Consider the following 57,671-nt stretch of genomic DNA (forward strand, 5'->3'; position numbering starts at 1 on the left):
TAGACCGTGTCTTTGTTTTCAATAGTCGATGCTTCCCAGTACGCATCGTCCAGCACGTCCAGCAGGCTCAGGAATATGCTACTGGCATCAGATATTTTGGCAGGCGTCATAAGGGCTCCTTCATTATTGTCCAGCCTCGGGCGCGTACGTTGACGATAAACGATTATGCTTATCAATAAGCATAGCAAAGACTGGAAAAATCGCTTTTTCTGCAATAGGCCGGCCTGATCACAACTGGATCAAAGAAGGGATTCATCGGAATTCTGGAGATTGTGGCTTTTACAGGTGGTTGAAAAATGAACAAAACGTTACACGAAAGTGTGAGTCTCCTCACAAGCAGAGTGTAAGATAAACAACTACAATGAGTTTCTGTCATTTAATTTCAGTACCATATTTTCACTCGGTAGACGGCATCGCAGTAGAAAGGATACCTGGTATGACAACATTAGAAGCCCAGCGCAGGAGATTGCTGGTAGAACTTAGAATTGCAGAGAAAGAACTTCAGGAGCTTTCAGCCATGCCAGTGGTTGAACCTACAATGGTGAATTTCTACGAAGACCTGCTTTCCTGTCATCGGGAGATGATCCGAATGATCGAAAGCCATCTGAAGGGCAATGACCAGTTCGACAACAGCGCCTTGGCTGGCTCCGCCGGCTGAACTTCATTTTCCAGGCGCGCTTAATCGCCCTATTCTGTCTCCGGTCAAAGTCCCTAATAACAAGTGACCCTGGCTCTCTTCCACGGATGTCACCTCAAAAATGTGTTGACCACTGGGGTCCTGGAGATTGGACACAACCCCTCCTTCCTCATTCAGGCCGATGACAAATCCATAGTGAATAGGTTGTGGTTGCATGAAATCAGGTAATTTGACGATGAGCTTTTTTAACAGGGGATAAGGATGAATGCTGTCAAGCTGGGAATTTCTGGGGGTCGCAAGAGCTACCCAGAATATTCCCCTACGATTTCCCGAGATGCCGTCCGGAAAACCCGGTAGATTGTCGACAAAAATTTCATGTTTGCCAGCCATAGGGCCTTCAAGCCAATAGCGGACAATACGATAACGCCAGGTTTCATTCACCAGAACGAAGCTCTCATCCGAGGAGAGTGCCACGCCGTTGGCAAAATACAGATTATCCAGCAATACTTCCACAGTGTCGGATACGGGGTCGTATTTTAGAAGTCTGCCGTAGGGTCTTGCCTCTATGGCATCCCAACGGTAATTTTCGATCGGCCAACGGGAGCTGGCATCGCTAAAGTAGACATTGCCGGCTTTATCAATGTCCAGGTCATCGGTAAAACCGAAAGGCAGGCCGTTTGCTTCTGTTGCCATTACTTCCAGCTGTGTTTCTGTGGATGAGTATCCTGCAATGGAGAGTTTTAGCAAACCATTCCTTGCATCGGCGATCCATAAATGGCCGTCGGCATCAAATTCCAGCCCCAGTGGACGGCCACCGGTATTCACCAGTACTTCCTTTTTGCCGCTTTTATCGATGCGCACAATGTCACCGTTCTCCAGTCCGGCAACGATGCGTCCCTCCGAATCCGCATCAACATCTTCTGGACCTTTGACCTGACCAAGCGCGATCAACTCACTCTGGGCGAGTTTGTTATTGGGGGCATAGGTATCGGTCAACTCCGGTGCCGGGGGAGGCTCATAGGCTACCGGATCGATGGGAGACGGTGAAAACAGGAAGTACAGAACAAATATGGTCAAGGGGATGGCTATCAGTATGCCGATTTTTTTCAATTCGTTTGCCATGCCTTGATTGCCACCATGATTACAGGGCCTGCCGACAGGCCCGGGATTAGCATTAATTACGGAAGTAAAAGTTTACAGGAGTATAAAAGGATACCCTGCATTGAGTGCCGGTGTCTCCGGAGGTGCGTTAGCGTTGACGTCTTCGGTATTTTCCTCGTTTTCGTTTTCGCTTTCCTCTTCTTCGTCATCATCAGAGCTGCCGGCAATATCATCGAAGACACTGCCGTTATCTTCTTCGTCCGGGATAATAAATTCCTGCTCCAGTGTATCTGCCAGAGGGGCATATATTCTCTCTTCCACCAGAATCAGTTCACCATCATTGGGGTTGAGGTTTTCCACGATCGCCGCTCCCTGCCTTCTGCGGGTAATCACCATGGCGGTCCTGTTCTCACTGTCGAGTAAGGGAAATTCGCAGAAATGGATATCGGGACCGGCCTCACCTGGGGTGGCGTTAATGTAGCGGCAGGTTACGGTCGGAAGATCATCCTGGTGAAACTTTTCTACAAGTTCGATATCCGGACTTGCTGCACAGGCGGTTGCCAAATCACCGGGGTCTGTCGAAAAAACTTTTATTGTGGATAAAGTGTCGTCTATGTAGCAGTGGTAGGTGAACTGTGAATCGTAATCGGAAGATTGCTCAAGCCTGGTCAATGCATAGGAGGTATCATAATCAGCCTGATAGTGTAGCTTGACCGTGGAAGACTCGGTGTCAGTGACTTCTGAAATACGAGTAGCCTCGTCATGTAGCATTTCAGTGTATGACTCTCCATCCGGATCCACATATAAAGCAGTCAACTCTGTTAAAGACGGGTTTTCGGGAAAGCGATGAACTGCAAGTCCGGCGCCAGCTTCTTCGATTTCCGGATCAGGATTCAAATCTTCCAGGACGACGCTTGATATGAGATCCCACTCTCCATCAGCTTCCAATATCTCTGTGGAAAAAAGTTTATGGAAAGCCCGAGGAATAATCACGGCCTCTCCACGGGACGGGACAGTGGAGTAGGTATATCGATTGTAATAATCCACTCCACCGTCAATCCGCGCCGTAGACACTCTTTCGTCAGCAAATCGGCTGAACTGAACATGTCCTGTCAGTTTGCTGTTAGGGATCAGGTCGGCTAACTCAGGTGCCTGGTAGTTTGAATCGATTTGGGCTGAAGAAGGAATGGGGAAGTAATAAGCCGTATTCAGAAATGAATCAGTCCTTTGTCTGCTGGTGGAGTTTGAAGAGACATACCATTTTTGTTCGGATAAGACTGCTGGGTTGTCAAAGCTTGTATCTACAAGCCCCATATGCTCCAGTTCGGTGCGAAAGTTATCAAAGTTCAATGCTTTGAGATCATCTTCGGACTGCAACAGCTGCCTGAGTGTGGTGACCTCCTCTGGACTCCCCTGCAGTGCCCACTCAGCAAACCCAGTGAGTGATTCTGCGCTGGCACGAAGAAGGTTGGCGGCAGTCATGTCGGCAACATCGCCGTCAACCTGGCTTAGAAGGTTATCTTCCACCACCATATTCTGGCCGTTGTACAGTTCCTGTTGCACAGTGATGAGAGATTTGGCCAGTGAATGCAGAACATAGTTTTCACTGGAGACATAGTCCTGCAGTAGATCGGATTCAAGCCCTACCCGTGTTCTGACTCTATTGTGGGCTGAACCATAAGTTGCGATCCCGTCACGTCGTTGAAGATAATCATATTCCGCCACGATCAGTGTCGTCAGGGGGGTAATGTAAGGGTTTCCTGGTGGGCTGCTCAGGATATAGCCTTCTTCGACTATACCAAGGGCCTCATTTTCACCCACCATATCATCCTCATCTACTGAAATACCGGGTAATACATGAGCCATCATTCGGTATTGTCGTGGTGACCCCAGGTCGCCCATCATGCTTTTGGTAAAAGAGAATCGACCTCCATCACGACTCATGACGTTAGGCTCGCCCTCATCCAACTGGAAATTTTCATTAATATCCAGCCATACGCGGGCGTGCCGGAGATAACCGTCCATGACCCTGCCATTAAGTGTACTGGCGGAGGAGCCGGTATTGCCCACCGGAGGCGTTAGCGTTTCGCGTTCGGGAATACTGGACTCCTGACCACCACAGGCCGAAAGTGTGTAGATGACTGTGACAAAGAGTGCGGATTTGTAAAGGTGCTTCGCCATGAGATTGTTTTCAACTTATCCTTATAGTCGGGCAACGTTAACCAAGTTTCAGGACATATTCGTTGAAGGGCTTAACAAAAGTTTACAGAAGTCATATCTGCTCGGAGCAGATGTCACAAAATAGCGTTAATCGATTTATTGAATTGAGCATTGGGAGTCTCTGGAGGGGCCACCTGTGGTGAGAGGCATTTTACAGTTGGTCGCGGTTCTGGGGTTGGGCGTGTTGCTTGGGTGGACCCTGATGAGCGATGCCCAGAAACGATGGTTGAAGCACCAGGCTGGACTGGAAATTCCGGAGCTTCCGGTGGTTCCAGTGCCTCAGGTTATGGAGCCTCCGTCCATACCGATGACTCTCAATGAGGAAGAAGGGCGCGAGCAACTTGACCTGCAAAGGATCGGAGAGCTGTTTCAGCAACATTTCAATTGTGTTCGTCCTGAAACCGGGAAAATTACAGAGCAGCCGCGAACGCAGATTTATTCCTGGGTTGATTCCGAGGGACGCAGGCACTTTTCTGATCAGGCTCCGGAAAAGACCAGGATCGAAGATTTAAGTCAGCAATACGGAGGTGAGTTGGCGTATTTTGATCTCAACATCAGCTCACCGGACGGAATTATTGCAACAGGCGTTAGAGATCGCCTGGAGACCGATGTCAGGGCAATTTACCGATACCTGACCAAGGATCTGGGTATTCAGCACATGCGAAAAGTCGCGTTGAACTTGAAAATCTATGTTGAACCCGGGCACTTTGAAAAATACCGGAACGAGCGGGCACCTGGGCTTTCTGGGGCGGCCGGATTTTATACCACTGATGGTAATGAGGCTGTTGTTCTACAACGTTCACCTGCCCATACACTTCGTGTTTCCAGACATGAGGCAACGCATGTCATCGTGGCCGGGCTCTATGGCAGGACTCCCATGTGGTTCAACGAAGGCCTGGCAGAGTTCTTCGCTGATTATGAAGCCAAAGCCATGAGTCGTACTCAGGAGATTCCTTTCTGGAGGGCAGAGCATTTGAGACAAATGATGGAAGGTGACCGTTTGCCTGATCTGGAAGGCTTTCTGAGAGTGACGCCGATAGAGTGGCGCAATGCCGACCCGGCCACAATGTATTCCATGGCCTGGTCTGTTGTGGCATTCCTAATGGCCACTGAGGATGGTCGCGATACTATGGTTAAGGTAATGGATCATCTAAATGAAAATCCCTGTTCGACTGTGCCCTCCAAAACCTGGATAGAGGATTATTATGCTGGTGGCTGGGATAAATTCGAGGATGGATGGCACCACTGGCTCAATAAACGGCTTTTAGGACTGGCGCGAAAATAAAAAAAATTGAGATCTATGAAATTGATAAATAAAAAAAGCCTCGATTCGGAAATCCGGCACGAGGCATAAGGCACGAGCGTAGAGGTAACAGTCATCGTACAGAAAAGTACCCTGACTATCGGTAAAGAAAGTGTCTGAAATGCAAGTCGGTTGCATGTCAGAAACACGATCTTCCCTTTAGGTATTGCAGTGCGCGTGCCAAGTCTGAAATAATTTTTTAAATTATTGATAAGTAAGAGAATTAACCGGGTTTTATAATCTTCTGAAAGATCCTGAAGAGAAGTCCTGATGCCCTATTTGCAACCTCTTCGCACCAAAAAGGGGCGCTGCAGAGCTGTCATCCGGCGGAGGTGATGGAAAGTTTCTGGCATGAGCTACAATCGAAATCTCACTCTTTTCCAGAGCCAGCCGGTTAATCCGAAATTTAGGGTCATCATCAATGCAAACCACCACTCGGTGGTATTTTCCCACCGGTCCTTGGCTGGGTTTTCCTGTGTCAGGGTCGCGCCGAGACTGACCAACCCGACAATCAGGATGCCTGAAAGCAATACCAGCATATAAGTGATTGGAGGGTAATGCTCTGCTTCAGGGTAATGCTTCAGTGATCGATAAAAAATCATCTGGGCCAGAGCTGTGAAAGTGAAATAGATAATGACTCCGTAGCGTCTCATTAACCGGTAGATATCACCTTCGGTTCCCAGATAGGTGGCATAAAGCACCAGAAAGATTGCGCCGGTAACCCCCAGGAAACTGACAATACGCCCATGAGCACGCTGTTTCACCTCGCGCCGGAGGAAGGCCTGGCATACCTGCCAATAAATTACCATGTAACCGGCACTGAATATCATGCTCGCTTTAAACAGGTAGATAGCATCTGAAACGCGCGCCGCTTTGCTGATTGAGACACAGCCGTCCCAATAGGGGTTGCACCATGGAATCAGTTGCAGTCCGCTGCTCCATAGCCAGCATCCATGAATGCTGATTAAGGGAAGAAAACAGATCAGGTACGCAATAGTGGTTGGTTGCATCAGATATGCTCCCCTGACTGGCAGGCCTATCATTAAATAGAACTGGTGACGGCCAGATGTGAACCTTAATTAATCAGATTGAAGAACTTCCCAGGTAAGATCAGTATAGTGTTAAGGTTTGTGGGCGATATATAAAGGACTATGGAGCTATTCATAATTCACTGTTTGTGAACAGCGGGTTGTGAATAAGTATTCGATGGTTGACTGCGACAAAGGCTTCAGCCCCGACTTTGATCGGGTAGTGACATGCTAATGATTTAGGGCAGTTTCTATCGATCATATCCGTCGGTTGATTTCTCAACTGACAATCAGTATCAATCAAATACTTCCGGAAGCGGCTATCCGGTAAATAAAGGGATGAATACAGAAAAGAGGGCATTATGCGTTCTGAACGTCTGGCATTGATGAGTCCATCACCCGGTACTCATCGCGAGTTGTTGGTATACAGGTTTGGTAAAGCGGGAACCGGTCCCAAGGTCTATATTCAAGCAGGCCTTCATGCGGATGAATGGCCCGGTCTGCTTGTGGTACAGCATCTTTTACCCTTGATATCAGAAGCTGAAATCCAGGGCCGGATCAAAGGTGAAGTTGTGGTGGTTCCCTACGCCAACCCTATAGGTATGAGTCAGAATGTTTTCGGGTATGTAACTGGTCGTTTTGATCTTACCGGAACAGGCAATTTTAACCGCAATTTTGGTGATCTATACCAGGATACCTACCGTCAGGTCGATGGTCGATTGGGGGCGAATGCACAGGATAACAAACAACTGGTGATTCAGGCCCTCAAGAATACCGTGGCCGACTTGCCATCCGATAATGAAGCGGCAGCGTTGAAGAAAATTCTGTTGGGATTATCGGTTGATGCGGATTATGTGCTTGATCTGCATTGTGACGATCGGACCAGCGCCCATGTTTACTGTGTTGATGTTCAACATGAAACGGCGGTTGCTTTATGTCAGCGACTGGGTTTCCGTTATCTGTTCACCGAAGACTTGAATGGTATTGTTGCTTTTGATGGCACGCATCTGCAGCCATGGCACTGGTTGCAAAAAGATTTTCCGGATGCCGGGCTGCAAATGCCTCCGCTGGCTGTCACTATCGAGTATCGCGGACAGATTGATGTGGAAGATTCGATGGCTGCGGATGATGCCGGAAAGCTATTCGGATTTCTGATGGACCAGGGCATCATCGCCGGTGACGCCGGAGCAGCTTCGAAGACAGAGGTCTGGGTAAGTTCTCTGCAGGCAGTGGATACCGTATTTGCTGAAGCTGCCGGTCTGGTTTTATATAGTCTGCCACTGGACACCTGGGTGAAGAGAGGGGATATCTTTGCTGAAATTGTGCTGTTGGATAGTGAACCCAACCAGCGTATCCCCATTCGGGCCAGGACGGACGGTTATCTGATGGGATTAAGTCATCGCCGCTTAGTTCGTCCCGGTGACCAGATAGCCAAAATAGCCGGCCAGGAACCGTTGTCACATCGAATTCCCGGAAATCTGCTGCAACTCTAAAGATCAAAAAACGTCAACGGACCCTAAAAGGAGGTTTATTTGCCTGTTTCAGGGTTGTGGGATAGGGTGTCACTGTTTTTCTTGTTTTCAGTCGTTGGCCAAATGAATAAGGAAGATCAGTGACTTTATCGGTAGTTTGGTTTAAGCGTGATCTACGCATTACAGATCATGGCCCACTTCGTTCGGCGGCGGCAGAAGGTCCGGTATTGCCAATTTACGTTATTGAGTCTGAGTATTGGCAACAGCCTGATACCAGTCTGCGTCAATGGCAATTTATTCGAGAGTCACTGGAAGAGCTGAATGATCAGTTGCATAAGCTTGGACAACCGTTATGGGTTGTGGAAGGCGATGTTGAGCATGTGCTGGAAGAGCTTTATGAACACCATGGACAGTTTAATCTGTTCTCTCATTATGAAGTGGGAAACCAATGGGTACGGGAACGGAACCAGCGGGTAGCTGCTTGGTGCCGTTCGAAAGATATCAACTGGGCTCAATCACCCAGTGACGGGGTATTCAGTGGCTGTAACGGACGGGCGGACTGGAATCAACGCTGGCAGGCCTACATGTCTTCGGATTTACTACCGGCCCCAGCCCGTCTGCCATTTATTACCATGTCACCCCTGCGCCCCGAAATCTGGCCGGATGAACTGGGCGCTGATTCAACACCCTGTGCTGGTCGTATACACGGAGGCCGTCGCAGTGCTATCGAATTGATCACGGGCTTTCTCAAACAACGAAGCCGGTTATACAAGCAAAACCATGAAGACTGCCTGTTGGCCAATAATGTCTGCTCGCACCTGGGCTCCCACCTGACCTACGGTACGCTGAGTATGCGAGAGGTTTTTCAGCAAACCCGCAAGGCTCATCGACATTATAAAACCAAAGGTGACGATGACTGGGCTGCCTCATTGATGACATTCGTTTCGCAACTCCTGCGGCGCTCTCACTGTATGCAGCTTTTTGCTGATGAACCGGATATTGAGCATCGCCCACTTCATGTTTCCTATGAAGGTCTCTATCCGGGCAAGCCGGATAAGCAGCGGTTAACGGCCTGGATGTTGGGTCGTACTGGATTTCCATTGATTGACGCCGGAATGCGCAACCTGCGCCGGCAGGGATGGGTGAATCAGCGGATGCGGCAGATTTTGATTTCCTTCGCCTGCCAGACAATCTGGACGAGTTGGCGAGAACCGGCGCTGTATCTGGCGCGTATGTCGACGGATTATGAGCCGGGGGTTCTTTATCCCCAGGTCCAGATGCAGTTGGGGCTGACAGGGATTCATCCCTGGAGTTTTGAAGATCCGGTCAATCTGGCCCAGAAACTTGATCCGGAAGGCCTCTATATCAAAGCAGAATGTCCGGAGCTTTCAGAACTTGAAGGACAGGAACTATTTCAGCCTTGGCAGTTAAGCGAGGCGCAACAGGTAATGATGAGTTGTCATCTGGGCAGCGACTACCCTGCCCCTGTGGTGGAACCGGCAACTGTTACGGCAGTGGTTCAACATTATCAGGACCATCTCAGGTCTCGGTATGATGCCGGAGAAACCCAGAGAATCCTGAAGCAGCATCGACACCCCACACTGGAGCAGAAACTGCCGGTATTGGCACTGTCCGGAGAAGAATCTGCCCAAGGATATGTGGAATGTCAGATGCGCGGGAGACGGTAACAGAAATCAGGACTCTGCTTCTTTTTCGCAATGACCCCGCATACCTTTGTGGCCAGATTCACCACGGTGTTTATGTGACTCCATTATTGCCTGTTGTTCCGGGGTCAGAACCTGTGCCATTTTGGCCCGGGTATCCTCTGCAACGGTGTGGTGTTGTTGGCGGCTTTCTTCCATGATTAACTGGACTTGTTGCTGTTGGGTTTCGGTTAATTGAAGTTCTTCCGTCATTCGTTCCAGTTTACGCTCATGACGTTCACCCGGTTGGGCAAGAACGAGTGCACTGACGCTGAGGGTTGCTGCAGTAATAGCGGCGACGAGGATTGAACGTTTCATAGGTAATCTCCTTTTGTTTGACAGGGTCAGATTAGAATCAAACTGTGCAAACAATATGGAGAAGGCGGGTAGATAGCGCCTATTTAAATTACATTTTCTTTATCTGTGTGAGATGCCATGGCGTCAAAATGTCCTGGCATCAGTATTCAAGCTTGTAACCGGCACCGTAGACTGAACGGATGTATTCCTGGTCTGGTGAAGCCTCGTTGATTTTCTTGCGCAACTTCTTGATATGACTGTCGACCGTACGATCACTTACGACCCGGCCATCTGAATATATCAGGTCCATCAGATGATCCCGGGAAAATATTCGGCCGGGCTCCTTCATTAACGTTTTCAACAGGTGAAATTCGATGGTCGTCAAGGTGATGAGTTGTTGATTGATTTTAACCTGCATCTTTTCATGATCAATATCGATGGGCCGTGACAGATCAGCAGGATTGCGGTGATAGCGCCGCAGAATTGCCTTTATTCTTGCAACAACTTCACGGGGACTGAAAGGTTTGCAGATATAATCATCCGCTCCCAGTTCCAATCCAAGCAGACGGTCGATTTCTTCCACTTTGGCGGTGATCATCACGATCGGAGTGTCTGAACTCTCGCGCACCGTCCGGCAAATAGTATAGCCGTCGGTTCCGGGCAACATCAGATCCAGAAGTATCAGCTCTGCGCGGTGATTCTGCAGCCAGGGAAGAACTTCATCGCCATGCTCTATACAACAGGTTTTGAACCCGCTTTGTTGCAGGTAGTCTCGCAACAGTGCTGAGAGTTTTGGTTCATCTTCGACAATTAAGATGGGATCAATATTGGTCGGGCTTTCTGTGTTAGTCATGGTTGTTTCCGTGGCAATCTGATTCTGATCAGCAATCCGCCGAGTTCACTTTGCAATGCTTCTATATCACCCTCGTGCGCTTTGACGATTCTTTGGCAGATCGCCAGGCCGAGCCCTGACCCACCGGTTTTGCGGTTACGGGAACCTTCAACCCGGTACAGATGATCAAACAGGTGGGGCAGAGACTCCTCAGGTACTCCTGGCCCTGAATCTTCCAAGGTGAGAATGACATATTGAGCGTCTACTTCAAGGGATAGTTTTACCTTGCCCCCTTCTTCCACGTACTTGGTCTCGTTAGTAAGAAGGTTGCCTATCAATTGCTGTAATCGGGCACTGTCCGCTGTAACCGTTACTTCCTGCGGGGGGATGTCGAGAATAAGCTCCAGCTTTCGCTCACTCAGAAGGCTGAGGTAGCGGTTTGTGGTTTCCTGTAACTCCTGGCAGAGGTCAACGTCTGACATCTGATAACGTAACGCACCGATGTCGGTATTTGTCAGTTGATAAAGGTCATTAACCAAGCGCTCCAGTTGAGTTACCTCCTGATGAAGTGAGTTCAGGTTACCCGGCTCCAGTGGCCTGACACCATCCTGCATGGCCTCGATTTCCCCCTTCACAATGGCTAACGGGGTACGGAGTTCATGGGAGGTATCGGCAATCCAGCGCCGCCTGGTTTGTTCGTTATCTTCCAGGGTTCGTGCCAGCAGGTTGAAATCATGTCCCAGCTGTGCCAGTTCATCCTTGCCTTTTGGTCGCAGCCGGGTTGCGTAGTCCCCTTTGGCCAGTCGTCGGGCACCTGCGGCCAGTTTCTGGATCGGACGAACAAATTGTTTTGCCAGTCCGGTGGCCACAATCAGGCTGATCAGAATCCCGGCCAGTGTTGCCCATAGCAGGGATTGGCGCTGGGACTCCCGAAAACTCAGATCGTTGGCTTCAAATAGATTTCGGCGTGAGGGTATGGCCAGCCATCCTACGGTGTTCTGGTCGACGTCAATGGGAATCAGGGTAGGATCAGAGAGCTTTTTCCCGACAACGGGAATCATCCTAAGGTCGAGCACGTGAAGCTTTAAGCGGCGTCCTGGGGGGCCTCTGTGCTCATGGGATTCGGGTGGACCTGGAGGCCTGAGATCGCGATAGACGAGAGGGTTCTCAAGTATTTGAAAAATCGGGGCCGGATCACGCCGAAGTGTTTCCCAGTTGCCATATTGTTTATAGAGAGACTGTAGACTCTGTAAGATGACCTGATGGCGTTGCTGTTCCCGCCGATAAATATAGTCTTTGAAAGTGCTGTCGAATCGCCACTGCAATAAACCCAGGATGGTGACCAACACCAGTGTTGTGGATATCAATAAGGCAGTGAATAGCTTGGTTCGAATGCGCATGAACAGACTGTCTGTGAAACACGGGAGATGAAGTATGGAAACACTCAACATACCCGTTTTTCTCAGATTGAGTAAGGCAAATTGTGCAACTTCCTAAATTTTTCCTTATTCTGTTCCACCCACAACCCGTTCACCCGGACTAGTAGCCTTTTATTGAGAACATGGCTGTTATTGCCAAAAGTAGTATATCGATGAATGGATTCACTTGATCCGAGATGGTGATCAGGTTGAGGCTATGCTGACTGTGGTGCTCTGATTGCCGTTGTTCCAATTGATCGTGCAGGCGCCTGTTTCAGCAGGTCAGAGACGCTGGCGCTGTGTCTTCTGATAAAGTTCAGCCATTCAAAATGCCATAGTTTCTGGCCACGCATTACTGCATGAGAGTTGTCCTCACATTGTGCGGACAGTCTGATTTCATCCAGAAAAACCTTGGCTGCAATGAAAAGATCAATAGCCGCATGGTAATGATGGAGAGACTCGTAGCAGTCAATGACATTGAAATAACTGATCAGAACTGAGGCTATGGCGTTGTCAGGCGCATCCGGGAACCTGCTATCAAAGGTGGCCAAAGTGACCTTCAGAGCTTTCTGATGCTGTTCAATGGCTTTTTGATAAGCCTTTTCCCTGTAGGCTTGTTTACCCTGTGTCGTTAATTTTTCCCACTCTTCCATTTGTGCTACCTCAGTCGTCATTAACGGGTGGCTGACACTGAATCAGTGCATGACTTGCGGACGGTCACTGATCATCTGATGCCATTGATACATCCAGTGATTAACGGTGCCTAGTGCATTGAAGGTGACTTCCTGTACAGGCTGAAGGTTAGTCTCAATCTGATGGCCCCCGGATACTTCCATGAGCCGGGATTGAATGACGTTGTAGAAATTGGCGGTATCATCTCGATGCAGACTGTTTCTTAAAGCGTGCATGAACTCGACCGCTGTTTGTACGTATCGATCCAGAGCAGTAACGCCGCTATTTTGCTTAAGCATGATGTCGGAAATTTCCAGGGCATTGCCGTAAAAAAGAACGGCTTGTTCCCAGGCATTGTCGGTCACGAATTCCCGTGCTTTTCGGATTGTGTGATGCCAGCTCCTGATCGCGTGAAGCGGGTCTTCCATGATTTTGGCTTTGTGTTTGTTGCACATGAATTTCATTGTGGTCTCGCTTTTTTTTATCAGACAGTGCAAGTAATCAGGCAGCACATGCCTGCTTGAACTCACCGATGATTTGATTAACCCAGGAATGAATCCGTTTGTCCGTCAGGTCAAATTGCTGATCCTCATCTATCGCCAGACCGCAAAACAGGCTTCCTTGCTGGATTGTCGCCAGAGAGGCGCTGAAGTCGTATCCCTCCGTGGGCCAGTAACCAATCATCCAGGCCTTTGTCTTCAGTAGTCGTTCATAAAGCCAACCCATGGCATCCAGAAAGTAATCGCCGTAACCAAACTGGTCTCCTAGTCCATAAAGTGCAGCAGTTTTTCCCTGCAGGTTCGTGACCAGAAGTTCGGGTTCAAACTCTTCCCAATCCTGCTGGATTCCACCAAAATCCCAGGTTGGTATTCCCATGATGATCAGATCAAACTGTTCGATGACTGCAGAGCTCGCTTCCGTGACATTGACCATCTGAACGTGGATGCCATGTTTTGCGAATTCTTCACAAATCCTTTCGCCAACTTCTTCTGTGTTTGATGTATCAGTACCGTAGATAAGACCAACGTTGGCTGACTCAATCATTTCCCTGTACTCTGCGTATGAATTAACCCAAATGATAATCATTATCATTTGTGTCTGCAATATTCTATATCAAGCAAAGTGGAGAGTTGTGAATTGGTCAGCCCAAAGAGCGCATACTCAACGGTGTAACCCGAAAGCAGAGAACAGAAGTGATAGAGGCACAAAAGACCGCATTTGCGGTCTTTTGATTGTGGGGTTGGTGGATCGCGCGTGTTGAGTACACGGCTGTTTCAGGTTGAGTCAGAAGTCCTTTTCTGCGAAGTCAAAGATCCCCTCCTATCACTTCGATGGCGTCCTGAACCGGAATTTAAAGGCACGGTGTTGCAGACACATTCTGTGCGTAACGCAGAAATAAACTGGGAACTGAAAGGTTCGCAACTGGCGGTAGATAATCCGCAGGTGGCGGCTTGTGGGTAAAAGGGCTTGGTGTGCAGCATACTCGACCTATTCTTTTTATCGTTGGCAGCCATTCGTGGTGCATACATCCTGTATGGCATCTCTGACCATATATAGCCAAGTTGACACCCAAAGTACAGGATATGAACAGTGTGCTGAGAAGATTTAATTTTGAACAAACCAGACTGTAATAAGCGAGCAGGCTCTCCACTGGCTCTCCAATAGGCAAATCGATACTTCGAATTGGCTATTCTTTCGAAAAAATCGAGCAAAAAGACAGGAAAAAGGTGATTTTTATTCGATAAATGAATCTCTATTCTCCATTTTAACCAAGGCATAAGCCTGAATTTCTGTTCTCTGGCATCTAAAAGGCGTTCTTCGGATGTTGTGAAATTGACGGAAATTTGAACAGGTTCACAAGTGACAATCGATTCGGAGAAGAGATATGGGATTGTTGGTAAAGGGGAAATGGAAAGACCAGTGGTATGACACTGGGAAAACCGGTGGTAAGTTTGAGCGGGAGCAGTCCCAGTTTCATGGCTGGGTATCCTCTGATGGTAGTGAGGGGCCTGAAGGCCAGGTTGGTTTTCCCGCTGAATCAGCTCGCTACCATCTGTACGTCAGTTTGGCATGTCCATGGGCACACCGGACCTTGATATTCCGAAAGTTGAAGCAACTGGAAGACCATATCAGTGTATCCGTTGTTCGTCCTGAAATGCTGAGTAATGGTTGGACCTTTGATAACTCGGCCGGATTTCCGGACCACCTGTATGATTCCGAATTCATGCATCAGGTCTATACCCAGGCCAAAGCTGATTACAGTGGCCGCGTGACTGTGCCCGTATTGTGGGACAAGCGGCAGAAGACCATTGTGAATAATGAGTCTGCTGAAATTATCCGCATGTTCAATCATTCATTTAATCAGCTGACCGGAAACCCGCTTGATTTTTACCCGAAGCCTCTACGCCAGAAAATTGATGAAGTTAATGAATGGGTATATCACCGCATCAATAACGGCGTTTACAAATGCGGTTTTGCAACCACGCAGGCGGCATACGAAGAAGCCTTTGTAGCCCTTTTTGAGGCCTTGGATAACGTTGAATCAATTCTGGAAAGGCAGGCGTTTTTAGCAGGAGACTACCTAACTGAAGCTGACTGGCGACTGTTCACAACACTGGTGAGATTTGATCCGGTATACGTGGGCCACTTCAAATGTAATTTGAAACGGATTGCGGACTATCCTTCTATCAGTGCCTATCTCAGGCAGTTATATCAGTATTCTGGTATTGCGGATACGGTCAGTCTTGAACACATCAAAACTCATTATTATTACAGCCACACCACGATTAATCCGACCCAGGTAATCCCCAAGGGGCCAGAGCTGGATTGGGAGCGTTCGCACACAAGGCCGGCTGTTAAAATCTTGAGTGAAGGCGAACAATAGCCCGTATCTGTTGCTTACAGTACGGGCCAGTTCGCCGTAGATGGCGAAAGAAAGGTTACTTTTTCTTCTTGGCCATGGGGTTCGGTAAGTCGGTGATCGTTCCTGCTGCGAGTTCACCGGCCAGACCAACGGTCTCATGAAGCGTTGGGTGAGCATGGATCGTCAGTGCAAGATCTTCCACGTCTGCACCGAATTCAATCGCCAGACTCAGCTCACCGAGCAGTTCACCCGCGTTAATACCGACAATGCCAGCGCCGAGCAGGGTCCCGTCAGGCTTGTGAATCAGCTTGGTCTTCCCTTCGCTGCGATCTGCCCCAATTGCCCGTCCGGATGCTGACCATGGGAAAACAGCCGTTTTGAATTCGATACCGGCTTCTTTGGCTTCCTTCTCTGTCATACCTGTCCAGGCAATTTCTGGATTGGTGTAGGCAATGGATGGAATCACTTTGGGCTCGAAGGCGGCTTTGTGTCCGGCGATAACCTCGGCAGCCACATGACCCTGGTGAGTTGCCTTGTGCGCCAGCATCGGATTGCCTTCGATGTCACCGATGGAATAGATGTGAGACACATTGGTTCGCATTTGCTTATCGGCTGGAATAAAGCCACGTTCGTCAACGTAGATACCGGCATTTTCTGCACCGATTTTCTTGCCATTGGGGGAACGGCCCACTGCGACCAGAATTGCATCGTAAGTCTGCTTGCCGTCAGGAGCATTCTTGCCTTCAAAAGTGACTTCCAGTCCGGCTTTCTTTGCTTCCACGGCAGTTACCTTGGTGGACAGCATGACGTTGAAACGATCTTTGTTAAAGCGGGAGTAAACTGTGATCAGGTCTTTGTCGGCAGCCGGGACCAACTGGTCTGCAAACTCCACGACAGACACCTCGCTTCCCAGGGCTTCATAAACGGTTCCCATTTCCAAACCGATGATGCCGCCCCCGATGACCAGCAGGCGTTTGGGGACTTCCTTCAACTCCAGAGCTGAGGTTGAATCCAATACCCGTGGATCGTCGTGAGGGATAAACGGCAGCTTAACGCTCTGGGAACCGGCTGCGATGATGCAGTGATCAAAGGTTACTTCGGATTGTTTTCCGTCGTTATCCACGGTGATTTTATTGGGTCCTGAGAAGGAACCGTAGCCTTGAATCACATTGACCTTACGACCCTTGGCCATACCGCCGACGCCCTGGGTCAGTTTTTTGACCGTGTTATCTTTGAAAGCGCGGACCTTATCCAGATCAATGGACGGCTTGCCGTAGGTCACACCAATAGAGCTTGATGAATGTGCCTCTTCAATGACGGCGGCGACGTGAAGCAATGCTTTTGAAGGAATACATCCGACATTCAGACAAACGCCACCAAGCGACGGGTAACGTTCTATCAGTGTTACTTCCAGGCCCAGGTCAGCCGCGCGGAAAGCTGCAGAATAGCCTCCTGGTCCACTGCCCAGTACCACCACCTGGGAGTGAGTTGTTTGCCCTGCCATAAGTACTCCTTAATCGTGTGCTGTTAAGTTATGGGAAACGTAGGGATAGGTGCCGGAATCAACCGGATCCGGCAAAAACAAAACTATGTCAAAGGGTAGAACGCTAATCCTATCAGCGATAGGGGTCAATAGGATGTTGGTCGAGACTTTGGATTCTTTCCTGTTCCCGGTAGGAGCGTGCTACAGTTGTTGCCTGTATTCCCTGCCCTTATCCCCTTAATCAACAGGGCTGGGGAAAGGTAATGCGGACAACAGGCTGCTGTCGTGGAGAATGGACTGACGTTCTGTTCCCGGTGTGGCTGAGGTCTTATTCACGATAAAGTGCACTGGCGCCGTATTTCAGTTCCAGGGCATTCCGCTGACCTTTTTTCAGGCTTTTGACCACCAGCCCATAGGAGTGATCGATCATGCGTTCAATCTCCCCGGTTGGAATAGAGCCGTCGAGCACGACCGTGTTCCAATGTCGCTTGTTCATGTGATAACCGGGAATCACCGCAGGAAATATATCCCTCAGTGCCAGCGCCTGTTCCGGGTCACACTTCAGATTCATACGTCCTTCCCCATGGTCACGACTGAGGGTGGCAAACATTTTATCTTCAACCTTGAATACCATCACCTCAGGTCCAAAGGGGTAATCCTCCAGAGCTGAAGGCCTGCTCAACAGATATTGGTGAGCCTTATTGAAATCCATGTAAATCTATTTCCTTTTGAATGATCAACTTCTTGCCTTGCCGCTACGCTCTGTATGCTGGTCAAGGGCGTTTGCCATAATTCCGGCCAGGGATCTGATCAATACTTTGTGATCGGAGTTCTGAACTGGAATGTCGGCGATATTGTCTGTCTGATAGATCAGACAGAGCATGCCAATCTTTCTGCCACGGCGATTCTCCAATGGGAAGGTGGCGGCTTGCAGTCGGTCTGCCCCGAGGTGATTCAACAGTGACTCATGAGTTCCTGTAGTGGAAACCCTTTCATAGTTGATCTCCAATAACTGGTCTTCGTCTTCATGAAATGCTTTCACCAGTTCAAGGTCCCGGTCATTGATGCCCAGACGAGGGAAACTGTGATTGGACTTGCATCCCTGTTGCGTGCAAAAACAGGATGGGATCAGTTGTTCGGCATTATCGTCCAGGATGTAGAGCAACGCTCCCTGTGCTTTGCTAACGGCACTGACTTCAGCGGTCATTTGCTCCAACAGCCTTTGCGGGTTCTCTTCCTGGGCCAGAGTTTTGATCAGACGTATTAATTGCTGAATCATCCCGCGCATGAATTCGCTTACTGAGGCCAGGGTCTGTATGTCACGAATCGATGACGTCACACTGATGCGGTGGTCAAAGTTCATTTTCTGCAGTGGTTGTGTCTGTTCAGAAAGCTGACGTAGCGGGCGTGCCATCTGGTTGGCGATAAACAATGCCGCCGGAATGGCCAGCAGGACGATGGCGATAGAAATCAGCATGGACTGATTACGAATGGTGTATGCCGTCTGCAACAGCTCATGTTCAGGAGCCACAATCAGCAAATGCGCGGTGAAACCGACCAGTGTGATGGGGCGGTTCACGCCTATCCATCGTTGTCCTCCTGAGTCAAAAAAGAAATGGGAGTTGTTAGGTTTAGGGGACTGTTGGAAAAAATCGCTGATGACTTTGCTGTTGAGATCCGACAATTTCAGGATACTGAGGCTGTCAGGGCCGGACTCGACCACAATATTGTCGGGACTGAGGCTGGCGATCACCTCTTCATCATTGGTGTAGATCAGCATCTGCGAGGATGGGCTGACTTTATTTTTGATCAGGGTTTTTGACAATGACTCCAGAGTAATATCGGCGGCAAACACATTCCCGGAATCTTTGTCCTGGTGCACGACTGTGACGCCGACTTTACCAATAAAGTAATACAGGTAGGGGGAAGTGGTGGTGACATCCTGAGAGTAAACCGCCAGCCGGTACCAGGGACGTATGGTGGGGTTGTAGCTCGTGTACCCCATATCCTTTTCGCCGAGTAAAGCCAGGGAGCTGTCGAAGTAAAGGCGGGTGAATACCGGTTGTCCATCCACGCGCTCAATATTGTCCACCACATAAGAGGCCGTGTCAGGCGCCCCGAATCGTTTGAGCATATAGTCGCTGTCGAGGCGTCGGATGATAAAAAATTCCGTATCGCTGTATCCTACTTCCAGAGCTGTCACTTCCGGCTGAGCTTCCATTACTGAAACCAGTATGGGAAGTCGTTTCAGCCGGCTTTCCATATCCTGGTCACGGATGATGGGGGATTGACTCAGCAGGCGCACGGTCGTGGAAACGGGGCTATAGCTGAAATAGAAACTGTTGGTGGTTTCCCGGGCTATCTGGTCAAACAGTTCCTTGGATGAGCTGAGAAAAATGTCACTGGTTTTCTGGTGATGAAACCAGCCCTGGACAGCGCCAAATATCAACAGAAGAGCGACAAACACCATCGCCAACTGAACCTGAATGGAGAAACGGCGGGATTTTGTTTTTGCTGGATCCACTAAAGTACCTTATTGCCTTAAATGGGGGCAGACTTTCCTTATAGTGTAGTTGTGATATTGACGAGTACACCCTGTAATCCATTCGGTATGTATTTGATAACCTGTCATTATCCGATTATAACGAGACTCTATTTATGGGTTAACCCCGGTATTTGAATCAGTTGTCCGGACCACTTGGCGATACTTTCTCCTGTATTTCCCGAGCCCACTCAGGTACTCCTTCACAGGCTGTTTTGCGAATAATCCTCGCTCCTGTCACATCGAGATCCTCACTGGGATCTATCACCGTGATGGGAACATCGGGCGGTACATCATGGATCAATGCGGCAGCCGGATAAACCTGCAGAGATGTGCCCACTATCAGGAAGTGATCAGCCTGTCTGCAGATTTCTGCTGCGTTTGGTAATTCCGGGACAGACTCTCCGAACCAGACCACATGTGGCCGTAACTGGCTACCCTCTTCACAATGATCACCGAGCTGAATATCACCTTCGTCAAGTGAATAGATCAGGTCTGGGTTGCGACTGCTGCGTGCTTTATTGATTTCCCCGTGAAGATGGAGAACCCTGCTGGAACCGGCCCTTTCGTGGAGATCATCGATATTCTGAGTAATCACTGAGACAGTGCAATACTGCTCCAGCTCGGCAAGCGCCTTATGAGCCAGATTGGGCTGTGCCTGACGAGCCTGCTGTCTCCTGGTGTTGTAAAACTCCAGTACCAGGCCGGGGTCTGCACGCCAGCCGTCAGGGGAAGCCAGATCATATACACTGTATTGCTGCCAAAGGCCTCCGACATCACGAAAGGTCGGTAAACCACTCTCTGCGCTGATTCCTGAACCGGAAAGAACAACGATATGCTGCATAGGAATTGAACAGCCCCTTTACATCTTGTAAAAAATTGAATTGGCTCTGTTTTACAGGAGTGGAAAAATCGGATCAACGTTTTCGATAATGCTTGAATATCAAGTGATTTTACATGTAAGGAAGGTGGTACGGTTGGTAAACAGAGTAAGTGATATTGATCAACTTCCGGTAATTATCATTCAGGCAGCACTTTTACCTGGGATAGTTAATCGTTAATCTGATTTGCAGTATCTAATTTCAACCGACGGCAGATCTCCAATGTTTCCGAATTCCCATATTCGCAATGTGATTAACTCGACACTGGCTTCAACCACCCGTTTTTGGCGAGGGACATCCGGCAGTAAAAAAACTCAGCAACCTGAACACCTTCCCGAATTATATGACCGTGAGGGGTGTCCCAAGTGCAGATTGGTCAGGGAAGCACTGACTGAACTGAATCTTGATGCAATGATTTATCCCTGCCCGGAAGGTGGCAGTCGCTTTGCTGAAAAACTGGAATCTCTGTCCGGCGACTGCAGCGTTCCCTTTCTGGTTGATCCCAATACCGAAACCCGTATCAGTGGGGCCCAGGAAATTATTGAATATCTCTTTCTGGAATATCGAGGGAGTGAACCTCCCAAGCAGATTTCTGAAACAGCACTTAATCTGGTCAGCTCGCATCTGACGACTTGGGTACGTGGACTTAAGGGCACACAGGTGAAAGCTTCTCTGGCCCCTTCTAAACCCCTGACCCTATATAGTTTTGAATCAAGCCCTTTCTCTCGCCCGGTTAGAGAACGATTGTGTGAGCTGGAAATTCCCTACAGGCTGATAAACTTGAGCAAGCAGCAGTGGGCAGATATGGGGCCGGCGGGTCATCGCCTGCATTTGGGGAAATATCGTCCGCTGCCGGGATCTAAGCGGGAGCTGTTTCTACAGCAGCATGGGGAGGTTCAGGTTCCCTATCTGGTGGACCCGAATCATCAGACTGAATTGTTCGAGTCGGTAAGAATACTCCGGTATCTGGATGATTATTACGCCCGGTCCAGTTCGTCAGAGTGATCTTTTTCGGTCAGAACTGCTTATATCTATATGACAGAGTGACACAAATCACTGGTTGATTAAGGATATTCACCAAATTGAGGGATGATTCATTATGGTAGATTCCAGAGAGGCACCAAAAAGTCGCATCGAAAAAGACAGTATGGGTGAAGTCAGTGTCCCCGGATGGGCTCAATACGGTGCGCAGACGCAAAGGGCTATTGATAACTTCAGAATCAGTTCGCTTACCATGCCGGCAACGTTTATTGAGGCCCTGGCCATGATCAAGCTTGCAGCTGCCCGCAGCAATGGTGAGCTGGGGCTTCTTGATGAAGCCAGGGCTGAAGCGATTGAGAAGGCTGCTGTTTCCGTTATTGAAAAACTCCCCCTGGAACAATTTCCCGTTGATGTCTTTCAAACCGGTTCGGGTACCAGTTCCAACATGAACATGAATGAAGTGATTGCGAGTCGGGCCCAGGCTCTTTGTGCGGAGCCGGTGAATCCGAACGATCATGTGAACATGGGACAAAGCAGTAACGATGTCATCCCCTCGGCAATACATGCCAGTGCTGCAATGGCTTTGGACCAAAATCTGATTCCTGCAGTGGAGTCGCTGATCAGCGCCATTGAGGAAAAGGCCAGGCAGCATACTGATGTGGTAAAAACCGGAAGAACTCACCTCATGGATGCCATGCCGTTGACCCTCTCCCAGGAAATGGGTGGCTGGGCTCAGCAACTCAGAAACGCGATGGAAGGTATACATTTTGCGGTTCGTCAGATTGAGGCCCTGGCGCAAGGTGGCACGGCGATCGGAACCGGTATCAATGCGCATCCGGAGTTTGCAGATGTGTTTTCACGGCACCTAAGTGAGCTGTCTCAAATGACTTTCCGGCCAAGCCCTGATTTTTTTGCCAGTATCGCCGGACAGGAAGCCGCCGTTTGTCTCTCTGGACAATTAAAAACCCTCGCCTGTGCCATGCTGAAGATCAGCAACGATTTGCGATGGATGAATTCAGGGCCCTTGGCAGGTCTTGGAGAAATTGAATTGAAAGCACTTCAGCCAGGCTCTTCCATAATGCCGGGGAAAGTTAACCCGGTGATTCCCGAAGCCGTTGCTATGGCTTGTGCCCAGGTGATTGGCAATGACGCGACCGTTACCGTGGCCGGGCAATCGGGAATTTTTCAGCTGAACGTCATGCTTCCGGTCATTGCATACAACCTATTGCAGAGTATTGAACTCATGGCCAACAGTGCAAAGTCTCTGGCAGAGAAGGCCATTGAAGGATTTTCAGTCAGGTCAGAGAACCTGGAAAAGGCGCTGGCAATGAATCCGATTCTGGTCACGGCATTGAACTCGGTGGTCGGGTACGCCAAGGCCGCAGAAATTGCCAAACAGGCCTATCAGCAGCAAAGACCCATTCTGGACGTGGCGGAGGAGCAGACGGATCTGGACAGGGCACGTCTCCAGCAACTGTTGGACCCCAAAGCTCTGACGAAAGGCGGAATTCCTGACTGAACAGCCTATAATGAGTAAAAAGCTTGTGAATAATCAGGGTGTTGCTGACAATATGCAGCATAGTTACCCAGGGAATCTCTTTTCATGAAAATGACTCAATCCACGAAATCACGCTCCGTCACCCGCTCGTTGGTGTCTTCGGTAGCGTTATTGGCGCTTATGCAGGGATGCGCCACAAACACCTCTAATAGCAGCGCTGGTGGAAACTCGGCCAAGCCTTCTACGGATGGCTCCGAGTATGGAATGTCGGTAGCGACTTCGGAAACTGGTACGTCCGCGCCGTCTACTTCCGCTGATAGTAAACCGGAAGACCAAACTGCCACACAGACGAAAAAGCAAGTGGCTGTTGCCGAAACGAAGGAAACAAAAGTAATAGAGCCGGTGGAACCGGCGCCCAAACAGGTGAAACAACCCGCTCAGACAACCAAAACAAAGGTTACTAAAAAGAAGGAGTCGGCAGCCCCTCAAAAAAAGGCGGAAGTAAAGGTAGAAACCAAGAAAGCACCTGTTGCAGCTAAAACTCAGGAAAAAACGGATAAGAAAGCAGCAATTGCCGCAGATGCCGCAACCAAATCCTCTGCTAAGGTAGAGGAAAAGGCAGCCACTGCTAAATCGGAAGAGGTTAAAGTCGCTCTGGCTGAGCCCGGTACCTCTGAATCGAATTTGTCGGTGGTTGAGGATGCCGTCAGCGGCGACTCAGGTGAGTTTTCCATCACCGCAGCAGATCTGCCTTATCGCTTTGGTACCTGGACACTGGAACGAAACTGGGACAATCAACACCCGGACACCTGCCGACTGGTGAGCAGTAACCTCAAAATCAACGACGGTTACGATATGACCAATTTCCAGGCTGAAGTACGGAAAGACGAAATAAACATCTATACTGGTTCCAATATCGACCTTACCTACGAGAATTCAGGTATTCAGATAGATGCTCTGTCATTGGTTCCCTATTCCAATCTGATTGGAGACAGTAGTGCAACTGTCAAAGGCGATTTTACGGGAATGCTGGCCAATGCCGGTGAGCTGAGGGTTAGTGTTGGTTTCTGGCCAACCTGGCCGAAGACCGAAACCCAGCAGCTGGTTCTGCCTCTGGAAGAGATGCGCGTGGCAATACCGGCACTGCTTAACTGTAATAACTTATAACGAATATCACAGGAAACCCAGAGAATGACGTTACGTATCAAGTTCAACCTGGTGCTGGGCCTTGCCTCGCTTGCCGGGATTGCGCTGGCAGCAGTATTGGTTTATGACCTGCTGCAGAAGAACGCGCGCGATGAAGTGCTCGATAGTGCCCGGATAATGATGCAGAGTGCTCTGGCGGTGCGGGGCTACACCGTCGGTGAAATCAGACCGCTGCTGGCATTGCAGCAAAAGCGTCAATTCCTGCCACAGACAGTTCCTGCTTATGCTGCTCACCAATATATCAAGCAGTTGCAACAGGAGTACGATGAATACAGCTATCGTGAAGCGGCTCTCAATCCGACCAACCCCTCGGACAGGGCGGCAGACTGGGAAGCGGATATCATCAACTATTTCCGCAATCATGAAAGCGATAAGGAATTGATTGGAACCCGTCATACGCCTACTGGGCCCTCTCTGTATCTGAGTCGACCAATAAAGATCAAAGACCCGGGCTGCCTGACTTGCCATAGTCAGCCTTCTGCTGCGCCACAGACAATGATCGATAGATATGGGCCGTCCAATGGATTTGGTTGGAAACTGAATGAAGTGGTGGGCGCCCAGATCGTAACGGTACCGATGTCCGTGCCGCTGGAGCGGGCGGACAACACCTTCAAGGTGTTCATGTCATTGCTGATCGGCGTTTTCATTCTGATCGCGATCCTGCTCAACATTATGCTGGACTTTGTCGTTATCAAGCCGGTGAAGAAATTGTCAGAAAAAGCGAATGAAGTCAGCCTTGGTGCTCTGGAAGCGGAAGAAATGGCGGTAAAAGGAAATGATGAAATCTCATCATTGACCCAGTCGTTTAACCGTATGCACCGTAGTCTGGCCAATGCCGTCAAAATGCTGGACGAAACCGTCTGATCCCCTGGAGGGTTGTAGGTTTTTCCTGCAACCCTTTGTCTTTTCTTCAGAAACCAGTCACAACTTTTACATACTCAGGTGTTATCAGAGTGTTGATGCCTGATACTTGCCGTATCATATTGGTCATAATTACGAATTCTTACACTCTTATGTTTCGGGAAGGACTACACTAGGGTCTGTTGTCGTACCAAAAGCGTCAACAGACCCTAGTGTTCATCTGCGAGTGACTGGATGGAATTTGCAGGTAACACAGAAGTCGTAACCGTTAACCTTTCTTATTGTGCACTGAATAATCACATCAAACACTATGAGTAGCCGACCGCCATTTGAAACGATAGGAAAATATAAAGTGGAATCCACCATTGGACAGGGAGCCATGGGGGTTGTGTATAAGGGATTTGATCCGGATATTGAGCGGCCTGTCGCCATCAAGATGTTGCATGCTCACCTGATTATGCATGAGGACGACGTAGGATTATTGGCGCGATTCCGCCAGGAAGCTCAGGCAGCAGCGCGCTGTCTCCATACGAATATCGTGACCGTTTTTGATTACGGCGTCATCAAGAAATCGCCGTACATGGTGATGGAGTATGTGGACGGTATTGATTTGCGGTCTTTCCTGAAGGAAGGTTCCTTACTGACCATCAAGCAGATTGGTGATTTGGTCATCCAGGTTCTTGAAGCCCTCGATTACGCTCACATGAAAGGCGTGGTACATCGGGATATCAAACCGGCCAACGTGTTACTGCTGGAATCCGGCCACGTCAAAGTGACGGATTTCGGCGTCGCAAAACTGGATACATCTGAGCTCACCAATGTGGGTGATGTTATCGGGACTCCCAGCTATATGTCGCCGGAAGCGCTTCGAGGTGATCTGGTTGACGGCCGCAGTGATCTGTATTCCACCGCAATTGTATTGATGGAACTGATTTCCGGTAGCCGGCCCCAGAAGGCTGGCACACATTGGACGGTAGAGGAAGTCAGCCGGATAGTGGCCAAGAGTTCAGTATTACCTCCCCAACTGGATCAGGATTTCTGTGAACTTCTGAATAAAGCCGTTGCCGCTGAACCTAAAGATCGTTTTGCCACAGGGCAAGAGTTCGCGGCCCGTCTCAAGACTCTGATATCGCCGGATCAGGTCTATGTACCGGAGTTGAATGACCTGGCTGCAACGGTCATTCAGAGCAAAATTACCTTTTCTGATCGAAAGGCTCATCAGCCGGGAACTGAGAGCCATTTATCCAGTCAGAGTGGGTCACAGATTGCGCTCTCACCGGAAGTCTCCCAGATACTCAGTCAGTCCCTGGCGCCATTTCTGGGACCGGTGGCGAATCATATGATCAGAAATGCAGCTTCCAGTTCTGGTTCATTGCAGGAAATGATCGAGCGTTTGTCGAAGCATATACCTCAGGATAAAGAGCGACGCGATTTTATTAATACTCTGAATCAGACCGGTATCCGCTCAATGCCCCAGGAAACAACGGGCTCAGGCGCTTCAAGGATTACCACGATCGGATCTGTGGATAACAGCCGCCAGGGAGGCACGATCAGCTCAATGACTCTGAGCGGAGAAACCGTGCATAAACTGACTCGGCTGCTGGCGCACCATGTGGGTCCACTGGCGTCCCGTATTGTGAAAAAATCCCTGACGCAGGCCAGTTCTTTGGAGGAACTGTATCAGCAACTGGCGAAAAGTATTCCGGACGAATCGGAGCGTACCCAGTTTATCGTCAAGGCCAGGAAGTCCTTGTAGGCCAATAAAGCTGGTGGCAAACTTATTTCCAGAGGTGACCTCGTGGAAAATAATCCCCAGCTTTCAAAAAAACACCAGTTTCAGAAATCCCATCGACACTTGAAGCCCAGTCATTTCTTGAATCCCAGCGATTTCATGAAACCAGAGTATGAATGGGTAGAACAGTCCCACGACGAATCTATCCATTTTATTGAGCACGGTGCTCCAAGCCCGCTCATCCGATGGCATCACCATAAAGAATACGAGTTACACCTGGTCAGACATACCGCCGGCAAGTTTTTTGTTGGGGATCATATTGGCAGTTTTCGCCCCGGAAACCTGGTTCTTGTCGCACCGAACTTACCTCATAACTGGATCAGCGATCTGGAACCTGGACAAACCGTGGAAATTCGGGATCAGGTGGTTCACTTTTCGGCGGACCTTCTTCAGGGATTGCGGTCACAGTTGCCTGAGTTAAGGTCCCTGGAGCCCATGCTTGAGCGGGCCAAGCTAGGCATAGAGTTTCATGGCCAGGAAGTCGTCAGGCAGGCAACAGCGTTGTTTGATGAGCTTTCTGGCAGCAACGGGATGAAGCGCCTGTTAACCTTTCTGACTTTACTTGAGCTACTGGCAACCACCGATCAGTACCGAACCTTGTCCAGTGAATTTCATCAGCCATTGATCGATAAACCCAATCTCGACTGGTTGAACAAAGCCAACGACTACATTCTCGAACATTACGAGAGCGATATTTCACTAGAGGATATTGCTCAGTATATGGGAGTCAGCCCTGCCTACTTTTCAAAACAGTTCAAGCGGGTATCAGGTCACCGATTTGTGGATTTTGTTAACCGTTTGCGGGTGAATAAGGCGGCGGAATTATTGACTCACAGTCGTTTGCCAATCACCGAAATCTGCTTTGAAGTCGGCTACAACAACATTGCCAATTTCAATCGTCGTTTTCTTGAGATCAAGGGCCACACGCCCAGTGATTACCGTCGATCATTTATCCACGACCTGAAACGTTCATAGCGTCCTCGCCTGTCGTCACCATGGTGACGACAATAAAATACATAACTTCGTCCACCGGGTATTTGTCGGTTTTTCGGTAAAAGCTTCTAATGATCAAATACCAGTCACGTCACTCGACGTTGATTTCTGGATTTCATATTTATTGGATGATAAGAAGCACTGAATACTATGTATGCACAAGCACTTGTACTGGAAAAAGCCGGCACACTGACGATCCGGGATATTGAACTGGACCAGACCATGGGGAGTAATGAGGTTCGTATCGCGGTTAGGAATGTCGGGGTATGTGGAAGCGATGTTCACTATTACAAGCATGGTGCAATCGGTCCATTTGTCGTGCGTGAACCTATGGTTCTGGGACACGAGGCCTCCGGTGTGGTGATCGCCTGCGGCGATAAGGTGACTCACTTGAAGCCGGGTGATCGTGTCTGCATGGAGCCGGGCATACCTGACGTGAATTCACGGGCAGTGCTTGAAGGTAAGTACAATCTTGATCCCGCAGTCCGGTTTTGGGCCACTCCGCCTATTCACGGTTGCCTGACCCCGGAAGTGGTTCATCCTGCGGCGTTTAGCTTCAAGTTGCCCGACAATGTCAGTTTTTCTGAAGGGGCGCTGATCGAACCTCTGGCAACCGGGATGCAGGCAGCGGATAAGGCTCATATACGTCCTGGTGATATTGCTGTTGTGGTGGGTGCCGGTACGATTGGGATTCTGACCGCACTGGCGGCGGTGGCTGGTGGTTGCAGTAAAGTGATTGTGGCTGACCTCGTTCAGGAAAAGCTGGAAATTGCCGGCAGCTACGATGCGGTTATTCCGGTTAATATAGCTGAGCAGGATCTTGCTGAGGTCGTTGCGGAGCAAACAAACGGCTGGGGAGCCCAGGTTGTTTTTGAGGCTTCAGGAAGCCCCCAAGCATTTGAAAATCTGTGTGATGTTGCCTGCCCAGGCGGCTGTGTCGTTTTGGTGGGCATGCCTCCAGAACCCGTGTCATTAGACGTTGTCTCTGTGCAGGCGAAGGAGATCAGGATTGAATCGGTGTTTCGTTATGCAAATCAGTTTCCCCGTGCGTTGGCATTACTGAGCTCCGGTCAGCTTGATATCAAGCCTTTGATATCAGGAATTTTCCTTTCAGGGAAAGTATTGAGGCATTTGATCGTGCAGCCAGTGGACGTCCTGGTGATGTCAAAATCCAGATCAGTTTTGAATGATGTCTTAATGGCTACTTTGAAAGGGCAGTCACTGTTTGGATGAGGTGTCTGAGGAAGAAACGAAGACAGCCAGATGTACAGATGTCCCAATTTGGGGTCTGATCTGGCTGCCTGGAGTAGGGGGTTGGAACAGCGTTGGGGTTATCGTCTGATCCAGACTTCAACCCGGCCATTGCGGCTGGCACCGGTCTGACCACCGCTTTGCGCGACCTGCATATATTGACCGTATCCGGTAAACGCTTTTACCTCCACGCCATTTTTCTTCAGAGCTTTCTGTACAGACAATGCCCTCAACTCTGAAATCTGCTGGGCGCGAAATTCATTGGTCTGTTGGTCAGCAAATCCAATCAACATGAGATCCCGGGCTTCCCGGTTACTGTCTTTCAGGTAATCAACAATCCGCAGGATGTCTCTTTGCGCTTTATTATCAAGCTTGGTGCGACCTTCAGAAAAGCGGAAGTTGACTGACAGACGCTGATAATTGGCTGTCATGCGTTTGAAGGATTCCGGAACTGAATCACCCAAGTTGGGTTCAACTGCCAGAAGGTTTTGTTCTACAAAACCGGTTTTCCCTACAACAGTCTGTCCTTTGCTGGACAGTACAAACTCAATGAAGTCTTTAACCAGTGGGTTTTTAGGCTCACCCATGGTGTAAAAAAACAGGCGACGGGACAGAGGATAGTCTTCCGTTGCTATTGTCAGGCGGCTGGGCAGAATTGCCGGTGAGGTATCACTGTCCGCGACAGCAACCGCCTTGCTCTCCCGAATGCTGGCGAAGCCGGCAAACCCTATCCCACCTACATCCTGGCTGACATCGTCAGATAGCTGATCATTGGATTCATAGCGTTTGGCTGAAGCTACCAGCTTTTTATCACCCAGCACCAGTGATTTGAAAGTATCCCAGGTACCGGATGCTTCATCACGGGCGTAGACGTGAACGGCCTGATCTCTTCCGCCAACCTCTTTCCAATTTTTGATGGCACCAGAAAAAAGAAGATTGATTTGTTCTTTCGTCAGTTTTTCAACAGGATTCCGGGGATGAATCAGAATCGCCAATCCATCAATCGCAATGACGTGTTCGGACGACATCGAGGTCAAATCAGCCTGGCCCTTGAAAGCATCAATTTCTTTGCTTTTGGCCGGACGAGAAGCTGCCCAAATATCAGCCTTACCGGCAGACATTGCCTTGAAGCCTGTGCTTGAACCGTGTGCCGCCACCAGGACTCTGCCCTGCTGACTGTTTAGTTTTGCCATGACATAGCGTTCGTTTTCAACACTGGTAGCGGCAAGCTCAGGCTGAGCGGCTCCCTGGCTATTAAGGTAGTCTGTTAACAGAGCTGGAGCGAGGTGGGCTCCGATTGTGTTGGAACCATGAATAGCAAATAACGCATCTGGATTGGACTTTAGGGCCTTCTCCAAAGGTGTTGCAGACAGTGCCGGGGTGGCAGAAAAAAGAAATCCTGAAACAATCATCCATGGTGTAAATCGCATCCAGCGGGGCAGGCCAACCACATGAAGCATACTAAAAAACCTACTGGTGAGAAGTTCAGCGCGCGATCATATAGTGTTAATGTGTCAGTCTCAATGCTGCGTGACGGCTAATTGCAATTGATTGCGTGAACGATTGTAAATATCCGGAGTTTGTGGGGGGCTAATTGCGTAAACGTCGAATAGTGATCCTCATACTCATCGTTATTTTTGGGAGCCTCATTGCTTTCTGGCTGCAATGGATAATGTCTCCTACTCTCTCCATGAGAAAATCCGAGCCTCCCTCTCCTGCCCTATCGGCTAAACCTTCAAACCCTGAATCTATGAGATCAGAAAATTTGCTGGTACAGGATCAATCAGGACCACAGCCAGAGCGATTCTATAAAGTGAATTATGACGGGGAGCTTCTCGAGCCAAATGCGGATTTCTGGTCTTGTGTCTATGACAGCTCGACGGGTCTGCTATGGGAAGTTAAACGCGATGATGGTGGCTGGCAGGATCGGGAGAACACCTATTCCTGGTACTTTTCTATAGGAGAAGGGTCTATAGGAGAAGGGCCTATAGGAGAAAGATCTATGGGAGCAGGACCTATGGAAGAAGAGCCCATGAAAGAAAAACCGATGATAGAAGGCGTCCAGGATCAGGGGGATTGCTATGGCACCCGTTGTGACACTGACGGGTATGTCGAGGAAATGCGTCTTGAGGGACTCTGCGGGACAGAGGATTGGCGGCTTCCGGAAGCACATGAACTCCGGCTCCTGGACCATCCGGTCAACTATTATCCGGATATCGATACCCGTTATTTTTCGCAGACGATGTCTGGACGGTACTGGACGCGTACCGAAGTGCCGGAAAGACCGAGTCTGGCATGGTCGGTAGACTTTCATAATGGTTTTCCCTATATCGCAGAGAAACGACTGACTTTTCACGTTCGTCTGGTGGCAGAAGCTAACTGGCTGAATGACATCTTTAATGAAGATCCCTAGACTGTGGTCTTGTTATCTTTAAAACCAGGCTGGCGACTTAATGACCTCAATATCGGGCAATCTACATCCTTTTGAATCCCTCACTCCCGAATTTATTCTTAACGCAGTGGAGGCGGAAGGGCTATGGTGTGACGGCCGTATATTTCCTCTCAACAGCTATGAAAACCGGGTATATCAGGTCGGTATCGAAGAATCTGTACCCTTGATTGCCAAGTTTTATCGTCCGGAAAGATGGAGTTATGACCAAATCAAGGAAGAGCACGACTATACCTTCGAACTTGAGAGTCACGAGCTTCCCGTGGTGACGCCTATCCGTAGGGATAATGGGGAAAGTGTCCGCTACTACGAAGGCTTCTATTTCTCTTTATACCCCCGCAAGGGAGGGCATGCGCCAGAATTGGACCAGCTGGATAATCTGTTTATTCTGGGTCGTCTGATGGGGCGCATTCATGCGGTGTCTGCGACAGCCGCTTTCCAGTACCGCCCGACCATTGATGTGCGTTCGTATGGGGAGGAATGTGTTGAGTATGTCTGCCAGAACTTTATTCCGAACAGTCTGAAATCGGCCTACGGATCATTAACCCGTGATCTTCTTGCGATTCTCAAAGAACGCTTGGGAGAGGAATACGCCGCCAGTTGTATCCGAACCCATGGGGATTGCCATATCGGAAATATGCTGTGGCGGGATGAACTGGTGCATTTTGTCGACTTCGATGATTCGCGCATGGCGCCGGCCATCCAGGATATGTGGATGCTGCTCTCGGGTGAGAGACACCACCAAGTACAGCAACTCAGTGAAATTGTGGATGGCTACAATGAGTTCTACGAGTTTCCGCTACAACAACTTAAATGGATTGAGCCTTTACGCACTTTGCGTATGTTGCATTACTGTGCCTGGCTGGCCCGTCGCTGGGAGGATCCCGCATTCCCCCGCAACTTTCCCTGGTTCAATACTGAAAGATACTGGGGGGAGCACATCCTGGAATTACGGGAGCAATTAGCGTTACTGGACGAAGCTCCACTGGCATTGCCGCTCTAGCCGATTATCTTTATTGAGACTATCTTTATAAAGAAGAGGTTCTTGAAAATCTGTTCCCTATGGAAGGCGAGAGAAATTGAGCGGCATAACCCGGAGATTTACCGGCAATAATGGTCGCTGTCCTGAAACCATGAATGACACCGGGTTGGCGGGAGATCAGAATGAGGTTTACGGCAATTATCCTTACCTTGGCTCTACTATGGTCTGGAGTCGCAGGGGCTGAAACGGTATTAAGAATATCCGTTGGGAACTGGGAGCCTTATATCGGCCAGGACCTCCCTGACGAAGGGATGGCGGCAGTTATTCTTCGGGAAAGTCTGGCCAACGTCGGTTATGACGTGGAACTGGTTTTCTGCCTTGGAAACGAGCCTTCGGGGAGGCCGAGGAAGGCCACTATGATGCCAGCTACCTATGGGCTGATCGGGAAGAAAGGCGCGAACATTTCTACTACAGCATTCCCGTTATTGTCACTTCCAATGTGTTCTTCTATCGTCGTGGAGGTGATTTTGACTGGGACAGTTATGATGATCTGAGCCGCTACAATATCGGCGGTGTCCTGGGGTACCAGTATTCAAAAGAGTGGGTGGAGGCTGTTGAATCAAGAAAGTTCCACCCTATTATGATTAATTCCGACAAGATCGGCTTTGATATGCTGAAAGTTGGTCGTTTGGATGCTTTTCCTGCCTCGTATCTGGTTGGACTGGATATTCTCAGAACGGATTTTTCTGAACAGCAAAGAAGCAACATACTGGTCCATCGACGAAAAATTACCGTACATGGCCTGCACCTTATCGTACCGCGGTCTCTGGCCAATGGTAGGGAAATCGTAACCGATTTTAATCGCGGTTACTCCAAGCTGGCGAAGGAAGGTCGATTCAGGGAAGTTGCCATTCAATACCTGAGTCTTGAAAGAGAAGACGGTACCAGTAATGTCCTGCCAGAATAACCTCTATAAATACTTATTCTGGGAATCTGGCAGCTTTTAAAAAGACAAAAACGCCTGATATTTGCTCCTCATGGTGTTAATTATCATTGTGAGCATCATGCTATGCCGACGGTTCCTGCTTATCATCTACCCCGCATGCATAAATTGCTGAAAGAGAGAGGCTTCTATCAGCAACATTCGAGTACCGTTGTTCAGAGGGTCCCGGCGGTGATACGCCACGCGATGTCGGCCTAGCAACCTGCTAGAGCTTCATAGATGTGATGTCGGCAATCCCAAAGGGCTTCTCTCATCCAGGAAATTAATACAGAATTCTGTCTAGCCGTCTAAGGTAGTCTGGACTGTTGTTTCTGGCCGGGATGAAGGATGGCCAGTGAAGCACGGCTTTCAACCTCCACGGCGCCACTGAAGAACGACTTGTGCTGCCGTTAAGGCTTCTAACGTTTTTTAGAAGTGTCCGCAGTATTGGGGTAAAACCTCTAAGGCAGCATTTGATAAGAAGGAATCGCTTACCATGGCTACGGCATTTTCTGCATTCAGCCCTTCATTTTTGAGTTTCTTTAACGACCTTGTCGATAACAATAACCGTGACTGGTTCAACGGAAATAAAGATAGATACAGGGAGGACGTGCAACAGCCTCTGGTCAGTTTTATTGAGGCAATGGAGCCGGAGTTGATGAAAGTGTCTCCCTATTTTGTCGCAGATTCTCGTTTGAACGGTGGGTCTATTTTTCGAATATACCGGGATACTCGATTTTCAAAGGACAAAACACCCTATAAGACTCATGCTTCCGCCCAATTCCGCCATCAGTTCTACAAGAACGTCCATACACCGGGTTTCTATGTGCACTTTGGTACTGACAAGTTGATATGTGGTGGTGGAATATGGATGCCGGAACCGAAAACCTTATTGAAGATCCGCGAACGAATTCGGGACAAGCCGGAACAGTGGGAGCAAGTATTAAGTAATAAAAAACTGTTGAAGGTTCATGGCGGTGTATCAGGTGAAAGTTTAAGTCGCCCGCCAAGAGGATTCTCGGTGGATGAACCTCATATTGAGGATATTAAAAGGAAAAGCTTTTTCGCCATGACGGAATATCCGGCAAATCAGGCAGAACAACCAGGTCTTGTTAAAAATGTTGCTGGCGCATTTGCGGCAGCTGGACCGTTGGTGCAGTTCCTGTGTGAGGCGATGGACGTGCCTTATTAAAAGACGGGTTCTGAGTTTAGAGTCAACGTTGTTCAGGGCATGACATAGACCTGGGGTATATCAATAAAAAAGGGCTGGAAGACCAGCCCCTTTTAAGGTGTGTCGAACAGACTCAGGTGTTATAACGGTGTTGAAGTACCGTCCTGATGCCATTTGAACAAGCCAAATTCGAAGCCTTTCAAGTCACCTTTATCGTCCCAGGTCAAAGGACCCATGGCTGTTTCGATTGTTTCGGAGCGCAGAACGTCAGCCACTTTGGTGGAATCGTCCGCACCGACTTTGCTCATTGCGTGGGCCATTGCCTGCACGGCGGCAACGCTGGTCCAGACGAATGGGCCTGTGGGATCCTGACCTTTGGCTTTCATCATGTCCACGATGTTGCTGTTACGTGGATCCAGGTCGTAACGGGAAGGTAGGGTCACAATCAGGCCTTCTGAAGCTTCACCGGCAATCGCGGAGATTTCTTTGTTACCCACGGCTTCAGGCCCCATAAATTGTGGGTTGAAACCTGAGGCCTGGCTTTGACGAAGGATCTGGCCCAGCTCAGGGTGGTAGCCCCCGTAGTAAACCAAATCAACGTTGTCTTTCTTCAGTTTGGCGATCAAAGAAGAGAAGTCTTTATCACCGACGGTGACGCCTTCAAAAGCCACCACTTTAACACCTGCTGTATCCAGACTGGCTTTTACGGCACTGGCAATACCTTCACCATATTGTTGCTTGTCATGAATAATCGCAACACGGTTGGGCTTGAGTTCTTCAGCAATATATTTTGCGGCGGTAGGGCCTTGAGCGGAGTCTAGACCAATGGTGCGGAAGATGTACTGGTGTCCGCGCTCAGTAATCGTCGGGTTCGTGGAACAGGTGACTGCCAGTACTCCTTCATCTTCATAGACATCGGTGGCAGGTTGTGTGGAGCTGGAGCACAAGTGACCAACGACGAACTGAAGACCGTCGTTTACCACTTTGTTCGCCACAGCAACGGCTTGTTTGGGTTCACAGGCGTCGTCATATTCAATGGCTTCGAGCATCATGCCATTGACACCTCCAGCCTTGTTTATCATTTCGATGGCAGCGTGAGTTCCATTGAACTGCATTTCCCCGTACTGGGAAACAGAACCGGTTTGTGGCCCGGCAATACCAATTTTAATTGTGTCGGCAGCGTTGACGGAAAGGCTGAGACCAATCCCAGCAACAAGAGCGGTTAAAGAACGCAACTTGAATGTCATAGGTTTATTCCTAAGTGTTATTGTTAACATAATGTGACGATCACCGAGTAAGCCGGTAAAAATCGCTCAGGTCTATAGCGTAAAACCCTTATATAATTTGTCTGCGTCAAGTGACTGCAGGATCAGAAAATGGTGGGGCGTCTTTTGCCGCTACATCATCGTGCTCAAGAAGGCCGCCAGTCTGCACTTGCCACTGCGACCAATAAGCTCCCCGACGTTCCAGAAGCGATTCATGATTCCCCTGCTCTACGACCCTACCCTGCTCCAATACGACAATATTTTCTGCATGGACGATGGTCGACAGGCGGTGGGCAATCATCACAATAGTGCGTCCGTGGGCAATGCGTTTCAATGAGCGTTGAATTGCGGCTTCGGTTTCATTGTCCACAGCACTGGTGGCTTCATCCAAAACCAGAATGGGTGGATCTTTCAACAAAGCTCTGGCAAGAGACAACCGCTGTCGCTGACCTCCGGAGAGCTTAACCCCTCTTTCGCCGACTGGTGTATCCAAGCCTTCCGGCAGGCGCTGAATAAACTCCCAGGCTTCGGCGGTTTTCGCTGCGTCAATGATCGCATCATCCTCAGCGCCAGGTTTGCCGTAGGCAATATTGTCTCGGATCGTGCCTTCAAACAGGAATACATCCTGGCTGACCAGACCGATGGCGCCTCGAAGGACTTTCAAAGGGAGTTGTTCAATTGGGATTCCATCGAGATCAATGTGGCCGGATTGGGGACGATAGAATCGCAACAATAGCTTAATGAGAGTGGATTTACCCGAACCTGTTGCACCAACCAGTGCCAGAGTGGTTCCGGCTTTGACCTCCAGATCAATTCCCTGCACGCCGCCTGCTCCGGCAGCGTATTCAAAGTTGACCTTGCGGAAACTGACTTCACCTTTAATCGGGTTTTCTGGTGTCTGGGTTCCTTCATCCCTGACATCAATGGGGGTTTCTATCAGTCCAAGTATGCGGCGTGTGCTGGCCATGGCCCGTTCAAACAAGTCAACGGTTTGTGCCAGATTGGTGAGCGGCCAGAGCAGCCTTTGGGTCAGGAATACGAGTACACCATAGGCGCCAACATTGAGGCTCCCTTCCAGGGCCATAAACCCGCCGATCGTAAATGTCGCCAGAAAACCTGCCAGGATGGCCATACGGATCACGGGGATAAACGCAGAACTGACAGCGATCGCCTTGCGATTAGCTTCTACGTAGCGCTCACTGCTGTCCCGGAGCCGTTCTGATTCCATTGGTTCTGCAGTGAAACTCTTGATTGTGGCGATACCGCCAATGTTGTTTGCCAGTCGGGAGGCAAGTCCACCAACCTGGTCCCGAACATCTGCATATAAAGGCGTCGCTTTGCGGAGGAAATAGAATGCCCCCCAGATAATAATGGGGATCGGTGTAAACGCCAGCAGAGCTATCACGGGAGACAGAACAAAGAATACACCGCCAACGGCAACGACAGTGACGAAAACCTGAATCAGATTATTGGCACCACCGTCGAGGAATCGCTCCAGCTGGTTGACGTCATCATTCAGAACCGACACCAGTTGCCCGGAACTCCGGGCTTCAAAGAACGACATATCCAGTTTTTGAATATGGTCATAGGCATCCTGCCGCAGATCCGACTGTAGACGCTGCCCCAGATTGCGCCAAAGAATCAGGTGCAGGTATTCAAACAGGGATTCACCCGCCCAGATCAAAAACGTCAGAATCCCCAGAACGATGATCTGTTCCTTCGCGCTGGTAAATCCCAATGCGGCGACGAAACTTTCCTCTTTGTTGACCACCACATCAATGGCGATACCAATGAGAATCTCCGGTGCAATATCAAACAATTTATTGATAATCGAACACAGACTGGCGGAAATTATCCGACGGCGGTAACCACGCGCGTAGCGCAACAGACTGAGCAAAGCCTGAAAACTGGAAAGATGAGCAGTGGACGACATGATAAGCTCTTTGAAATAGAGTGTGATAAGAAATGGCTAATAAGCTAAGCCTTTGTAAAATTTATGCAAGTGGGAATATTAATGATTACAGATTCTGGTTTGCATTAGTGCCAGAATTTCAGACGGCTCTCCTGATAATAGAGCAGGATTTCCGTCTGAAAATATTTAACTATTGAATAACAGTGTTTAGACCGCTTAATTAAAGTGTTATTCCACCATAATCGTTATCTCATCAGCGACCACTTCCGGACTGTTCGGTTGATGGAAGTGATCGGTGAGGAGTAACGTCAGGGTGTGCTGACCAGGAGTGAGTTTGATGGAAACCTGAGTTTTGCCATCAAAATAGGTCACTCCGCCGCCCATGGGTTGGGTCATGTCCGGCATTTTTCCGTCAATCAACATGTGATGATGTCCGGCCTTTAGTTTTTTTTCTCTTGCGTTAGCCTCTTCCAGTCCTTGTAGTCCGAGTTGAATTGTCACGGGAGAGGAGACGGTGGCGCCATCGACAGGTGAGATAATGTAGTATTGCGCCCCTTCTTCCACAGATGTGGCTGAAAAAGCGGTGAGAGGCAATGCGAGAGTGGTCAGAGATAAACCGGCGGCAAAGTATAAAACTTTGGTGTTCATAGCATAGTCCTTTAATCTGGTATAAATTCTGTCCATAAGCGGTAGAAAAAATCGAACCTCCTAAATGGAGCGCACAATATAGTGACACCGCAATGTTAAATCTAGGGTATACCCTAGGTAAATGTGAGCTAATAAATTCAACACTTTATAACGAAATAGGGCAAAAAATGATCCGTAAATATTGGCATCTGGGCTGGGTGGTATTCACCGTTTTAACTCTGAGTGCGTGCCAAAGTGCTTATTACAGCGCCATGGAGAAAGTGGGGATTCACAAACGGGATATTATGGTGGATCGGGTGGAAGAAGCCCGGGATGCACAACAGGACGCGAAGGAAGAATTTTCCTCAGCTCTGGATCAATTTCAGCAAATGTTTGGGAAACCGGATACTGATTTGCAGGATCAGTATGACCGTTTGAATGCCGCATATGAAGATAGTGAGGAAGCGGCAGACGATGTTCGCAAGCGCATTGATTCCGTGGAAGACGTGTCTGAAGCTTTGTTTGAAGAGTGGGAAGAAGAACTGGAGTTGTATACCAGCAGCAAGTTGCGTCAGGACAGTGCCAACAAGCTTAGAAATACCAAGCGCAAATATGCCACACTCATCAGTGCCATGCGTGCCGCTGAGAAGCGAATGGACCCGGTACTGAATGCCCTTCGTGATCAGGTCCTGTACTTGAAACATAATCTCAACGCCCGGGCAATTGACGGTCTCAAGGGTGAATTGAAATCGGTGGAAACCAATGTGGCGCGTCTGATTCAGGATATGGAAAAGTCGATTGCCGAATCTGAAGCCTTTATCGCGGACTTGCAGGAAAGTTAGGATTGCAGAAAAGTTAGGAGTAGTGCCGATAATGGCTGCGGATATTGAGTGGGATATGCCCATCCCCCATGTCATGGAAATATTGGTCACAGAAGAGGATACAGATCGTCTGGGCCATACCAACAACACGGCCTATCTGAAATGGATGGAAGAGGTGAGCTGGGATCACATTAGTCCGATAGGGATGGATTGGCAGGCCCACGAGGATTCGGGCAAAGCGATGGCCATTACCAGGACAGAAATCGACTATCTCGCCAGTGCATATGCAGACGATAAGTTAGTGATCGGGACCTGGATTACCGGGTGTGACGGTCGATTGACATCATCCAGGCAGTTTCAGATCGTGCGCCACAGTGATGGGCGCACTCTGGTAAGAGCCAAGTGCCGATATGCCTGTATCGACATGACCAGCGGTCGCCCGGCTCGTATGCCCAAGGCCTTTATTGAATGCCATCGACGGGCAATGGAGGCCCATGGCCTCCCGCAGTCATCCGAGTAAGTCGCCGAAGCTCACTCCTATAAGCGTTCAATGAAGCTAGGCGGCGCGTCTTTTCCGCTTAGATGAGGACTGCTGATCATAGAGGGCCCGCAGTACGTTACCCCGTGAGATCACACCCACCAGTTTGCCATCGTCGACGACTGGATATACTTTCGGCGTGTGGTCCTCCATGAAATGGGCGAGATCGATGATGCTGTCGTCAGGCTTCAGCGTCATGGCTTCCTGTCTCATGACATCGTTGACCGTTGTGGCCTCTTCTGCATGATAACTGCTGTTCAGCAGGCTTTTGATGCAGTCCTTCTCAGATATAAAGCCCAGAACTTCTTTTTTGTCGTTGATGACCGGTGCTCCTGTGACACCTTTGTTCAGCAGGACCTGCACAACCTTGGTAAGTGGTGTATTGCAGTAAATCACTGCTGGTTGGCGATCCATGAAGTCACTGACCAGAATGTGTTCGTTCATTGCCTATCTCCCTTTACATGGGTTGGGTGGGGTAGCAGAGCTACCCGGCCCGACACAGCTCTCAACTATGAGCATAGCTGAAACTGTGTATGACTAAAAATTGTACACCTTTATGCGCCTGGACCACAGTCCATGCATCGTTCGATGACTGCCGGACCAAGTTGCAGATTACTGTTGAGATCACGTAGAGCCGTTCTGACGCCTTCTTCTATCACTGGATGATAAAATGGCAGTTCCAGAATCTCGGAGACCGTCAGTCGGCGTTGTGCCACCCAGCTCAGCAGGTGGGCGATATGCTCGGCACCCGGTCCGATCATCTCGGCACCGAGGAATAAACCGGTACCCTGCTCGCCATAAACTTTCAGTAAGCCGACATTTTTTCCCATTACCCGGCTACGTCCCTGATCCTCAAATGAGACGTGCCCAGTGGCATAACAACTTCGGCAGCGTTCCTGTACTTCCAGAATCGATAGCCCGATGTTGGCAATTTGCGGATCGCTGAATACAACGCCCAATGCTGTGCGACGTTTTCCAGACCGAACATCAGGAAAGCGGCCCGCATTAGCGCCTGCAATGCGACCTTCATCCGCTGCTTCATGCAGCAGCGGCAAGTCATTGTTGGCGTCTCCCGCCATGAAAATATGTCCGGGAACACTGTTGCCGTCTTCTGTACTACTGCGGGTCTGCAAGGTGTATCGGTCAAAAACCGGGACTCCTCGCTCATCCAGTCGGATTCCCGCATTTTCGATGCCGATATTGTCAACATTCGGGCGGCGCCCTGTGGCTGCCAGCACATAATCAAAGGTTTCTGTGATCAAACCTTTCTCACGATGCTGATAAGTAATTTCAACCCCCTTTTCTGTTCGCTCAAGGCTTTCCACCTTGGCGTCCGGATCCAGGTAAAACTCCCGATTAATTACTTTTTCGGCGTAATCGCGGATTTCCGGGTCTTTGATAGGTCCAATCGCGCCACCGACACCAAACATGCGGACATCTACGCCCAATCTTGATAAAGCCTGGCCCAACTCCAACCCAATCACACCAGGGCCAAACACGGCGACACTTGTCGGTAGATCATCCCAATCGAAGACATCATCATTGACGATCAGACGATTTCCGGCACCGTGTAGAAAGCCTGGAATGTTCGGCCTTGAACCTGTTGCAATCACAATCCTTTTGGCTTCAACTAGTAAGTCTTCACCGACCTTCAAAGTATTAGGGCCCGTGAACTGGGCATACCCCATGACCTTATGTTCTTCTTTGAACCCGGCAACAGATTCCTTCACGAAACCTACAAAGCGGTCCCGTTCAGAACGTACTCTCTGCATGACTTTGCGGCCGTCTATCTCCGGTTCATTGGAAGCGACTCCAAACAAATCCGAGTGACGGTGGTGATGGGCTGCTTCAGCCGCTGCAATTAACAGCTTGCTGGGCATACAACCGACTCGGGCACAGGTTGTCCCATACTGGTCTCCCTCTATCAAAAGAATACTGTCTGTGTGTTCTCGCGCGGCACGGTATGCGCCCATGCCTGCCGTTCCTGCGCCGATAATGGCGACATCAACCTGTTTCGTGATCATGGGGAAGTCCTGTTAGCTGGTGTTCCTGTGTTGTTCGCGTTTCATCGACGGGTCTACATAGAGAGTAGACCCGATCAGAGGAAAATAATTCCCGATAGTATGCATAGTTAGCGCACGTAGATACTGTGGTCGTAATGTCTACGTAAAGCTGACGTCCCTGTCTTGCTGCCATGGAAATGTTTGGCTGGATGAGTCTTCTCAGGCGGAGAAGTAAGCTTCCAGATCATCTGCACCGCCTACGCGGTTACCATCGATGTATACCTGAGGTGTTGTACCCATACCGGTGACGGCTTGCAGAGAGCTGTAGCTGAGTCCGTTAACCCCCAGGGTGATGGACTCAAAGCTGATGCCACGATCCGTCAACAGTTTGTGTGCTCGGGCACAGTGTGGACATCCTGGTTTGCTGAACACGGTGACTCGCTGGGGCAGCTTGGCTTCCGCATTGATGTGGTTCAGCATGGTGTCTGCATCACTAACCTGGAATGGATCGCCAGGAACATCGGGCTCAATGAACATCTTTTCGATAATGCCGTTCTTCACCAGCATGCTGTAACGCCAGGTGCGTTTACCGAAACCGAGGTCTTTCTTCTCAACCAGCATGCCCATCCCTTCGGAGAAATCACCGTTACCGTCAGCCAGGAAATGAATGTTGTCGGCCTTCTGATCTTCCTTCCAGGCGTTCATGACAAAGGTATCGTTGACGGAAAGACAAATAATGTCGTCGACGCCATTGTCTTTGAATACCGGTGCCAGCTCGTTGTAGCGCGGCAGGTGAGTGGAAGAACAAGTTGGTGTGAAGGCACCGGGTAAAGCAAAAAGAATGACGGTTTTATTAGCAAACAGATCATCCGTGGTGACTTGAATCCACTGATCTCCGTCACGCAGGTTGAATGTAACGTCTGGGACTCTCTGACCTTCTCGATTCGCTAACATGCTGTACTCCTAAATGATTGTATGGATTGGTGTGTCCTGAAAATGTGATCTTGAAACCTGATCTTGAAAACAGGTGGAATTATAGGTATTACCTATATTTTTTATAAAATTGTTAGTTTCTAACTATTTAATAGGGATTAGCTATCAATATATAAAAATCGATAGATAAATGGTTGTCACATTCTGTCCTTCCTGTTCGTCAAAGATTAAAAAACCGCCGGAATGGATTTGTCCGGCTCGGAAGTACTTGTCTCAGTCTTATCATTCAGGAGAAGCAACTCGTGACAGCACAGCCTAAGAAGGTAAAAGTATTGGTATTGGGAGGAGGATATGCCGGCCTGATGGCAGTCAGTCGGTTAAGACAATCCCGGCAGCCTGTGGATATCACTCTTGTGGACTCAAAACCCTATTTCGAACAGCGCATTCGTCTGCACGAGGTGATGGCGGGTAAACAGGTAGACAGACTGGATTATCGGAAAGTCCTTAATCAGGCCGGTGTGACCTTTATTCAGGCCCGAGTCGTGGCAATCAAAGCGGAAGAAAAGCAGGTACTGGTGGATTCCAAGGAAGGCGAACGATCCAAACCCTACGATATTCTGGTGTATGCACTCGGAAGTTCAATGAATGAAACGGCGGTGCCCGGTGTGCAGGAGTTTGCCTATTGCATCAATACCTACCAACAGGCGACTGCGTTATCTGAAAAGCTGTCTGCTGTCGATAAGGTAACAGTGATTGGCGGTGGCCTGAGTGCTATTGAAATTTCCAGCGAATTGGCAGAAGCCTATCCTCAACTAACTGTGCAGATGGTATGTCGTGGCAAGGTTGCAGAGGATTACCTTGATGAGGCTCGTGAATATCTGATGGATCGATTTCGCAATCTGGGCGTCCAGGTATATGAAGAGCAGACGGTAGAAGAAATCCAGGCCTCATGTTGTCGACTCGGGAATGGGGAGCGACTGGATCATGGGTTGTGTATCTGGGCCGGCGGTTTTACGGTATCGCCTCTGGCGATGCAATCTGGCCTTGAGGTCGACGATATTGGGCGTGTTGTGACGGATCCCTGTCTCCGCGCTGTCTCAGATAACGCCATATATGCAGTGGGAGATGCTGCCAGAATTATGGGAAAGCACAATAAACCCCATCGCATGGGGTGTGTGACAGCCATGCCCCACGGCGCCTATGTCGGCGAATCGATAAAGAGGCGCTTAGCCAGGCGACCGATTAAACCATTTCGTTTTCGCTATGTTTTTCGCTGCCTGTCATTGGCACGGACAGGCGGATTAATTCAATTTACCGATGAATATGACCGGCCTACAAAACTATTTCTTTCCCGATTCCTGGGGCGCCGGATAAAAGAATGGATATGTCGGATGACCTTTTATTCCGTGAAGTGGGAGTTGTCCACAGGGTTGCCTTTGTACATGTGGCTGAAAGGTACGGCCTCTGGGTTGTATGAAAGCGATGGAATACCGCCAAGAGCCAATGGGGTACAATCCGGCACTATGGAGGAAGTCTGATGCGCATAAATTCTGAAGTCTCCGGTCATAGCACCGAACGGACAGATCACCATTTATTGTTTGAAGAGCAACGTTCATTGCTGTTTGCCATTGCCTATCGAATGACCGGCTCTGTCGTTGAAACCGAAGACATTCTGCAGGATGCCTATCTTCGCTGGCACGACGTGGATCTGTCTTCCCTTGAGTCACCTGCGGCCTATCTGAAAACTATCGTATCAAGACTGTCCATTGATCATTTGAGAAGGGACAAGAATCGTCAGGAATACATTGGTCCCTGGTTGCCCGAGCCTCTCGCTCAACCTGAGCCGGAATTACCCTGTCCTGCAGAAAGAACCGAGTTGTACCAGTCTTTATCCATGGCTTTTATGCATCTGCTGGAAAAGCTCACACCGGTGGAGCGCGCAGTGTTTGTACTGCGTGAAGCGTTTGGGTTTGATCATCTTGAAGTCTCCCGAATTGTGGAAAAGTCCACTGCCAACTGTCGCCAGATTGAGCGCCGTGCCCGGCAGGCGTTGAAACTGGATCGTTCCAGGTTTGAAGCGCCGACCGATCAACATCAGGCGCTCCTGAGTGAATTTGTCAGTGCTTTGGCTGGTGGTGATGACAAGAAGCTGCTTTCGATTCTGGCGGAGGATGCCATTCTCTACTCGGATGGTGGCGGTAAGGTGCTTGCCACCATTCGCCCACTCTATGGAGCCGAACGGATTCTGGAATTGGTCCGTATGGTCCGCCGTCGCACGACACCCGAAAATCGTTTTTGCATTCGAGAGGTCAATGGAGAGCCTGCTGTCCTTCTTTATGATGGCGACGAGATAGAATCCTGTATTCATTTGGCTTGGAGCGGTAATAAGGTGAGTAATGTCTATGTTGTTCGGAATCCGGATAAACTAAAAGGGTTAATGGCGGAATAACCGAGGAGCAAGATAAAGCGACATTTCTCACAAAATATTCCGGTACTTTTTTACTGAGCGACAATCGGGTGGCAGCTATTCTGTAGATACGATTCTGTTCCTGGTAGCGACATGTCAGGCTGCGGCACAGGCTGTGAACGAATCGTTGGTTGAAGCAGTTCATTCAAATCTACAGGGAGATGCAACGATGAAACGACATCAGGAAAACGTTCTTGAAGGCTGTTTGCCATTAAAGTCATACACCAATAAAAACACCACCCGGAAGCATCGCCTGCTGAATATTGCAGGCGTGGTTTTGGCTTCTGCTCTGACGGCTGGAACGGCAATGGCTGCCTCGCCATGGACTTCCGTTGGGTCAGCAGGCGTTGTGGACGAAGCAGATCTCAGCGAGTTTTACATGAGCGCTGGCTTTGCCGGTATTCTCCTGTCGGCCCCAGCCAATGCCACCGTCACCCTCCGCTATAACGTGACTGCCACAGCAGATCTGGAAAACGGTGGCGTCAATAAACGCCTGAGTGCGCGTTTCAGGGATAATGGCCCAGGCGCAAGAGTCAGATTGTATTTAAGGGAGTACAACTTCCTGACCGGTGTCACCAATACCTTGTTGACACTGGATAGCGACGCGGTTGCACCCAGCGGTTCTTTTCAAACCCATACCGTGAGCGATGGCTGCTACTCCACCAGCTTTAACTTTTCCCGCAATGCCTATTATGTTGAAGCGATACTAAGCCGGACGACTGCGTCAGGTATTCCAAACCTGGCTATTATTCGGGTTGAGGATGTGGATGTTTGTTAGAGAGGTATGCTGCGGGTTTGTGGAATGTGAGTATTAATACAAACCCGCTTTTTATAAGTTTGGGATCTCTACTATTTAAAGGTCTCACCACACTCTGAGCAGCCATATAACAAGACCTCCTCACCACAGAAAATCTTAGCCGTTCCTCCAGCCCTGATTTCCCACCGGCAGGATTGCTCATTCATATGCCCTGTCCCTTGAACATAACATGGCAGGTAAGAATAATCGTTATGTAGTTGATCAACGGAAATTAGCTGAGCCTGGTCGAAATATGCTTGAGCTTGTACAAGGCTAAGCCGGAAATCGCTACAAAACTCTTGGGTGTTACTGTCTGTGCCACTGCTGTTGACACTTGTGATGAAGAATGTGTCTTTCTGTCCCAGGTTGGCACAGGCTGACAGTAGGAATACTGTGACTAAAGTAAGGTGCTTCATCTGTTCACCAGGATGCTGAGCTGGCTTCTGAAGCCATTTTGTAGGAAATCTCAGGATGTCTGTAAACATCGGCTGTCGTGATGCTGAAGTGATTTGCCAATTCTGCTACCAGCCACTGAAGTGATGAATTCTGTATGGCAGAAACGGCTTCATAGGTTTTGGCCTTAACATTGTAGTTTCCAACGATTTCAATCCCCAGAGAATCTTCATTTATTGGATATCTGTCCGGATAGGACTTTGCTTTTTCGCTGCTGTGTAATTCTGAAACGCGGGCGGGGTAGCTTTTACTTTTATTAAAGAGAATTTTAGTTACCGTTTGCAGCTGGGCTTTTGAGCAAACCTTAAGTTCATAGCATTTCGACCGAACTTTACCTACGTGGTAAGTCTTTTTGTCCAAATGAGCGGTTTGAAATATGTTGCCAGCTTTATCAATTAGAAAGTGGGCACCATGGCCGCCTTTCGCATAGGAGTTGAAGGTGTGTTGAGCAGTAAGAGCTCCTGTTTGGTGTATAACGAGAGCATCAACTTTCTTGAGAATGCCCTTTTCAATTCCAGAATAGATTTTTTGAGTAACCCGTTTGTCTGTCAATATCCCTGCCTTTACAGCTGACATAGCTTCAACTCCCTGCACATCATTCCGTTAACAAACCATCTGGCATTCGTAATGATAGTAGTGTTCTGGAGTTAGAATAATCAATAGATTATGGAGACTAATCCACCTTATAACTATAGAAAATGAAGTTCAGCAGCACTCACAAAAAATTTATGTTGAATACTTGAGAAATGAAGCTCCAGCAAATATTTTGGAAAAGAAGATAACATTTCCCATATTCTGATGGTGCATTGAAACTGGCGCGGTTTATTGTGTTCTATACAAGGAAGACGTAATACTTTGAAGTCCATTATCTCGTTGTTGATAACTGTCATCTTGCTTGCCGGATGTTCCCGATCATTGGATTCAAAGATTGAAGATATGGTGGCGGCCAAGAACCAATGGCAGGAAGTATCTTATGGCAGAGCCTATAGATTCGATCTGGAAACCCAAATCGGCCCGTCGCGTGTTAGTCGGAGTTATGAGGCGATGCCCGGCAGGGATTCGTTGTCTCAGGCAGATGAGGTTACCTCGATTAAAGCGTTGTTTAATGCTGCGTTCGACTCTCTCAAGGATTCCGAATCAGAAGTCGACGTGAAATATGATGAGCAGTATGGCTACCCAGTGGAAGTTAGCATAACGAAACCCAATCGGGTTGATGCTAATATGACGATTACTGTTAAAGCTCTGATGTTTGTTGAAGATGCGTCAATGTCAACAGCAGAGAAATAGAACCAAGGAGTATTGCTGTGGATACCTTGAGATATGTATTGGCTGTCTGCCTCTTTTGTATTTCCTGCTACCTGGTTTTCGACCTTTTCATGTCCGGGTTTAATCTCTTTGTCCTGATTGGTGCGATTACGGGCTTTATTCTGACTCACTTTATCAAGCCCAGGCACAGCCAGCATGATGGAGATTTTATCGATATCCTGGATCTGATTATCGATTTACCCTTCAAATCAATTGCTCTAGTGCTGAGATCATTGGGGTCACTGTTTGGTCGCGGTGGTCTGGATTTAGACTAATCGCCTTCCCCCCGATGGAATCGTAGATTACAGGCCTGCCATTTGGCCTATTTCCCCCAAATTCTCTTCAAGATAAAATGCCACCTTCTTGCATGAAGCATAGCTTTGTTGATCAGGAAAGATCGCTGATAAGAACATAAATATTTAAATCAAACTATACCGCCTACTGTTGTTAGCAGCCGCTTCTTTCAAGTTGAGAATGAGGCCTGACAGCGTCTTTAAATTGCCAGACTCGGCCGTCGAATATACCAATTAACAAAGGACGGGTTCGGTATCAATCCAAGTACCAAAGACTGGTTTCTTTGAAACTTGCTAGAACTTTAAAAAATAGAAATTACAGGCAGCGAGATAGTTGCCAAATGAAACAAACAAAGAGATAACCCTACAAAAAAGCAAGGATAACTGATGATCCAGAAAGACTTTTTGCATACTTTCCGTTGGCTCGCGCCGGTGGGGGTCATGCTGTTATCACCATTCACTTTGGCTGCGGCTCCGGTTGCTGTGGATGATAGCCGAACGGTTCCGGTGAATAGAGATATAACGATTGATGTCCTTCGAAATGACTTTGATCCCGATGGTGACAGTATCTTTATTGATAGCAGTACTTCTCCTTCCCATGGAACCATCACGGTTAATGGAGATGGCTCAATTAAATACTCTCCGGATGAAAACTACATCGGAACCGACTCCTTTACATACACCCTGGTCGCTTCCGACGAAGAAGTTAGCGAAACTTCGGCCACTGTCAGTATCAATGTGGCCGATACCGTTGTGACCCCTCATACTGCTGGACGTAATGACCGAAGTGTCGCCAGTGCACTGGATGATATGTGCATAAGGCTGACTTCCGCTCGGGAGGATGAGCTGTCTGCGGGTAGCCTGAAAACGCGGGAGCGTTGTGAAGCTCTGCTGGAACTGAGCGCTACAGATCCTGACCGTATTGATGGAATCGTCAATAAAATTGGACCTGAAGAGACTGTTGCGCTGATGCGGAGTAACTCCGGGGCAACAGCCAATCAAAGCAGTGCGGTTGATCAACGTACAGCTCAATTGGTACGCGGCATCAACCGGTTTTCCATTAATGGTATTGCCATGAATGAGCCATTGACCGGAGGTGCTGCCGGAGATGATTCTCCTTCGCGCCTTGGATTTTTCGCGACAATTCTTCATGAAGGGGCCGAAAAGGATACTTCCGACCTGGAGAGTGGATTCGACTATGACGCCAACGGCCTCGCAGTTGGAGCGGATTACCGTGTCAGCCAGGACCTGGTCGCAGGTGGGGCTGTAGGCTGGACCCAAAATGACTTGGAGTACAGTGATGATGGTGGTGAAGTAGAGAGCGATATTCTTAACTTGATTGCTTACCTGACCTACCAAACCGGAAACCTCAGCCTGACCGGCCAACTGGGGTATGGCACCAGTAAATATGACAGCAAGCGCCATATTCAATATGAGGAGCCGACCAGCACACTTGATGTCACTGCAATAGGAGAAACCAGTGGGGATCAGCTCTACTTTAGTGCCTCCGCTGAATATCTCTGGTCCCATGAGGCTCTTACATTATATCCCTATGCCAGGGCAGCATATCTGCATAGCAGTATCGATGGCTATACAGAAAACGAATCCGAAGGATGGGAAGTAGAACTGGGCGAGCAGGAAATGGATCAGCTCACTTTGAGTCTGGGAGTGCAGGCTCAGCTACGAATGGGGGGTCTTAATGCCAACCGCTGATATCGCGCTGATAAGTGAAGCCTTTGCTGATCAAGGTAATGTCATTGGCCGTTTTGCTTTCGATACGGATCCCAATAATACCTTTGAGATTGAAGCTGACGAAGAGGATCAGTTTTTCTATCAGGCTGGAATCGGGGTGGTATCCGTGTTTACCAGCGGTCTGTCTACTTTTGTTGAAGCTCGTATGACCGGTGGATATAGGAATGACTCTGCATATCAACTGCTGACAGGTCTGCGCTATGAACTGTAATCGGGGAACTCAAAAAGGGAGGATTGATACGATGTCACAAATGATGCGATTAATGGCAGCGGGTCTGGCTCTGTTGCTGGGGATATTGGCTGTGGGGGGTTGTAGTCAATCAAGCAGCTCATTGGATTCAGATAGATATGAGTCGGAAACCAGTGGCGGCACATCAAATGAGCAGAACCAGGGCAATGAAGGTGAAGTAAGCAGTCTTCAGGCACTGGCTGTGGCACCTGTCCGTGGAGCTGAATATATCAGCGTGGATGCTGGCCGGGATCAGGTTGCTGACCCGAATGTTGTAATGTTCCTAAATGGAGAAGCTGCTTCCTCCATGGACGATATTGTGGCGGTATACTGGAATCAGCTGAAGGGGCCTGAAGTTACCATTGCGAATCCTGCGTCCCTTACTCCAGCATTTATCACGCCTGATATTGATGGCTCAGACATGTTGAAATTTCGACTGACCGTTCAGGATGCTTCCGGGAATATCAACTATGACACCCTTACTGTCAGAATTGAGCCGCTATCACGGTTGGTGACGGTTGTTGGGGTAGTCGTTGAAGAAAGTGAAGACTATGCACTGTTCCAGATTCGTTTGTCGCCGGCCCAACCCACAGACTTTATCGTTGATTTTAATACAGTAAACGGGACGTCTATAGACAGTATCGATTACGAAGAAACTTTTGGGACAGTTACCTTTGCTCCCGGAGAGACGCTTAAGGAAGTTCGGGTTCCGATATTGTCGGACGAAACCGGAGAGGGGATCGAAACTTTCGGGCTGGATGTCAGCTATAGCGTCGATGGTGAACCCTATGTTGCACAGGGAACTGCGTTGATATTTGACGGAACGGATTTAGGGGAAAATCCATCGCAGGATGGACTGGAAGGAGGCTCTGGTATTGTCCGGATAAACCTGGAGTGGCCGTCCGATGCAATTGACCTGGATATCCACGTGTATGATCCCTGCGGAAATCATATTTATTATGGGAACAGAACGGCTGTTTGTAATGAACTCACCGGCCAGTTGGATGTTGATAATGTTGATGCCGATGTCACTGAAGCTGTTGAGAATATTTTTTGGGATGAGTCGGCCCCATTGGGTAACTACAGGGTTGTTCTGGATCATTTTAACGGTACTGCCAGTCCATATGTTGTCAGGATTTTTTATGGCAATAACAGCCAGGAATTCTCCGGCAGCATTGGACCTGACGACGAGATCACTATTCTGGAGTTCGATTATCAGGGTAACTAGTGGGCAAAAAGGCGCGGTAGATCCGCGCCTTTTCTATAGGGGAATAATTCTATAACGCGAAGTTAGAGCGGCAATGTATTATAACAGCGGCTTATTTAACTTAAACGTATACAACGTATTGGCATCCACTTCATTGGTGGCTTTCAATACCTTCTGAATCACAGTGCCTTCCTTGTCAGCAGTCACGGCAAAGTCATCGTCGTTGATGACCCCAATTTCCCAGGCGCTGCGAACCCATAAACCTTCCAGTTTGTCATGAGGATAATTCAGGTCTGCCAGCACATCGGCAACGAGTTCCTTTGTTACTGGTGTGATTCCGGCCAGGGCAAGATCGTCCCAAGAGGATTGTTCTAGAGTTTTATTGCCAATCAGTAAACCCGTTGGAGCGGAGAAATCGCCGTTGACATCGGTTGCCGCAGTTAAGTCAATTCGATAAAGCCGCTTATACTCGGCCTTATCACCCAAGAAGCCACCATCCCTTTCAATTACTAGAAATTCATGGTCATTAATGGCCGCAATTTCCGAGTTGGAAAGATTGTCCGCATCTTGGTGGTACAGATATTGTTTTGTCAGTCCGCTTGCAATATCAAAGGTGACGATGCGGGTCAGCGTTTTATTACTGATCTCTTGTTTGGACGGATTAAACATCGTGGATTGCATGATGCCAACCAGTGTTTTTTCATCCGGGGTGATGGCCAATCCTTCCATGCCACGATTTGCCCGTCGATTTGCGAATACGGCGGGAAGCTTACGGTGCCCGGTACCACTGCCGAAGGGATTGATGCGTTCCAGTTCCACTCCCTTTGCGGAGTAGTGAACGATATGGGGACCGTATTCATCGCTAACCCAGAAGGTGCCGTCTTTCATGGCGACCAGGCCTTCTGAATCCAGTCCATAGGGATCCAGGTTGAGTACCTTTCCATGGTTGTCGTAAGGCACTTCACCGGTGGAGCCCATACCCTCGGGGTTAGGGAGCCCGGTGATAGGCCGACCGTCAGGAGCCTGTAGCAGAATGGTTCTAACGATATGTATAGAGCCGTCGCTATTCAGTTTAACTTCGGCAATTCGGGGAGTGTAATCGGGTGCGGAAAATTTCTTGCCTTTACCTTCTTTGCCAGTGAAATTTGCGTTGGGACCCCGATCAGTCAATAGATAGAAATGATCAGGCATCGTGGGGTGCGCGGTCATGGCCGATCCGTAACCACCGTTGCGAACCTCCGTGCCGTTATCCAGTTTTGTGATCACTGAATAAGATAACGAACTGGCGTCGAAATCACTGGCTAATAGATTTCCGGCAGAAACACAGATTGTCATAGCCAGGAGCTTTTTTAGTCCGGGGAGTTTCATAACCTGTTGTCCCAATGATGTTTGAAGGCATCCTATTGTTAATACAGCAACATGAAGAAACCATGACAGGACAGGAAGGCCATAACATCCGGATAGATGTTGGCCTAATCATAGTGCGATAAGTAATGCGAGGGAGTGATAAGTCGCAGAGTGAAACTGGGAGGTGATTCGGGGGAGAACCGGAACTCCCTAGAGCTCCGGTTTTAAGAACGTCAGTTGAGAAGCAGGCGGAGTCTGGGGCCGATCGCCGCAAACCCGTAGTCCTCATAGAAGCTGAATGTGTTGTCCCAGCGTGAACCTGCTGGAGCTCCCAGTTCCAGTCTCTCCCAACCCTGGGAACTGGCATAGCGGGAAGCCGCTGCCAATAGCCCTTGGCCAATACCCAGCTTGCGATGGTCCCTGGTCACGTAAAGCTCGGAGATTTCTCCGAACTCTCCGCCGGCATACAGGGCTGCACAACGATGCAGGGTGATTAGCCCAACGGGAATGCCATCTTCTTCTGCGATGAAAGCGACAATTCTGTGGCCATCAAGCAAAGTCTGGGCTGTGTTGGTGAGTTTGGTCTGGTCAATCTGTTCCTGGCCATGAAGGTCCAGTTCCGAGTAGAGTTGTGCGGCAAGTTCCGCTACAGTGCCGGCATCTTTTGTGGATGCGGTTCTGATTTTTATTTCTGTTAGAGTGGTCGAAGCCATAGCTCTCGTTGCCTCGATTATTGGTGTTAGTTCAGGATCAGTTAGAACTGATTTCTTTTCGTTATTGCAATTTATTTTTTGTCAGAAAGAACTGTATACCATAGCCAGAAGCGCAGGTGTAGCCTAACCGGCGCAAAAATTTCGGCTGTCGGACAATCGATTGCGGCTGCGATATGAGGTTGCCGTAACGTAAAGCGTCTCAGATTTTCAGAGGTATTTGTGCCCATCTCCCCTTCCCTAAAAGCTGACCTCATCCTTGTCCTGGTAACGTCACTGGCGGCTGCTGGCTGGATATTTTCCAAAGAGGCATTGATGGGATTACCGCCACTACTGTTCATCGGCACAAGGTTTTTTGGGGCGGGCGTTATTCTGGTTCTGACAGGGAAAACCCGGCTGAACTCATTGGACTCGAAGCAGCAAAAAGCTGCACTGCTCTCCGGTTTAGCCTTCTCTGCCGCATTATGTGTCTGGATTTTCGGCTTACAGTATACCCGCCATTTAGGGGTTGGGGCTTTTATCACCAGTCTTGCAGTGGTGTTGATTCCGGTTGTGGCTTATTTTCTCTACGGTGAGCGGCCGACCCGAAACAGTTGGCTGGCATTGCCAATTGCCTTGGCTGGACTGGCTTTGTTGACCCTGAAAAACGGTTTGCATCTGGATAACGGACATCTGTTCTTCCTGGCGGCGACATTGATTTTCTCTTTCCAGTTCACCTACACCTCCCAGATTGTCAGGCGAATGTCTCCCATTGCTCTAACCTCGATACAACTATTGACCGTTGGCGTTGTCGCGTTTGGACTGTCAGTGATATTTGAGGACTGGCCCGATGAAGTGGCTACTGAAATCTGGTGGTGGCTGTTTGCCAGTACGGTCATTGCCACCTGTATGCGTTTCTTCTTTCAGATATATGCCCAAAGTCTTGCCTCAGCCAGTCATGCTGCCGTTATCATGATTCTGGAGCCTGTTTTGACGACGCTTCTTGCGGCGATTTGGTTTGGCGAAATCATGTCGCTGTCACAAGCGTTGGGCTGTGGATTAATATTTGCTGCTCTGTTGGTGGCGCGATGGAAATTCGTGCGGGAGATGCTGAGCGGCGTTTTACGCCGCTAGCAGGAGTCTGGCGCCTATATCAGTCACAAATATTACGGAGCTTTTCAAGGAAGGGTTCCAGGTCAAGCCCTTGGCGGGCCACCCACTGATCATCGTAATAACTGTCCAGATACCGCTCTCCACTGTCGCAGATCAGGCTGACAACACTGCCGGTTGTTCCTGCCTGCTGCATTTCCTGCATTACTTGTAATGCGCCATAAACATTGGTCCCTGTTGATCCGCCGCATTTACGGCCAAGAATACTCTCCAGCCAGCGAATTGTGGCAATAGACGCGGCATCGGGAATCTGTAACATGCGATCGATGACATCAGGCTGGAATGATGGCTCGACTCGTGGACGTCCGATTCCTTCAATTCTGGAGCCCTTGTCGCTGGCGGTTGAAGGGTCACGGCTCTGGAAATAAGGGAAGAAAACGGAATTCTCCGGATCCACGACACACAGGCGGGTACGGTGGTAGTACTCTGGATTGAGTCTTATATAACGTCCGATAGTGGCAGAAGTGCCGCCGGTCCCTGCACTCATGATGATCCAGTCCGGCACCGGATGTGGCTCCTTGCGCATCTGTTGAAAAATACTTTCAGCGATATTGTTGTTACCACGCCAGTCAGTAGCTCTCTCAGCATAAGTAAACTGGTCCATATAATGCCCATTGAGCTCATTGGCAAGGCGGGTGGCCTCGGTATAGATATCCTTGCCGGGAACCTTATGACATTCCCCTCCGTAAAAACGTATTTTATCCAGCTTTTCCTTGGCCGTGGTTTCAGGCACTACTGCAATAAAGCGCAGGTTCAGCAGGCGAGCAAAGTAGGCTTCGGAAATCGCGGTGCTTCCTGAGGAAGACTCAACGATCGTCGTTCCCTCGCGGATGTGGCCGTTACATAGCCCATAAAGAAAAAGGGACCGGGCCAGGCGATGTTTCAGACTGCCGGTCGGATGAGTGGATTCATCCTTCAGGTAGAGTGTGATGTCCTCAAAGCAGGGCAGTTCCACCCTGATAAGGTGAGTATCCGAAGATCGGTTGTAATCGGCGTTGATTTTCCTGATAGCTTCACAGACCCAGGATTTATTGATCTCGGCGGCATCAGCATTGGTCGTTGTGGGGGATAAGGTGTTTTTGTTCATTAAGTGGCCGGAATTTTTGTTAGAGGTTGGCCGTTCATCTTACCCCAAGGCCTTCCGGGAGGGGAATGATGGTAAACCACCATGGCATTGGATACATTCCGGATCGGAAAGACCGTGAATAAAAGCGGTTACGAAATGACGCTTGAAAAAAGATGATAATCCATCTAGTTTTGCGTTTTCTATCGATTCTGGGAGCAAAAATGGAAGGGAATTCTGTCCATCATTACTTTGTTCGTAGCGCCGGACCTTTGGACCAGGACCCGGACTTAGTGAAAGACAGTCTTGTTCGACATCTGAATGTAACGGAAGATCAGGCCAAAAAAATTGTTGCCCAACCGGTAACGCTTAAAAAACGTTTAACCGAGGAGCAGGCCCGGCGCTATGTGAAAGTGCTTGGGAAACTTGGTCTAGTGGCTGAGATGCATCCTCACACGGCTGCAGCTGATGTTTCGCCTTTGGAGGGCCCCAAGCCCAAAGGGAAACCAGACATTCGCCAGCAACGGGCAGAAACCCAGCATTTGATAGAACTATTTCAGGAGACCTTTCGGGAGCCTATCCATCATCTTCCAGTCACACTGGCGTATAAGCTTGGTTTGATCTCGGTGATGATGATCTGCCTGATCGCCCCTCTCATCTATTTCTCCCTCGTCGTTGGAGCGGTCTATGCCACTTGGTCTTACGTGGCCTACCTACCAACGCTTTTTGCAAATAAAACCCCAAATGCGATTCAGTTCGTGGTTTTTCTCGTGCCCATCCTGATCGGGGTGATTTTCACGCTATTCCTGGCAAAGCCTCTATTTGCCGGTTATGGAAAGCGGTCTTCCCTGCTACTGGACCGAAACAAATATAAGCGATTCTATCGTCTCATCGAGTTACTGGCTGAGCGAATGGCAGTGCCCGCCCCCTCTGCCATTTATGTGAATGAGGCGGTGAATGCCAGTGTTGGACCTGAGAAAGGGTTCAGGAGTTTATTGAAGGGAGAGTTGGTGCTGACAGTGGGATTGCCCCTGGTTGCCGGTATGAACAGTCGTTTGTTCATGGGAATTGTGGCGCATGAGTTTGGGCACATGACCCAGCGCAATGCTCTGTTGGCCAATACCCTGGTGAATCGCGTCAATGCCTGGATGGAACAATGTGCTTTTGGAGAGGATAACTGGGACAGACGCCTGAACAAGTGGTCAGAATATTCCCCGATATTTGCCGCCGATATGGCGATCTTTCTGTGTCGGTACATGATCCGGATGACGCGGGTTCTAATGAAATACCTGTTTCTTTTTAACCTTCGGACGACTCGTTGGATGTCCAGGGAAATGGAATATGATGCTGACCGTTACGAGAGCTTGGTGGCAGGTAGTGACAAGTCCCGTGAAATAGCAGAAACCCTGCGGTTCCTCATGGCGGGAAGGCAATTAAGTGACCAGTTGGCCAGAGCAACCTGGAATGACAACAGGCTGCCGGATAATTTGCCGCAACTTGTAGCGTTAATGACAGAACAGCTAACAGTCGAGCAGAAACAGCATATTTCGGCTCAGATGGAGCAAAGTCAGACCCAGGTATGGGATACCCACCCTGCCGACAATGACCGCATAGCCAAAGCCGAAGAGAATAATTTCAAGGGCATTTGGCTGCATGATTTTCCAGCTTCCCGTTTAATCCCGGATTTTGACGCTCTGTGTAAAACGGTCACGATGAGATGGTATCACCAGGTCGGCCTGAAAGATGTGGAAAAAGCGGTCTCCCCCACGAAAGAGATTCTTCAGCTGGACCAACAGCAGAAGACGGCAGAGATTGCAGTCGGTACTTTCCTGAATGGTATGTACAGCCCTAGAGTGATAGCTTCGCATTAACCCGACAGCGACCTTGACCCTGGAAGAGGCCAGAAACAGCTATCAGGAAAGTCTGAAGAGAATAGAAGCCCAGTTGGAGTTGTTCTGGCAGACAGTGGAAAAATGCCGGGCTGCCCGCCAGGCAATTGGTTACCTGGAAGCCGGTTATGCCATCGATAATGAGGGCTTTGGTCTTTCTGGTGATACTCTGGATGCCGCCCAGGCAAATTATCAGCAGTTCTCGCGGGAACTTAAAGATCTGCAGGCGCGTTTGTCTGAAACCATGGATAAGGTTTTAAGTGATCGTATTGCTGTTGCTGTGGAACTGATGGA

The 57,671-nt window shown here is 49.1% G+C and carries 57 protein-coding genes (2 of these 57 cut by a window edge); 32 read left to right on the forward strand and 25 right to left on the reverse strand.

Going from position 1 to position 57,671, the window contains the following annotated elements:
- Positions 1–110, reverse strand: partial view of a hypothetical protein gene (locus tag F566_RS0122020; RefSeq protein ID WP_020409202.1) — the 5' portion only. Its footprint begins 247 nt before the window's first position; 110 of the gene's 357 nt are visible here — the first part of the coding sequence; it begins with the start codon at positions 108–110; the stop codon falls past the left edge of the window.
- Between the two features lie 326 nt (positions 111–436).
- Between F566_RS0122020 and F566_RS0122025 the strand changes: the two genes are divergently transcribed.
- Positions 437–658 (forward strand): hypothetical protein, encoded by a 222-nt coding sequence (locus tag F566_RS0122025; RefSeq protein ID WP_020409203.1) that lies wholly within the window; start codon positions 437–439, stop codon positions 656–658.
- A gap of 3 nt (positions 659–661) precedes the next feature.
- On the opposite strand, the gene F566_RS0122030 is transcribed toward F566_RS0122025, so the two are convergent.
- Both F566_RS0122030 and F566_RS0122035 read right to left on the reverse strand, forming a co-directional pair.
- On the reverse strand, positions 662–1,759 hold the full coding sequence (locus F566_RS0122030; protein ID WP_020409204.1) for an SMP-30/gluconolactonase/LRE family protein: 1,098 nt from the start codon (positions 1,757–1,759) through the stop codon (positions 662–664).
- 72 nt (positions 1,760–1,831) lie between these two features.
- The gene (locus F566_RS0122035; RefSeq protein WP_020409205.1) at positions 1,832–3,919 is read right to left on the reverse strand and encodes a hypothetical protein; all 2,088 of its coding nucleotides are present in this window, start codon (positions 3,917–3,919) and stop codon (positions 1,832–1,834) included.
- Between the two features lie 175 nt (positions 3,920–4,094).
- On the opposite strand from F566_RS0122035, the gene F566_RS0122040 reads away from it, so the two are divergent.
- Positions 4,095–5,243 carry a DUF1570 domain-containing protein gene (locus F566_RS0122040; RefSeq protein ID WP_020409207.1) on the forward strand — a complete coding sequence of 383 codons (1,149 nt, stop codon included), beginning with the start codon at positions 4,095–4,097 and terminating at the stop codon, positions 5,241–5,243.
- 374 nt (positions 5,244–5,617) lie between these two features.
- On the opposite strand, the gene F566_RS0122045 is transcribed toward F566_RS0122040, so the two are convergent.
- Positions 5,618–6,271 (reverse strand): hypothetical protein, encoded by a 654-nt coding sequence (locus tag F566_RS0122045; RefSeq protein ID WP_020409208.1) that lies wholly within the window; start codon positions 6,269–6,271, stop codon positions 5,618–5,620.
- 380 nt (positions 6,272–6,651) lie between these two features.
- On the opposite strand from F566_RS0122045, the gene F566_RS0122050 reads away from it, so the two are divergent.
- On the forward strand, positions 6,652–7,782 hold the full coding sequence (locus tag F566_RS0122050) for a succinylglutamate desuccinylase/aspartoacylase family protein (RefSeq protein ID WP_020409209.1): 1,131 nt from the start codon (positions 6,652–6,654) through the stop codon (positions 7,780–7,782).
- Between the two features lie 119 nt (positions 7,783–7,901).
- Positions 7,902–9,449: an FAD-binding domain-containing protein gene (locus F566_RS0122055; RefSeq protein ID WP_020409210.1), complete on the forward strand. Its 1,548-nt coding sequence runs from the start codon at positions 7,902–7,904 to the stop codon at positions 9,447–9,449.
- A 6-nt stretch (positions 9,450–9,455) separates the two neighbouring features.
- Here the strand turns inward: F566_RS0122055 and F566_RS0122060 are convergent, their stop codons facing one another.
- The 6 genes from F566_RS0122060 to F566_RS0122085 all read right to left on the reverse strand — a co-directional run bounded on the left by F566_RS0122060 (position 9,456) and on the right by F566_RS0122085 (position 13,727).
- Positions 9,456–9,782: a hypothetical protein gene (locus F566_RS0122060; RefSeq protein WP_020409211.1), complete on the reverse strand. Its 327-nt coding sequence runs from the start codon at positions 9,780–9,782 to the stop codon at positions 9,456–9,458.
- Between the two features lie 139 nt (positions 9,783–9,921).
- Positions 9,922–10,614 carry a response regulator gene (locus F566_RS0122065; protein ID WP_020409212.1) on the reverse strand — a complete coding sequence of 231 codons (693 nt, stop codon included), beginning with the start codon at positions 10,612–10,614 and terminating at the stop codon, positions 9,922–9,924.
- Positions 10,611–11,993, reverse strand: a complete 1,383-nt coding sequence (locus F566_RS0122070; RefSeq protein ID WP_169334458.1) for an ATP-binding protein — start codon at positions 11,991–11,993, stop codon at positions 10,611–10,613. The genes F566_RS0122065 and F566_RS0122070 overlap by 4 nt, the downstream gene beginning before the upstream one ends.
- A gap of 233 nt (positions 11,994–12,226) precedes the next feature.
- Positions 12,227–12,664 (reverse strand): hypothetical protein, encoded by a 438-nt coding sequence (locus F566_RS0122075; RefSeq protein ID WP_020409214.1) that lies wholly within the window; start codon positions 12,662–12,664, stop codon positions 12,227–12,229.
- 42 nt (positions 12,665–12,706) lie between these two features.
- Positions 12,707–13,147, reverse strand: coding sequence for a hypothetical protein (locus F566_RS0122080; protein ID WP_157496995.1), 441 nt, complete (start codon positions 13,145–13,147; stop codon positions 12,707–12,709).
- 37 nt (positions 13,148–13,184) lie between these two features.
- Entirely contained in the window at positions 13,185–13,727 is a 543-nt protein-coding gene (locus tag F566_RS0122085; RefSeq protein ID WP_026180225.1) for a flavodoxin, read from the reverse strand.
- Between the two features lie 210 nt (positions 13,728–13,937).
- On the opposite strand from F566_RS0122085, the gene F566_RS0122090 reads away from it, so the two are divergent.
- Both F566_RS0122090 and F566_RS0122095 read left to right on the forward strand, forming a co-directional pair.
- Complete coding sequence (locus F566_RS0122090) at positions 13,938–14,144, forward strand: hypothetical protein (protein ID WP_020409217.1); 207 nt, start codon at positions 13,938–13,940, stop codon at positions 14,142–14,144.
- 424 nt (positions 14,145–14,568) lie between these two features.
- The gene (locus F566_RS0122095) at positions 14,569–15,567 is read left to right on the forward strand and encodes a glutathione S-transferase family protein (protein WP_020409218.1); all 999 of its coding nucleotides are present in this window, start codon (positions 14,569–14,571) and stop codon (positions 15,565–15,567) included.
- A gap of 55 nt (positions 15,568–15,622) precedes the next feature.
- On the opposite strand, the gene lpdA is transcribed toward F566_RS0122095, so the two are convergent.
- The 4 genes from lpdA to F566_RS0122115 form a co-directional block, all read right to left on the reverse strand.
- Positions 15,623–17,050, reverse strand: coding sequence for a dihydrolipoyl dehydrogenase (gene lpdA / locus F566_RS0122100; protein ID WP_020409219.1), 1,428 nt, complete (start codon positions 17,048–17,050; stop codon positions 15,623–15,625).
- Positions 17,051–17,357: 307 nt separating this feature from the next.
- A complete protein-coding gene (locus F566_RS0122105) occupies positions 17,358–17,741 on the reverse strand; it encodes an MmcQ/YjbR family DNA-binding protein (protein WP_020409220.1) in 384 nt (127 codons plus the stop codon).
- A 24-nt stretch (positions 17,742–17,765) separates the two neighbouring features.
- Positions 17,766–19,553, reverse strand: a complete 1,788-nt coding sequence (locus F566_RS0122110; protein ID WP_020409221.1) for a hypothetical protein — start codon at positions 19,551–19,553, stop codon at positions 17,766–17,768.
- Positions 19,554–19,710: 157 nt separating this feature from the next.
- Positions 19,711–20,415 (reverse strand): SIR2 family NAD-dependent protein deacylase, encoded by a 705-nt coding sequence (locus tag F566_RS0122115; protein WP_020409222.1) that lies wholly within the window; start codon positions 20,413–20,415, stop codon positions 19,711–19,713.
- A 259-nt stretch (positions 20,416–20,674) separates the two neighbouring features.
- On the opposite strand from F566_RS0122115, the gene F566_RS0122120 reads away from it, so the two are divergent.
- The 7 genes from F566_RS0122120 (at position 20,675) to F566_RS34970 (ending at position 29,016) form a co-directional block, all read left to right on the forward strand.
- Positions 20,675–21,457: a glutathione S-transferase N-terminal domain-containing protein gene (locus tag F566_RS0122120; RefSeq protein ID WP_020409223.1), complete on the forward strand. Its 783-nt coding sequence runs from the start codon at positions 20,675–20,677 to the stop codon at positions 21,455–21,457.
- A gap of 94 nt (positions 21,458–21,551) precedes the next feature.
- Entirely contained in the window at positions 21,552–22,952 is a 1,401-nt protein-coding gene (locus F566_RS0122125; protein WP_020409224.1) for a class II fumarate hydratase, read from the forward strand.
- Positions 22,953–23,036: 84 nt separating this feature from the next.
- On the forward strand, positions 23,037–24,098 hold the full coding sequence (locus F566_RS0122130) for a hypothetical protein (RefSeq protein WP_020409225.1): 1,062 nt from the start codon (positions 23,037–23,039) through the stop codon (positions 24,096–24,098).
- Between the two features lie 24 nt (positions 24,099–24,122).
- Positions 24,123–25,001 (forward strand): Tll0287-like domain-containing protein, encoded by an 879-nt coding sequence (locus F566_RS0122135; RefSeq protein WP_020409226.1) that lies wholly within the window; start codon positions 24,123–24,125, stop codon positions 24,999–25,001.
- Between the two features lie 349 nt (positions 25,002–25,350).
- Positions 25,351–26,754 carry a serine/threonine-protein kinase gene (locus F566_RS0122140; protein WP_020409227.1) on the forward strand — a complete coding sequence of 468 codons (1,404 nt, stop codon included), beginning with the start codon at positions 25,351–25,353 and terminating at the stop codon, positions 26,752–26,754.
- A 42-nt stretch (positions 26,755–26,796) separates the two neighbouring features.
- Positions 26,797–27,765: a helix-turn-helix domain-containing protein gene (locus F566_RS0122145; protein WP_020409228.1), complete on the forward strand. Its 969-nt coding sequence runs from the start codon at positions 26,797–26,799 to the stop codon at positions 27,763–27,765.
- Positions 27,766–27,933: 168 nt separating this feature from the next.
- Complete coding sequence (locus F566_RS34970; RefSeq protein ID WP_245555287.1) at positions 27,934–29,016, forward strand: NAD(P)-dependent alcohol dehydrogenase; 1,083 nt, start codon at positions 27,934–27,936, stop codon at positions 29,014–29,016.
- A 98-nt stretch (positions 29,017–29,114) separates the two neighbouring features.
- Here F566_RS34970 and F566_RS0122155 read toward each other — a convergent pair whose 3' ends face one another.
- The gene (locus F566_RS0122155) at positions 29,115–30,494 is read right to left on the reverse strand and encodes a substrate-binding domain-containing protein (RefSeq protein ID WP_020409229.1); all 1,380 of its coding nucleotides are present in this window, start codon (positions 30,492–30,494) and stop codon (positions 29,115–29,117) included.
- 290 nt (positions 30,495–30,784) lie between these two features.
- Between F566_RS0122155 and F566_RS0122160 the strand changes: the two genes are divergently transcribed.
- The 6 genes from F566_RS0122160 (at position 30,785) to F566_RS0122180 (ending at position 34,639) form a co-directional block, all read left to right on the forward strand.
- Entirely contained in the window at positions 30,785–31,447 is a 663-nt protein-coding gene (locus F566_RS0122160; protein WP_157496999.1) for an Lcl C-terminal domain-containing protein, read from the forward strand.
- Between the two features lie 40 nt (positions 31,448–31,487).
- Entirely contained in the window at positions 31,488–32,486 is a 999-nt protein-coding gene (locus tag F566_RS0122165; RefSeq protein WP_020409231.1) for a serine/threonine protein kinase, read from the forward strand.
- 161 nt (positions 32,487–32,647) lie between these two features.
- Positions 32,648–33,019, forward strand: coding sequence for a hypothetical protein (locus tag F566_RS38390; RefSeq protein WP_425402015.1), 372 nt, complete (start codon positions 32,648–32,650; stop codon positions 33,017–33,019).
- Entirely contained in the window at positions 32,965–33,432 is a 468-nt protein-coding gene (locus tag F566_RS36445; protein WP_425402016.1) for a hypothetical protein, read from the forward strand. The genes F566_RS38390 and F566_RS36445 overlap by 55 nt, the downstream gene beginning before the upstream one ends.
- 57 nt (positions 33,433–33,489) lie before the next feature.
- On the forward strand, positions 33,490–33,666 hold the full coding sequence (locus F566_RS38395) for a fatty acid desaturase (RefSeq protein WP_425402017.1): 177 nt from the start codon (positions 33,490–33,492) through the stop codon (positions 33,664–33,666).
- Positions 33,667–33,943: 277 nt separating this feature from the next.
- Positions 33,944–34,639 carry a DUF2461 domain-containing protein gene (locus tag F566_RS0122180; RefSeq protein WP_020409233.1) on the forward strand — a complete coding sequence of 232 codons (696 nt, stop codon included), beginning with the start codon at positions 33,944–33,946 and terminating at the stop codon, positions 34,637–34,639.
- A 119-nt stretch (positions 34,640–34,758) separates the two neighbouring features.
- Here F566_RS0122180 and F566_RS0122185 read toward each other — a convergent pair whose 3' ends face one another.
- The 3 genes from F566_RS0122185 to F566_RS0122200 all read right to left on the reverse strand — a co-directional run bounded on the left by F566_RS0122185 (position 34,759) and on the right by F566_RS0122200 (position 38,443).
- On the reverse strand, positions 34,759–35,865 hold the full coding sequence (locus F566_RS0122185; RefSeq protein WP_020409234.1) for a branched-chain amino acid ABC transporter substrate-binding protein: 1,107 nt from the start codon (positions 35,863–35,865) through the stop codon (positions 34,759–34,761).
- Between the two features lie 106 nt (positions 35,866–35,971).
- Complete coding sequence (locus F566_RS0122190; RefSeq protein WP_020409235.1) at positions 35,972–37,816, reverse strand: ABC transporter ATP-binding protein; 1,845 nt, start codon at positions 37,814–37,816, stop codon at positions 35,972–35,974.
- Positions 37,817–38,023: 207 nt separating this feature from the next.
- The gene (locus tag F566_RS0122200; protein WP_026180228.1) at positions 38,024–38,443 is read right to left on the reverse strand and encodes a DUF4399 domain-containing protein; all 420 of its coding nucleotides are present in this window, start codon (positions 38,441–38,443) and stop codon (positions 38,024–38,026) included.
- A gap of 167 nt (positions 38,444–38,610) precedes the next feature.
- On the opposite strand from F566_RS0122200, the gene F566_RS0122205 reads away from it, so the two are divergent.
- Entirely contained in the window at positions 38,611–39,264 is a 654-nt protein-coding gene (locus tag F566_RS0122205) for a DUF2959 domain-containing protein (protein ID WP_020409237.1), read from the forward strand.
- 31 nt (positions 39,265–39,295) lie between these two features.
- Positions 39,296–39,763 (forward strand): acyl-CoA thioesterase, encoded by a 468-nt coding sequence (locus tag F566_RS0122210; protein ID WP_020409238.1) that lies wholly within the window; start codon positions 39,296–39,298, stop codon positions 39,761–39,763.
- A 36-nt stretch (positions 39,764–39,799) separates the two neighbouring features.
- On the opposite strand, the gene F566_RS0122215 is transcribed toward F566_RS0122210, so the two are convergent.
- The 3 genes from F566_RS0122215 to F566_RS0122225 form a co-directional block, all read right to left on the reverse strand.
- Positions 39,800–40,225, reverse strand: a complete 426-nt coding sequence (locus F566_RS0122215) for a CBS domain-containing protein (RefSeq protein ID WP_020409239.1) — start codon at positions 40,223–40,225, stop codon at positions 39,800–39,802.
- Positions 40,226–40,335: 110 nt separating this feature from the next.
- Positions 40,336–41,805 carry a dihydrolipoyl dehydrogenase gene (locus F566_RS0122220; RefSeq protein WP_020409240.1) on the reverse strand — a complete coding sequence of 490 codons (1,470 nt, stop codon included), beginning with the start codon at positions 41,803–41,805 and terminating at the stop codon, positions 40,336–40,338.
- Between the two features lie 198 nt (positions 41,806–42,003).
- Positions 42,004–42,738, reverse strand: coding sequence for a glutathione peroxidase (locus tag F566_RS0122225; protein ID WP_020409241.1), 735 nt, complete (start codon positions 42,736–42,738; stop codon positions 42,004–42,006).
- A gap of 281 nt (positions 42,739–43,019) precedes the next feature.
- Here F566_RS0122225 and F566_RS33765 point away from each other — a divergent pair, with 281 nt between their 5' ends.
- The 3 genes from F566_RS33765 to F566_RS0122240 all read left to right on the forward strand — a co-directional run bounded on the left by F566_RS33765 (position 43,020) and on the right by F566_RS0122240 (position 45,962).
- Positions 43,020–44,255 (forward strand): NAD(P)/FAD-dependent oxidoreductase, encoded by a 1,236-nt coding sequence (locus F566_RS33765; protein ID WP_020409242.1) that lies wholly within the window; start codon positions 43,020–43,022, stop codon positions 44,253–44,255.
- Complete coding sequence (locus tag F566_RS0122235) at positions 44,255–45,166, forward strand: RNA polymerase sigma-70 factor (protein WP_020409243.1); 912 nt, start codon at positions 44,255–44,257, stop codon at positions 45,164–45,166. The genes F566_RS33765 and F566_RS0122235 overlap by 1 nt, the downstream gene beginning before the upstream one ends.
- 187 nt (positions 45,167–45,353) lie before the next feature.
- A complete protein-coding gene (locus F566_RS0122240; RefSeq protein WP_020409244.1) occupies positions 45,354–45,962 on the forward strand; it encodes a hypothetical protein in 609 nt (202 codons plus the stop codon).
- A gap of 438 nt (positions 45,963–46,400) precedes the next feature.
- On the opposite strand, the gene F566_RS0122250 is transcribed toward F566_RS0122240, so the two are convergent.
- Positions 46,401–47,009, reverse strand: coding sequence for a peptidoglycan recognition protein family protein (locus F566_RS0122250; protein WP_020409246.1), 609 nt, complete (start codon positions 47,007–47,009; stop codon positions 46,401–46,403).
- Positions 47,010–47,288: 279 nt separating this feature from the next.
- On the opposite strand from F566_RS0122250, the gene F566_RS0122255 reads away from it, so the two are divergent.
- The 5 genes from F566_RS0122255 to F566_RS0122275 all read left to right on the forward strand — a co-directional run bounded on the left by F566_RS0122255 (position 47,289) and on the right by F566_RS0122275 (position 51,240).
- On the forward strand, positions 47,289–47,720 hold the full coding sequence (locus F566_RS0122255; RefSeq protein ID WP_020409247.1) for a DUF6174 domain-containing protein: 432 nt from the start codon (positions 47,289–47,291) through the stop codon (positions 47,718–47,720).
- A gap of 17 nt (positions 47,721–47,737) precedes the next feature.
- A complete protein-coding gene (locus F566_RS0122260; RefSeq protein WP_020409248.1) occupies positions 47,738–48,013 on the forward strand; it encodes a hypothetical protein in 276 nt (91 codons plus the stop codon).
- 405 nt (positions 48,014–48,418) lie between these two features.
- Complete coding sequence (locus F566_RS0122265; RefSeq protein WP_020409249.1) at positions 48,419–49,744, forward strand: autotransporter family protein; 1,326 nt, start codon at positions 48,419–48,421, stop codon at positions 49,742–49,744.
- A complete protein-coding gene (locus F566_RS0122270; protein ID WP_020409250.1) occupies positions 49,731–49,994 on the forward strand; it encodes a hypothetical protein in 264 nt (87 codons plus the stop codon). The genes F566_RS0122265 and F566_RS0122270 overlap by 14 nt, the downstream gene beginning before the upstream one ends.
- A gap of 31 nt (positions 49,995–50,025) precedes the next feature.
- Positions 50,026–51,240, forward strand: a complete 1,215-nt coding sequence (locus F566_RS0122275; protein WP_020409251.1) for a Calx-beta domain-containing protein — start codon at positions 50,026–50,028, stop codon at positions 51,238–51,240.
- A gap of 78 nt (positions 51,241–51,318) precedes the next feature.
- Here F566_RS0122275 and F566_RS0122280 read toward each other — a convergent pair whose 3' ends face one another.
- Both F566_RS0122280 and F566_RS0122285 read right to left on the reverse strand, forming a co-directional pair.
- Entirely contained in the window at positions 51,319–52,587 is a 1,269-nt protein-coding gene (locus F566_RS0122280) for an esterase-like activity of phytase family protein (RefSeq protein ID WP_020409252.1), read from the reverse strand.
- Positions 52,588–52,799: 212 nt separating this feature from the next.
- Complete coding sequence (locus tag F566_RS0122285; protein WP_020409253.1) at positions 52,800–53,279, reverse strand: GNAT family N-acetyltransferase; 480 nt, start codon at positions 53,277–53,279, stop codon at positions 52,800–52,802.
- 219 nt (positions 53,280–53,498) lie between these two features.
- On the opposite strand from F566_RS0122285, the gene F566_RS0122290 reads away from it, so the two are divergent.
- Positions 53,499–54,389, forward strand: a complete 891-nt coding sequence (locus F566_RS0122290; protein ID WP_020409254.1) for a DMT family transporter — start codon at positions 53,499–53,501, stop codon at positions 54,387–54,389.
- A 19-nt stretch (positions 54,390–54,408) separates the two neighbouring features.
- Here the strand turns inward: F566_RS0122290 and F566_RS0122295 are convergent, their stop codons facing one another.
- The gene (locus tag F566_RS0122295; protein WP_020409255.1) at positions 54,409–55,512 is read right to left on the reverse strand and encodes a PLP-dependent cysteine synthase family protein; all 1,104 of its coding nucleotides are present in this window, start codon (positions 55,510–55,512) and stop codon (positions 54,409–54,411) included.
- 200 nt (positions 55,513–55,712) lie between these two features.
- Here F566_RS0122295 and F566_RS0122300 point away from each other — a divergent pair, with 200 nt between their 5' ends.
- Positions 55,713–57,359, forward strand: a complete 1,647-nt coding sequence (locus F566_RS0122300; protein ID WP_020409256.1) for a M48 family metallopeptidase — start codon at positions 55,713–55,715, stop codon at positions 57,357–57,359.
- A gap of 13 nt (positions 57,360–57,372) precedes the next feature.
- A protein-coding gene (locus F566_RS0122305) for a hypothetical protein (RefSeq protein WP_020409257.1) crosses the window boundary here: on the forward strand, positions 57,373–57,671 show its start. 520 nt of this gene lie beyond the right edge of the window; 299 of the gene's 819 nt are visible here — the first part of the coding sequence; the start codon lies at positions 57,373–57,375; the stop codon falls past the right edge of the window.

This window comes from Hahella ganghwensis DSM 17046 (assembly GCF_000376785.1).
GTDB lineage: Bacteria > Pseudomonadota > Gammaproteobacteria > Pseudomonadales > Oleiphilaceae > Hahella > Hahella ganghwensis.

Coding starts and splice junctions, on each gene's coding strand:
- F566_RS0122025 (WP_020409203.1), top strand. CDS start 437: ATGACAACATTAGAAGCCCAGCGCAGGAGATTGCTGGTAGAACTTAGA.
- F566_RS0122030 (WP_020409204.1), bottom strand. CDS start 1,759: ATGGCAAACGAATTGAAAAAAATCGGCATACTGATAGCCATCCCCTTG.
- F566_RS0122035 (WP_020409205.1), bottom strand. CDS start 3,919: ATGGCGAAGCACCTTTACAAATCCGCACTCTTTGTCACAGTCATCTAC.
- F566_RS0122045 (WP_020409208.1), bottom strand. CDS start 6,271: ATGCAACCAACCACTATTGCGTACCTGATCTGTTTTCTTCCCTTAATC.
- F566_RS0122050 (WP_020409209.1), top strand. CDS start 6,652: ATGCGTTCTGAACGTCTGGCATTGATGAGTCCATCACCCGGTACTCAT.
- F566_RS0122060 (WP_020409211.1), bottom strand. CDS start 9,782: ATGAAACGTTCAATCCTCGTCGCCGCTATTACTGCAGCAACCCTCAGC.
- F566_RS0122065 (WP_020409212.1), bottom strand. CDS start 10,614: ATGACTAACACAGAAAGCCCGACCAATATTGATCCCATCTTAATTGTC.
- F566_RS0122070 (WP_169334458.1), bottom strand. CDS start 11,993: ATGCGCATTCGAACCAAGCTATTCACTGCCTTATTGATATCCACAACA.
- F566_RS0122075 (WP_020409214.1), bottom strand. CDS start 12,664: ATGGAAGAGTGGGAAAAATTAACGACACAGGGTAAACAAGCCTACAGG.
- F566_RS0122080 (WP_157496995.1), bottom strand. CDS start 13,147: ATGAAATTCATGTGCAACAAACACAAAGCCAAAATCATGGAAGACCCG.
- F566_RS0122085 (WP_026180225.1), bottom strand. CDS start 13,727: ATGATTGAGTCAGCCAACGTTGGTCTTATCTACGGTACTGATACATCA.
- F566_RS0122095 (WP_020409218.1), top strand. CDS start 14,569: ATGGGATTGTTGGTAAAGGGGAAATGGAAAGACCAGTGGTATGACACT.
- lpdA (WP_020409219.1), bottom strand. CDS start 17,050: ATGGCAGGGCAAACAACTCACTCCCAGGTGGTGGTACTGGGCAGTGGA.
- F566_RS0122105 (WP_020409220.1), bottom strand. CDS start 17,741: ATGGATTTCAATAAGGCTCACCAATATCTGTTGAGCAGGCCTTCAGCT.
- F566_RS0122115 (WP_020409222.1), bottom strand. CDS start 20,415: ATGCAGCATATCGTTGTTCTTTCCGGTTCAGGAATCAGCGCAGAGAGT.
- F566_RS0122120 (WP_020409223.1), top strand. CDS start 20,675: ATGTTTCCGAATTCCCATATTCGCAATGTGATTAACTCGACACTGGCT.
- F566_RS0122125 (WP_020409224.1), top strand. CDS start 21,552: ATGGTAGATTCCAGAGAGGCACCAAAAAGTCGCATCGAAAAAGACAGT.
- F566_RS0122130 (WP_020409225.1), top strand. CDS start 23,037: ATGAAAATGACTCAATCCACGAAATCACGCTCCGTCACCCGCTCGTTG.
- F566_RS0122135 (WP_020409226.1), top strand. CDS start 24,123: ATGACGTTACGTATCAAGTTCAACCTGGTGCTGGGCCTTGCCTCGCTT.
- F566_RS34970 (WP_245555287.1), top strand. CDS start 27,934: ATGTATGCACAAGCACTTGTACTGGAAAAAGCCGGCACACTGACGATC.
- F566_RS0122155 (WP_020409229.1), bottom strand. CDS start 30,494: ATGCTTCATGTGGTTGGCCTGCCCCGCTGGATGCGATTTACACCATGG.
- F566_RS0122160 (WP_157496999.1), top strand. CDS start 30,785: ATGAGATCAGAAAATTTGCTGGTACAGGATCAATCAGGACCACAGCCA.
- F566_RS0122165 (WP_020409231.1), top strand. CDS start 31,488: ATGACCTCAATATCGGGCAATCTACATCCTTTTGAATCCCTCACTCCC.
- F566_RS38390 (WP_425402015.1), top strand. CDS start 32,648: ATGAGGTTTACGGCAATTATCCTTACCTTGGCTCTACTATGGTCTGGA.
- F566_RS0122180 (WP_020409233.1), top strand. CDS start 33,944: ATGGCTACGGCATTTTCTGCATTCAGCCCTTCATTTTTGAGTTTCTTT.
- F566_RS0122185 (WP_020409234.1), bottom strand. CDS start 35,865: ATGACATTCAAGTTGCGTTCTTTAACCGCTCTTGTTGCTGGGATTGGT.
- F566_RS0122190 (WP_020409235.1), bottom strand. CDS start 37,816: ATGTCGTCCACTGCTCATCTTTCCAGTTTTCAGGCTTTGCTCAGTCTG.
- F566_RS0122200 (WP_026180228.1), bottom strand. CDS start 38,443: ATGAACACCAAAGTTTTATACTTTGCCGCCGGTTTATCTCTGACCACT.
- F566_RS0122205 (WP_020409237.1), top strand. CDS start 38,611: ATGATCCGTAAATATTGGCATCTGGGCTGGGTGGTATTCACCGTTTTA.
- F566_RS0122210 (WP_020409238.1), top strand. CDS start 39,296: ATGGCTGCGGATATTGAGTGGGATATGCCCATCCCCCATGTCATGGAA.
- F566_RS0122215 (WP_020409239.1), bottom strand. CDS start 40,225: ATGAACGAACACATTCTGGTCAGTGACTTCATGGATCGCCAACCAGCA.
- F566_RS0122220 (WP_020409240.1), bottom strand. CDS start 41,805: ATGATCACGAAACAGGTTGATGTCGCCATTATCGGCGCAGGAACGGCA.
- F566_RS0122225 (WP_020409241.1), bottom strand. CDS start 42,738: ATGTTAGCGAATCGAGAAGGTCAGAGAGTCCCAGACGTTACATTCAAC.
- F566_RS0122235 (WP_020409243.1), top strand. CDS start 44,255: ATGCGCATAAATTCTGAAGTCTCCGGTCATAGCACCGAACGGACAGAT.
- F566_RS0122240 (WP_020409244.1), top strand. CDS start 45,354: ATGAAACGACATCAGGAAAACGTTCTTGAAGGCTGTTTGCCATTAAAG.
- F566_RS0122250 (WP_020409246.1), bottom strand. CDS start 47,009: ATGTCAGCTGTAAAGGCAGGGATATTGACAGACAAACGGGTTACTCAA.
- F566_RS0122265 (WP_020409249.1), top strand. CDS start 48,419: ATGATCCAGAAAGACTTTTTGCATACTTTCCGTTGGCTCGCGCCGGTG.
- F566_RS0122270 (WP_020409250.1), top strand. CDS start 49,731: ATGCCAACCGCTGATATCGCGCTGATAAGTGAAGCCTTTGCTGATCAA.
- F566_RS0122275 (WP_020409251.1), top strand. CDS start 50,026: ATGTCACAAATGATGCGATTAATGGCAGCGGGTCTGGCTCTGTTGCTG.
- F566_RS0122280 (WP_020409252.1), bottom strand. CDS start 52,587: ATGAAACTCCCCGGACTAAAAAAGCTCCTGGCTATGACAATCTGTGTT.
- F566_RS0122285 (WP_020409253.1), bottom strand. CDS start 53,279: ATGGCTTCGACCACTCTAACAGAAATAAAAATCAGAACCGCATCCACA.
- F566_RS0122295 (WP_020409255.1), bottom strand. CDS start 55,512: ATGAACAAAAACACCTTATCCCCCACAACGACCAATGCTGATGCCGCC.
- F566_RS0122300 (WP_020409256.1), top strand. CDS start 55,713: ATGGAAGGGAATTCTGTCCATCATTACTTTGTTCGTAGCGCCGGACCT.